General features: G+C 62.4%; 48 protein-coding genes and 3 pseudogenes (1 of these 51 running past the window's edge). 24 read left to right on the top strand and 27 right to left on the bottom strand.

The annotated features are described in order from the left end of the window. Positions 1 to 336, top strand: partial view of a hybrid sensor histidine kinase/response regulator gene (locus tag F759_RS0124520; protein ID WP_027802193.1) — the 3' end only. 2,313 nt of this gene lie to the left of the window's left edge; only the last 336 of its 2,649 coding nucleotides appear in the window; its start codon lies beyond the left edge, outside the window; its stop codon occupies positions 334 to 336. 221 nt (positions 337 to 557) lie between these two features. Here F759_RS0124520 and F759_RS38450 read toward each other — a convergent pair whose 3' ends face one another. Beyond that, positions 558 to 1,604 carry a chemotaxis protein CheB gene (locus F759_RS38450; RefSeq protein WP_051377436.1) on the bottom strand — a complete coding sequence of 349 codons (1,047 nt, stop codon included), beginning with the start codon at positions 1,602 to 1,604 and terminating at the stop codon, positions 558 to 560. A gap of 337 nt (positions 1,605 to 1,941) precedes the next feature. On the opposite strand from F759_RS38450, the gene F759_RS0124505 reads away from it, so the two are divergent. Continuing rightward, complete coding sequence (locus F759_RS0124505; protein ID WP_036025143.1) at positions 1,942 to 3,807, top strand: extracellular solute-binding protein; 1,866 nt, start codon at positions 1,942 to 1,944, stop codon at positions 3,805 to 3,807. A 93-nt stretch (positions 3,808 to 3,900) separates the two neighbouring features. Here F759_RS0124505 and F759_RS0124500 read toward each other — a convergent pair whose 3' ends face one another. Further along, positions 3,901 to 4,869: a Tim44 domain-containing protein gene (locus F759_RS0124500; protein ID WP_027802190.1), complete on the bottom strand. Its 969-nt coding sequence runs from the start codon at positions 4,867 to 4,869 to the stop codon at positions 3,901 to 3,903. 89 nt (positions 4,870 to 4,958) lie between these two features. Continuing rightward, positions 4,959 to 5,441, bottom strand: a complete 483-nt coding sequence (locus F759_RS0124495; RefSeq protein WP_027802189.1) for a CBS domain-containing protein — start codon at positions 5,439 to 5,441, stop codon at positions 4,959 to 4,961. Positions 5,442 to 5,588: 147 nt separating this feature from the next. On the opposite strand from F759_RS0124495, the gene nhaR reads away from it, so the two are divergent. Next, positions 5,589 to 6,485 (top strand): transcriptional activator NhaR, encoded by an 897-nt coding sequence (gene nhaR / locus F759_RS0124490; RefSeq protein WP_027802188.1) that lies wholly within the window; start codon positions 5,589 to 5,591, stop codon positions 6,483 to 6,485. Positions 6,486 to 6,666: 181 nt separating this feature from the next. Then, positions 6,667 to 8,226 carry a methyl-accepting chemotaxis protein gene (locus F759_RS0124485; RefSeq protein WP_027802187.1) on the top strand — a complete coding sequence of 520 codons (1,560 nt, stop codon included), beginning with the start codon at positions 6,667 to 6,669 and terminating at the stop codon, positions 8,224 to 8,226. 205 nt (positions 8,227 to 8,431) lie between these two features. Here the strand turns inward: F759_RS0124485 and F759_RS0124480 are convergent, their stop codons facing one another. The 6 genes from F759_RS0124480 to F759_RS0124450 form a co-directional block, all read right to left on the bottom strand. Next, positions 8,432 to 9,574 (bottom strand): porin, encoded by a 1,143-nt coding sequence (locus tag F759_RS0124480; RefSeq protein ID WP_027802186.1) that lies wholly within the window; start codon positions 9,572 to 9,574, stop codon positions 8,432 to 8,434. An 861-nt stretch (positions 9,575 to 10,435) separates the two neighbouring features. Continuing rightward, a complete protein-coding gene (locus F759_RS43415) occupies positions 10,436 to 10,609 on the bottom strand; it encodes a hypothetical protein (RefSeq protein ID WP_167334041.1) in 174 nt (57 codons plus the stop codon). A 167-nt stretch (positions 10,610 to 10,776) separates the two neighbouring features. Next, complete coding sequence (locus tag F759_RS0124465; RefSeq protein WP_027802185.1) at positions 10,777 to 10,983, bottom strand: hypothetical protein; 207 nt, start codon at positions 10,981 to 10,983, stop codon at positions 10,777 to 10,779. Positions 10,984 to 11,542: 559 nt separating this feature from the next. Next, on the bottom strand, positions 11,543 to 12,715 hold the full coding sequence (locus tag F759_RS0124460) for an NAD(P)/FAD-dependent oxidoreductase (protein ID WP_027802184.1): 1,173 nt from the start codon (positions 12,713 to 12,715) through the stop codon (positions 11,543 to 11,545). Positions 12,716 to 12,866: 151 nt separating this feature from the next. Further along, positions 12,867 to 14,366, bottom strand: coding sequence for an L-piperidine-6-carboxylate dehydrogenase (gene amaB, locus F759_RS0124455; protein WP_027802183.1), 1,500 nt, complete (start codon positions 14,364 to 14,366; stop codon positions 12,867 to 12,869). 168 nt (positions 14,367 to 14,534) lie between these two features. Continuing rightward, positions 14,535 to 15,563 (bottom strand): DUF1338 domain-containing protein, encoded by a 1,029-nt coding sequence (locus tag F759_RS0124450; RefSeq protein ID WP_027802182.1) that lies wholly within the window; start codon positions 15,561 to 15,563, stop codon positions 14,535 to 14,537. Positions 15,564 to 15,721: 158 nt separating this feature from the next. On the opposite strand from F759_RS0124450, the gene F759_RS0124445 reads away from it, so the two are divergent. Further along, positions 15,722 to 16,627: a LysR substrate-binding domain-containing protein gene (locus F759_RS0124445; protein ID WP_027802181.1), complete on the top strand. Its 906-nt coding sequence runs from the start codon at positions 15,722 to 15,724 to the stop codon at positions 16,625 to 16,627. 105 nt (positions 16,628 to 16,732) lie between these two features. Then, positions 16,733 to 17,461: a YrzE family protein gene (locus F759_RS0124440; RefSeq protein ID WP_027802180.1), complete on the top strand. Its 729-nt coding sequence runs from the start codon at positions 16,733 to 16,735 to the stop codon at positions 17,459 to 17,461. An 83-nt stretch (positions 17,462 to 17,544) separates the two neighbouring features. Here F759_RS0124440 and F759_RS0124435 read toward each other — a convergent pair whose 3' ends face one another. Continuing rightward, on the bottom strand, positions 17,545 to 18,492 hold the full coding sequence (locus F759_RS0124435; RefSeq protein ID WP_027802179.1) for a LysR substrate-binding domain-containing protein: 948 nt from the start codon (positions 18,490 to 18,492) through the stop codon (positions 17,545 to 17,547). Between the two features lie 98 nt (positions 18,493 to 18,590). Here F759_RS0124435 and F759_RS0124430 point away from each other — a divergent pair, with 98 nt between their 5' ends. Then, a complete protein-coding gene (locus tag F759_RS0124430; protein ID WP_027802178.1) occupies positions 18,591 to 20,648 on the top strand; it encodes an oxidoreductase in 2,058 nt (685 codons plus the stop codon). Between the two features lie 63 nt (positions 20,649 to 20,711). After that, positions 20,712 to 22,292 (top strand): ABC transporter substrate-binding protein, encoded by a 1,581-nt coding sequence (locus tag F759_RS0124425; RefSeq protein WP_027802177.1) that lies wholly within the window; start codon positions 20,712 to 20,714, stop codon positions 22,290 to 22,292. A gap of 81 nt (positions 22,293 to 22,373) precedes the next feature. Here F759_RS0124425 and F759_RS45050 read toward each other — a convergent pair. Then, positions 22,374 to 22,564: pseudogene (locus F759_RS45050) on the bottom strand (DUF4382 domain-containing protein); the annotation flags it as partial. A 287-nt stretch (positions 22,565 to 22,851) separates the two neighbouring features. On the opposite strand from F759_RS45050, the gene F759_RS0124420 reads away from it, so the two are divergent. The 6 genes from F759_RS0124420 (at position 22,852) to F759_RS0124395 (ending at position 29,649) form a co-directional block, all read left to right on the top strand. Next, positions 22,852 to 23,100, top strand: coding sequence for a hypothetical protein (locus tag F759_RS0124420; protein WP_027802176.1), 249 nt, complete (start codon positions 22,852 to 22,854; stop codon positions 23,098 to 23,100). Positions 23,101 to 23,385: 285 nt separating this feature from the next. Further along, positions 23,386 to 23,769: an RcnB family protein gene (locus tag F759_RS0124415; RefSeq protein ID WP_027802175.1), complete on the top strand. Its 384-nt coding sequence runs from the start codon at positions 23,386 to 23,388 to the stop codon at positions 23,767 to 23,769. A gap of 619 nt (positions 23,770 to 24,388) precedes the next feature. Beyond that, positions 24,389 to 26,707 carry a sigma-54-dependent Fis family transcriptional regulator gene (locus F759_RS0124410; RefSeq protein ID WP_027802174.1) on the top strand — a complete coding sequence of 773 codons (2,319 nt, stop codon included), beginning with the start codon at positions 24,389 to 24,391 and terminating at the stop codon, positions 26,705 to 26,707. Continuing rightward, positions 26,697 to 27,914 (top strand): DUF917 domain-containing protein, encoded by a 1,218-nt coding sequence (locus tag F759_RS0124405; RefSeq protein ID WP_027802173.1) that lies wholly within the window; start codon positions 26,697 to 26,699, stop codon positions 27,912 to 27,914. The genes F759_RS0124410 and F759_RS0124405 overlap by 11 nt, the downstream gene beginning before the upstream one ends. Beyond that, positions 27,911 to 28,636 (top strand): aspartate/glutamate racemase family protein, encoded by a 726-nt coding sequence (locus F759_RS0124400; protein ID WP_027802172.1) that lies wholly within the window; start codon positions 27,911 to 27,913, stop codon positions 28,634 to 28,636. Before F759_RS0124405 ends, F759_RS0124400 begins: the two co-directional genes overlap by 4 nt. 824 nt (positions 28,637 to 29,460) lie before the next feature. After that, positions 29,461 to 29,649 (top strand): hypothetical protein, encoded by a 189-nt coding sequence (locus F759_RS0124395; RefSeq protein WP_027802171.1) that lies wholly within the window; start codon positions 29,461 to 29,463, stop codon positions 29,647 to 29,649. A gap of 31 nt (positions 29,650 to 29,680) precedes the next feature. Here F759_RS0124395 and F759_RS38445 read toward each other — a convergent pair. The 9 genes and pseudogenes from F759_RS38445 to F759_RS0124350 all read right to left on the bottom strand — a co-directional run. Next, positions 29,681 to 30,313 (bottom strand): annotated as a pseudogene (locus tag F759_RS38445) (MFS transporter); the annotation flags it as partial. 57 nt (positions 30,314 to 30,370) lie between these two features. Further along, a complete protein-coding gene (locus tag F759_RS0124385) occupies positions 30,371 to 30,772 on the bottom strand; it encodes a hypothetical protein (protein WP_027802170.1) in 402 nt (133 codons plus the stop codon). Between the two features lie 82 nt (positions 30,773 to 30,854). After that, entirely contained in the window at positions 30,855 to 32,132 is a 1,278-nt protein-coding gene (locus F759_RS0124380) for an NAD(P)/FAD-dependent oxidoreductase (protein WP_027802169.1), read from the bottom strand. Between the two features lie 97 nt (positions 32,133 to 32,229). After that, positions 32,230 to 33,801, bottom strand: coding sequence for an ABC transporter substrate-binding protein (locus F759_RS0124375; protein ID WP_027802168.1), 1,572 nt, complete (start codon positions 33,799 to 33,801; stop codon positions 32,230 to 32,232). Between the two features lie 217 nt (positions 33,802 to 34,018). Beyond that, on the bottom strand, positions 34,019 to 36,034 hold the full coding sequence (locus F759_RS0124370; RefSeq protein ID WP_027802167.1) for a hydantoinase B/oxoprolinase family protein: 2,016 nt from the start codon (positions 36,032 to 36,034) through the stop codon (positions 34,019 to 34,021). A gap of 23 nt (positions 36,035 to 36,057) precedes the next feature. Beyond that, positions 36,058 to 38,097: a hydantoinase/oxoprolinase family protein gene (locus F759_RS0124365; RefSeq protein ID WP_027802166.1), complete on the bottom strand. Its 2,040-nt coding sequence runs from the start codon at positions 38,095 to 38,097 to the stop codon at positions 36,058 to 36,060. Positions 38,098 to 38,140: 43 nt separating this feature from the next. After that, positions 38,141 to 39,475: an NAD(P)/FAD-dependent oxidoreductase gene (locus F759_RS0124360; RefSeq protein WP_027802165.1), complete on the bottom strand. Its 1,335-nt coding sequence runs from the start codon at positions 39,473 to 39,475 to the stop codon at positions 38,141 to 38,143. A gap of 118 nt (positions 39,476 to 39,593) precedes the next feature. Then, on the bottom strand, positions 39,594 to 41,018 hold the full coding sequence (locus F759_RS0124355) for an aminotransferase (protein WP_407668548.1): 1,425 nt from the start codon (positions 41,016 to 41,018) through the stop codon (positions 39,594 to 39,596). Next, positions 41,015 to 41,899: an aldo/keto reductase gene (locus F759_RS0124350; RefSeq protein WP_027802163.1), complete on the bottom strand. Its 885-nt coding sequence runs from the start codon at positions 41,897 to 41,899 to the stop codon at positions 41,015 to 41,017. The genes F759_RS0124355 and F759_RS0124350 overlap by 4 nt, the downstream gene beginning before the upstream one ends. Before the next feature lie 161 nt (positions 41,900 to 42,060). Here F759_RS0124350 and F759_RS0124345 point away from each other — a divergent pair, with 161 nt between their 5' ends. From F759_RS0124345 to F759_RS0124325, 4 genes are all read left to right on the top strand, one after another. After that, on the top strand, positions 42,061 to 42,792 hold the full coding sequence (locus F759_RS0124345) for an IclR family transcriptional regulator (RefSeq protein ID WP_027802162.1): 732 nt from the start codon (positions 42,061 to 42,063) through the stop codon (positions 42,790 to 42,792). A 331-nt stretch (positions 42,793 to 43,123) separates the two neighbouring features. Next, complete coding sequence (locus F759_RS43410; protein ID WP_167334040.1) at positions 43,124 to 43,300, top strand: hypothetical protein; 177 nt, start codon at positions 43,124 to 43,126, stop codon at positions 43,298 to 43,300. 5 nt (positions 43,301 to 43,305) lie between these two features. Then, on the top strand, positions 43,306 to 43,542 hold the full coding sequence (locus tag F759_RS0124330; protein ID WP_027802160.1) for a hypothetical protein: 237 nt from the start codon (positions 43,306 to 43,308) through the stop codon (positions 43,540 to 43,542). 86 nt (positions 43,543 to 43,628) lie between these two features. Then, positions 43,629 to 43,832 (top strand): CsbD family protein, encoded by a 204-nt coding sequence (locus tag F759_RS0124325; protein ID WP_027802159.1) that lies wholly within the window; start codon positions 43,629 to 43,631, stop codon positions 43,830 to 43,832. Between the two features lie 14 nt (positions 43,833 to 43,846). On the opposite strand, the gene F759_RS0124320 is transcribed toward F759_RS0124325, so the two are convergent. Both F759_RS0124320 and F759_RS0124315 read right to left on the bottom strand, forming a co-directional pair. Further along, positions 43,847 to 45,943 carry a TonB-dependent receptor gene (locus F759_RS0124320; RefSeq protein ID WP_027802158.1) on the bottom strand — a complete coding sequence of 699 codons (2,097 nt, stop codon included), beginning with the start codon at positions 45,941 to 45,943 and terminating at the stop codon, positions 43,847 to 43,849. Between the two features lie 287 nt (positions 45,944 to 46,230). Further along, complete coding sequence (locus tag F759_RS0124315) at positions 46,231 to 46,881, bottom strand: FMN-dependent NADH-azoreductase (RefSeq protein ID WP_027802157.1); 651 nt, start codon at positions 46,879 to 46,881, stop codon at positions 46,231 to 46,233. 141 nt (positions 46,882 to 47,022) lie between these two features. Here F759_RS0124315 and F759_RS38435 point away from each other — a divergent pair, with 141 nt between their 5' ends. Continuing rightward, positions 47,023 to 47,952 carry a LysR substrate-binding domain-containing protein gene (locus F759_RS38435; RefSeq protein ID WP_051377435.1) on the top strand — a complete coding sequence of 310 codons (930 nt, stop codon included), beginning with the start codon at positions 47,023 to 47,025 and terminating at the stop codon, positions 47,950 to 47,952. A 284-nt stretch (positions 47,953 to 48,236) separates the two neighbouring features. Beyond that, a complete protein-coding gene (locus F759_RS0124305; protein ID WP_027802156.1) occupies positions 48,237 to 48,560 on the top strand; it encodes a VOC family protein in 324 nt (107 codons plus the stop codon). Positions 48,561 to 48,569: 9 nt separating this feature from the next. Here F759_RS0124305 and F759_RS0124300 read toward each other — a convergent pair whose 3' ends face one another. Together F759_RS0124300 and F759_RS0124295 are read right to left on the bottom strand one after the other, a co-directional pair. Then, a complete protein-coding gene (locus F759_RS0124300; protein WP_027802155.1) occupies positions 48,570 to 49,001 on the bottom strand; it encodes a YeeE/YedE family protein in 432 nt (143 codons plus the stop codon). 1 nt (position 49,002) lies between these two features. Then, complete coding sequence (locus F759_RS0124295; protein ID WP_027802154.1) at positions 49,003 to 49,449, bottom strand: YeeE/YedE family protein; 447 nt, start codon at positions 49,447 to 49,449, stop codon at positions 49,003 to 49,005. Between the two features lie 323 nt (positions 49,450 to 49,772). Here F759_RS0124295 and F759_RS0124290 point away from each other — a divergent pair, with 323 nt between their 5' ends. The 3 genes and pseudogenes from F759_RS0124290 to pqqD all read left to right on the top strand — a co-directional run bounded on the left by F759_RS0124290 (position 49,773) and on the right by pqqD (position 52,517). Then, a complete protein-coding gene (locus F759_RS0124290; RefSeq protein WP_027802153.1) occupies positions 49,773 to 51,746 on the top strand; it encodes a sigma-54-dependent Fis family transcriptional regulator in 1,974 nt (657 codons plus the stop codon). 280 nt (positions 51,747 to 52,026) lie between these two features. After that, the gene (gene pqqA, locus F759_RS41185) at positions 52,027 to 52,101 is read left to right on the top strand and encodes a pyrroloquinoline quinone precursor peptide PqqA (RefSeq protein ID WP_033379411.1); all 75 of its coding nucleotides are present in this window, start codon (positions 52,027 to 52,029) and stop codon (positions 52,099 to 52,101) included. A 135-nt stretch (positions 52,102 to 52,236) separates the two neighbouring features. Beyond that, positions 52,237 to 52,517, top strand: a pseudogene (pqqD, locus tag F759_RS41180) (pyrroloquinoline quinone biosynthesis peptide chaperone PqqD). Between the two features lie 123 nt (positions 52,518 to 52,640). Here the strand turns inward: pqqD and F759_RS0124280 are convergent. The 3 genes from F759_RS0124280 to F759_RS0124270 all read right to left on the bottom strand — a co-directional run bounded on the left by F759_RS0124280 (position 52,641) and on the right by F759_RS0124270 (position 57,235). After that, on the bottom strand, positions 52,641 to 53,873 hold the full coding sequence (locus tag F759_RS0124280) for a c-type cytochrome (protein WP_027802152.1): 1,233 nt from the start codon (positions 53,871 to 53,873) through the stop codon (positions 52,641 to 52,643). Positions 53,874 to 53,964: 91 nt separating this feature from the next. Further along, positions 53,965 to 55,692 carry a methanol/ethanol family PQQ-dependent dehydrogenase gene (locus F759_RS0124275; protein WP_027802151.1) on the bottom strand — a complete coding sequence of 576 codons (1,728 nt, stop codon included), beginning with the start codon at positions 55,690 to 55,692 and terminating at the stop codon, positions 53,965 to 53,967. Between the two features lie 646 nt (positions 55,693 to 56,338). Beyond that, positions 56,339 to 57,235 (bottom strand): LysR family transcriptional regulator, encoded by an 897-nt coding sequence (locus tag F759_RS0124270; protein WP_027802150.1) that lies wholly within the window; start codon positions 57,233 to 57,235, stop codon positions 56,339 to 56,341. A gap of 217 nt (positions 57,236 to 57,452) precedes the next feature. Between F759_RS0124270 and F759_RS38430 the strand changes: the two genes are divergently transcribed. Then, positions 57,453 to 57,671: succinate dehydrogenase (locus F759_RS38430; RefSeq protein ID WP_036025152.1), on the top strand; the 219-nt coding region annotated here is incomplete at its 3' end.

Genomic DNA, 57,671 nt, shown 5'->3' with positions numbered 1-57,671 from the left:
CTCGCGCTGCTTTGCGAAAGCGAGGGCTATTGCGTCAACGTTGCATACTGCGCCGACGACGCGCTCGCGAAAGCCGAGGCCCAACCCGTCGATGCGGCACTGCTCGACATCGGCCTGCCCGATACGGACGGCTACGAGCTTGCCAGGCTGATTCGCCTGAAGGGCGAGGTGCGGCCGGTATTGATCGCGGTAACGGGTTACGGCCAGGCGGACGATCATTTGCGCGTGCAGGCCGCGGGTTTCGACCATCATCTCGTCAAGCCGGTGGACATCGAATACCTGATGTCGCTGCTCGCGGAACTGTCGCCGGCCGCCGCGTCGCCGCAGGGGGAATGAAGTGCGAAGGCGCTCGACGTCTTTCATGCCGAAGCATTGGCAATGACGCGTGCCGCTGTCAGTGCAAGTACAGGTAGGCGGCGATGTCTCTCGCCTGATTCGCAATCAGCCCGAGGTCCGGCATGGCCGTGCGCGGACTGAACTCTTACGGATGCATCAGCCAGCGCTGCAGATGGCCGGCAGATCCGCTCGCTCCAGAACGCGGGCTAACCGGCGCGATGTCAGCCACGCGAGGCTTCTTCGGACTGCTTTTCGAAGTGCTGCGGGCCTGGCGTCCTGTTCTCCTCCCTGTCGAGAAGAATGTTTTGAGTTGCTGTCGACGCCTGTTGAAGACGGGCAATCCGCTGCCGTACTTTCTCGATGTTTTCTTTTTCGTCTGTAGGGATGAACCGCAATTGCTGCTTGGCGAGAATCAGCTCTTCATCGAGCCGGCGGACGGCGGACCACAGCGCTTCTTCCGTGCTTTCGCTCTGCCTGTGATTGAGCGACGCAGCGGAGAATGCGTGGCCCGTATGGCAGCGGTAGCGCAGCGGCTGGCCTTCGCCGACGCGCCACACGACACCGCCGCATTCGGGGCACGTCAGACTGCTGTGTTGACCCAGTTGCTCCAGATCCTTGACGGAAGAGCGCCCCGTTCGCGCGATCCGCGTCTCGATTTCGGCCTGCTTGCGAACACTCATCTCGACCTCCTTCGGCACACCGGTGATCGTCAGCGCATTGACAATAGCGCCGCCGATTTCGCTGACGGGCGCCACCACGTCCGCGACAACTGCCGGCAATGCACTTCTCGGCATGCCGGACGCGACGCAGTCGGCGGGATCCTGCACGATAGAGTAGCCGCCGCACGCGTGAACCGCGCGCAGACCGGCGGCGCCGTCGTCGAGATGACCGGTCAGCACCACGCCGATTACGCGTCGCCCGTAAAAGACGGCGGCGGAGCGAAACAGCGGGTCGGCGGCAGGCCGCGCAAAGTTTTCCCTGGGACCGCGCGACAAGCGCAAGCGGTCGTCGTGCACTAGCATATGGCGGTCCGGCGGGGCGACATAGACGACCGAACGGCGCAACGGCTCGCCGTCATGCGCATGCGCCACCGGCAGTCGGGAAACGTATCCCAGCAAATCCGGCAGCACGCTCGGAAACGCGCCCGTGTGCATGGCGATCAGGATGGTGCCTGGAAAGTCGCCCGGCAGAGCACCGAGTAGCGTCCTCAAAGCGGCCAGTCCGCCGGCGGATGCGGCGACAACAACGATATCCCTGGTGTGATCCATAGCAGGTTCCTTGACGACATACGCTCATTCCAGCAATCCGTGCGCCGCAACGATTCCGCCGAGCTTGTACATCCGCCAACGGAGCCGCGCACGGCGGTCGTGTCGCCGCCGCTGCGCGCGATTACGGTAACCCGGTTGAAAGCGCTCTCCCGTACGCGCCGATTCGTTTGCCCCGCCGGCAAAACGAACGAACGCGCAATTCCGGTCAGTATTTTTGGCAACGCAACGGTCTGACAAACACGCTGCCCGCGCTGCTTCGGCAACTCGCGCGATGAAACGCCGACGGCGCGAGCCGGTCAAAACCCACGTTCATCTGTGCATTGCGCCAAGGGGGTTTATGACTCACAAGAGGCTCCGGTCGCGCAGCACCTGGCGCTTTCTGCTCGCGCTCGCGGTGAGCGGAGCGGCCATGTGGCTCGCTAATCCTGCGTGCGCCGTCTACGCCATCGCGCAATATGGCGAGCCCAAGTACCCCGCGGATTTCAAACACTTCGACTACGTCAACCCTGACGCGCCGCGCGACGGCACGCTTGTCCTCGCCAACCCGAACCGCCTGACTAGCTTCGACAAATTCAATCCATTCACGCTACGCGGCAATCCCGCGCCCGGACTCGGGCTGATGTTCGAAAGCCTGACGACCGGCAGTTCCGACGAAGTCGCGAGCGCGTATTGCCTGCTCGCCGACGACATCGATGTAGCACCAGATGGCCTCTCGACAACCTTCCACATCAATCCGAAAGCGCGCTTTTCGAATGGCGACGCGGTCACGGCCGAGGACGTCAAGTTCTCGCTCGACACGTTGAAGAGTCCGCAGGCCCTGCCGCAGTTCTCGGTGTACTTCGGGCAGATTGCGCGAGCGGTGGTCGTCGACCGGCTCACGATCCGTTTCGAGTACAAGGTGGCGACGCGGGAAATGCCGCTGCTCGCGGGCGGCATGCCGGTGTTTTCCCGCAAGTGGGGCATGAGGCCGGACGGCACGCGCATTCCGTTCGACCAGCTCGCGTTCGAGAAACCGATCGCGAGCGGCGACTATCTGATCGACAAATACGACAACGGGCGAACCATCAGCTATAAACGCAACCCGAACTACTGGGGCGCGTCGCTGCCCGTGCGCGTCGGCACGCATAACTTCGCGCGCATCGACTACAAGCTGTATGCGGACGCGGTTGCGCGGCTGGAAGCGTTCAAGGCGGGGGAGTACGACGTACTCGTCGAGAACGTCGCGCATAGCTGGGTGCGGCGCGATATCGGCAAGCGCTTCGACAACGGCGAGCTGATCAAGCGCGAGTTTCCTCACCACAACGGCGCGGGAATGCAAGGCTTCTTCATCAACTTGCGGCGGCCGATTTTCCGCGACGTGCGGGTACGTCAGGCCCTCGATCTCGCGCTCGACTTCGAGTGGCTCAACCGCCAGCTTTTTTTCAATCAGTACAAGCGCACCGACAGCTTCTTCTCGAACACCGACTTGCAGGCGAAGGGCAAGCCGGGCGAAGGGGAACTAGCGATTCTGGAACCCCTGCGCGGACAGCTAGACCCAGCGGTGTTCGGCGAAATGCCGCGACAGCCCGACACCGATCCGCCCGGTTCGCTGCGCGCCGATCTGATCAAGGCGCGCGAACTGCTCGCGCAGGCGGGCTGGACTTATCGCGACGGCGCGCTGCGCAACGCGAACGGCCAGCCGTTCGTCTTCGAGCTTCTCGACGATTCGGGTGGCGGCACGTCAATGGAGGCGGTCGCTGCCGCGTTTGGCCGCAATCTGCAGAAAGTTGGCATTACGATGAAATTCCGCACCGCCGATTTCGCTCTCGTTCAAAAGCGTCTCGACGCGTTCGACTTCGACATGACGACCGTGCGTTTGCCGGATGTGCAGGTGCCGGGCACTGAACAGCTTTCGCGTTTCGGCAGCAGCTACGCCGATCAGCAGGGCTCCGATAATCTCGTCGGCGTAAAGTCGCCGGCTATCGACGCCATCCTGCGACGGGTCATATCGGCCCAAACGCGCGAGCAGCTGACTGACGCGACACGCGCGCTCGACCGCGTATTGATGAACGGCTATTTCGTGATTCCGCACTGGTATTCCGCGAGTCACCGCATCGCATACCGCAGCGACCTTGGATATCCGGCGACGCTGCCGCTCTATTTCGCCGCCGACGAATGGGTGCTGTCGACATGGTGGAAGAAGCCTTCGGCAGCATCCAGATAGACGACTACACCGCGTAGTCGTTGTACTGCTTTCTGATTGCTGGATGGGGCATCCATCCATTGATGCATGCCCCCGGAATGCGCGATCGTTTCCTTAGCGGTCCAACTGCTGGATGCCCGCCAGGCGCCATGCGTTGTCGCCTTGCGCGCCCCGCACAATGTTCCATACCTCCTGGAACGGCTGAGCAGCCGGTGCGCCGTCTTCCCTCATCTGGCCGTAAAAGCGCACGCTGACCAGCGTTTCATCCGCGCTGCTTTCCACGCCGAGCACTTCCGCATTGAGTTGTGCCACCTCTGTACGATTCGGCTCGCTGCCGCGGCTTTCCAGATCACGCTTGATTTGCGCGAACATCTCCGGCGTGGTCAGTTCGAACAGGTCGCCTTGCTCGTTGCGGTCCCACGCGCCTTGAAGACGCATGAACATGTTTTTCGCCAAAGCCACCAACTCCGCCTGATCGAGCCCGAGCGGTTGCACCGGCATCTTTGCCGCGCCCGCTGCTCCGGCTGCGTTCGTCGCGGCACGCTGCATGCCGAAAAAGTTCGTATCCTGCCGCGCAGGATCGGTCCGGTTGTGAAGCGGCGAGCCGTTGGTCTGTGACCGGTTCGCGGCGCCGTGTCCATAAGCCAGATCCGGGCGACGCCGATTGGCGATGAACCGGAACAGCATCACGCCGGCAACGACCACGAGACCGATCAGCAGCACGTTCGACAGCATTTGCGCGAGCCCTGCGCCGAGGCCAAGCGACGACAGCAGCGCGGCGATACCAAAGCCGGCGGCGAGGCCAGCCAGCGGACCCAACCAGCGGTTGCGCGCCGGCGTGGCGGCCGGCGCCTGCGCGGCCTGCTGCGTCGGCTGGGCCTGCTGGCTTCGTTGTGCCGGGCCCGACGGCGACGCCATCTGCGACTGGCGCCCGATGTTTTGACTCCCGCCGACGCGCTTCGCTTGCGCGTCATTGGCTGCGAGCGCGCCCAGCGCGAGCACGCCCGCGAGACCGAGCGCTACGGTGCCTCGCGTCAACTTGCTGGCGACACGCCGCAAGTGATCGATGGTTTGCATATACATATAAAACCTCTCTTGATGTGTCTGGGGCCGCCCGCACCGCACGTCATTCTTCGCGCGACTACCTTACGGACGGTAATGTTTTTCGATCGTTAAACTTGCCACCGGCCAGCCTGCGCTCCGCTGTGCGCGACCTGCGAACTATTGCCGTGGATGTAGTGCTCCAGTTGCCGGATCGTGTGTTCCTGCTCCGACATCTGGTTCTTGATGAGGTCGCCAATCGACACCATTCCGGTCACCTGCCCCGCCGCGATCACGGGCAGATAACGTATCCGGTGCTCCGTCATGAGCGCCATGCATTCCTCCGTCGTCTGCTCCGGACTGACGTAGCGCACCGCTGTCGACATGATGTCGCGCACCGGCGTATTGCGCGATGAACGGTCCATCAGAACGATCTTGCGCGCGTAATCGCGCTCCGTGACGATGCCGGCGATGCGGCCTTCGTGCGCCACGATGAGCGCGCCAACCTGCCGGTGAGCCATGATCGCGATCGCGTCATACACCGACGCGGAAGCCGGTATCGACCACACGGTCCGGGACTCTTTCGAACGCAGAAACTGTGCAACGGATGCCATATGTCACCTCTGTCAACTCTCATTAGCCGCCCGCTGACGCCTCGGGGCGAGCCTTGAATCTAACCGAACGCGAGACAACGGAAAATTCGTATTTTTGTTGCCCATCCTTCGAAAAAACCGTAACGTTGGCTGATCGACGGAGGACGCGTGAACTTCAAGCATCTGTATTACTTCTGGGTTGCGGCACACGCGGGCGGCATCGTCCGCGCGGGCGAGCAGTTGCACATCACACCGCAAACACTGAGCGGGCAGATCAAGCTGCTCGAGGAAGCGCTGGACAAAAAGCTGTTCAAGAAGAGCGGACGCACGCTCGAACTCACCGACGCCGGCCGGCTGGCGCTCGACTACGCCGACGAAATATTCTCGCTAGGCTCGGAACTGGAAAGCGCGGTGCGCCGCGAACAGGAGGTCGGCACGCAATCGCGGTTTCGCGTCGGCATCGCGGACTCGGTGCCGAAGGCGATCGCCTACCGGCTGCTGGAACCTGCGCTGAGCGCACCGGCTTCGCTGCGCGTGATCTGCCACGAAGGCAAGCTGCACGCGCTGCTCGGTCAACTGGCCGTGCACCGCCTGGACCTGATCATCGCGGACGCCCCCATTCCCGCCGACGTCAATATCAAGGCGTTCAATCACCGGCTAGGCCGTTCGACGCTAAGCTGCTTCGGCGCCGAAGCGCTGCTTCAGGGCGTCCGCAAACGCTTTCCCATGTCGCTCGGCCAGTTGCCGCTGCTCTTGCCCGGCACCGAATCGGCGGTGCGCCGCAAGCTGGATCACTGGCTCGCGTCGCGCGCGATCTCACCGCGCATCGTCGGCGAGTTCGACGATGGCGCGATGGCGATGGCATTCGGCCGCGAAGGCCGTGGCTTGCTGTTCGCGCCCACGGTGCTGGAGAACCAGTTGCAGGCCGAACATAAACTCACGACCGTCGGGCAGATCAACACCATCGTCGAGGAGTTCTTTGCGATCTCGATCGAACGCCGCATCAGCCATCCGGCAGTTGCGATGATCATCGACGCGGCGCGCAGCGAACTGTTCAATGCGTAGCGCCGCGTGCTGTTCGAGCCGTGGATCATCGTGCTCAACTATCTGATTTGTTTGCTGTCCGGCGACGGACTCAACCGTCGACCAAGGGATAAAGAATCCGCTTCGACAGCCGTTATGCGAACTATGGCGCTGCCTGACTAGTGCCTCCTCTTTCGCGCTCAACGTACCGTCGAATCCGATAATGAACCGTCTGACATTGAAACAGAAGTTATGGGTGCCCCTGCTGCTTTGCTGGGCAGCGCTGCTGATCGTGACCGTAGTGAACGCGTTCGAAGCACGTAGCGCTCAGATGGACGCACGGCGCTCGGCTCTGGCCGACGTCACCGACATGGCGGCGTCGATCGTTGCCGACTACGCGAAACAGGCGGACGCCGGCAAGCTTTCCGTCGACGAAGCCAGGCAGCAGGCCATCGCCCGCGTCAATGCACAGCGCTATGGCACTTCGGGCTACGTGACGATCGTGCGCAGCGACTCGGTGATGGTGGCCCACCCGATGAGCCCGCAACTCAACGGCAAGGACATGAGCGGCTTTCGCGACGCGAAAGGCAATGCGCTCTACCACGACATTGCCGCGGCGGGGGGCTCGCCAACCGGCTCCGGCTATCTGCGTTACTGGTGGCCGAAGCCCGGCGAGACCACGCCCAGCGAAAAAATCGGCTACGTAAAGCGCTTCGCGCCGTGGAACTGGGATTTCATCGCCGGCGCCTACATGGACGACATCCAGGCCCAGTTCTACGCGACACTATTGCGTTCTGGCGGCATGCTGCTGGTGCTGGGTGTGCTCGTGTCGTTCGTTGCGTCTCGCGTGGTGCGCAACGTGTCGCGTTCGATCGGCGGCGAACCGTCCACAGCGGCCGAAATCGCCATGCGCATTGCTCGCGGCGATCTTGCAACGCCGATCGACTTACGGCGCGACGACAGTTCGAGCCTGCTGTTCTCGCTGCGCGAAATGCGTGATCAGCTAGCGGCCACCGTCGCACGGATCAAGAGTTCGGCCGAAACGATCACGGTGGCCTCGAAGGAAATCGCCGCGGGCAACCTGGACCTGTCGAGCCGTACCGAGGAACAGGCGGCGTCGTTGCAGCAAACCGCCGCCAGCATGGACGAACTCACCAAGACCGTCACTCAGAACGCCGAGAACGCCGCAACCGCGTCCGACCTGGCGAACGACGCATCGAGCATTGCCGCGCGCGGCGGCGAGGTCGTCAACGACGTGGTCGAAAAGATGGCCGGCATCACGGACAGTTCACGCAAGATCGGCGAGATCATCAGCGTGATCGAAGGCATTGCGTTCCAGACGAACATTCTGGCGCTCAACGCCGCCGTGGAAGCGGCGCGCGCCGGCGAGGAAGGGCGCGGCTTCGCAGTCGTCGCGGGTGAGGTCCGCAACCTCGCGCAGCGCAGCGCGACGGCCGCCAAAGAGATCAAGGTGCTGATCGACCAGTCCGTCGAGCAGGTCGGCGAAGGTTCGACGCTGGCCGGAAAGGCCGGCAGTACGATTGGCGAAGTGGTCGACGCGGTGCGCCGCGTCACGGCGATCATGAACGAAATCGCGGCGGCGTCGAACCAGCAGAGCAGCGGCATCGGCGAAGTGAATTTGGCGATTCGCCAGATGGACGACGTCACGCAGCGCAATGCCGCGCTCGTCGAGCAGGCTGCGGCCGCGGCAGGCTCACTGGATGAGCAGACCGAACAGTTGCGCGAGGCTGTCGCAGTGTTCAAGGTGGGGCAACACGCCTGACGGAGACGTCGCGTTTAGACGGTCGGCGCGTTGCGTTTGCGCATGGCGAGCTACACCGCGCGCGATTCCGCATTCGGGCAACGACTTGCGTTAGCCCCGCGCAGCGCGGTCCGTGCACAGCACTGGTCCTTCCACATTTTCCAGCGCATAAAAAAAGGTGCCGCGAACGGCACCTTTTTGTACAACAAGCAGCTTCTGCTGAAACTTAGAAGCGGTGACGCAGACCGACCGTAGCAGCCGTCTGGTTCTTCGACGACGACGGAGCTTGCGTGATGTCGCCGCTGTAGATCGAAGCGACGCCGCCGTCACCCATTGCGTGCTGGTACACGGCTTGAGCGTAGACGTCCGTACGACGCGACAGTGCGTAGTCAGCTTGCAGGCCGATCTGGTGGTAACGAACCGACGTCGAGCCACCGTTTGCGGCAACGCCATAGCCCTTGCCGTCGGTGAACGTGTACGCAACGCCCAGGCCGAGAGCCGGGGTCAGGTTGTACTTGCCGTTGACTTCGTAGTTGTTAGCGCGCAGCGATTGCTGAACGCCTGCAACGTTGTCGATACGCGATTGCGTCCATGCCAGACCGACGGTAGCCGGGCCGAACGAGTACGAACCAGCCGCGCCGAATTCACGCTGACGGAAGTTGCCGGTCAAGCCAGCGAATGCGCCGTCCGAAGCGCCGCCGTTGCTGGCCGTGCCTGCTGCGTTCGTTGCGCCCGGGTTGTTCTGCTGTGCGTAAGCAGCGCCCAAATGCAGACCTTGCCACTGGTAAGCGGCACCCAAGCTGTATTCGCGGTTGTTTGCGAATGCGCCAGCCTGGTTCGAGAAGCCGTACGTGCCGCCGAACGTGAAGCCAGCGTAGTTAGCGCTCGAGTACTTGACCGAGTTGTTGACCGCGAAGCCGCCGTTCGTGTTCAGGTTGTCGTTGTTGAACGGGTGGGCGAAGTACGTGCCGCCCCAGCTACCCGTTGCGGTCAGCGGTGCCAGGAAGTCTTGCGCTGCGTCGTATTGACGGCCCAGCGTGACGGAACCGAATTGCGCGCTCGACAGGCCGACAAATGCCTGGCGGTTGAACATGCCGTTGTTGTTCGCGAAGCGGCCGTTGTTGACGTTAAAGCCGCTTTCCAACGTGAAGATTGCCTTCAGGCCGCCGCCCAGGTCTTCCGAACCGCGCAGACCAAAACGGCTCTGGTCGATGCCGCCGCTGCCGGCTGCCCACTTCGAGTTGTGAGCAACGTTGCTCGTGTAGGTCACGCCAGCGTCCAGCAGACCGTACAGCGTGACGCTGCTTTGTGCGTGAGCGACGGAAGCGAACGATGCGGCAACCGCAACGACGATGAGACTCTTTTTCATGCGTGGGACTCCTGTTCGATAAATTTTCGCGGGGGAGCGGGGCCTGCCTCGGCAGCGCACGGATGCGCTACCGCCCTTGTGGCCGAACCGTTCTGGATCAGCCGGGCACCCTCTAAGCGAAGCGTGAGTGTAGGGGGCCACCCTAATAGCGGCGCCCGCAATTCTCACAACACGGTCTTGCACATTTCGCAATAATCGAACGGACGTTTGGGCTAAGTCCTTGTTTTTGGTAAATTTAGTGGAAACAGGGACAGGCAAACGCCTTGCCTCCAACATTAAATATTTGCAACTTTTCAATAACCCGAGTTGTGCGTATGCAACAGCTTGTAATACGCAGGAAGCAATCGGCTCATCAAATGGACGCGCGTAAAGCGTACCGCTGCTGATTAATTGAGCACTGTTCGCCGCAATAAAAAAATGTGGGATCAGTTTATTCAAATCTGGGGAACTTAATGCACTAGGTGCAGTCGGCTTAATTCGGACTTTGTTCGCGATATTTGCTTATCACGGCATTCGGCTATTCTGTTTCGCGCAGGTATCGGCTATGCGCGGCTTCAACAAGCACGGCGAGGCGCGACGCGCGCAGCGGTTTCAGTGTTAGCCAATAAAAAACCGCCCAGCAGGCGGCCTTGGTGCAGTTGCGGCAAAAACGCCGTACGCGCTTTTTATATTGATGGTTTATGAGGGAAGCCTTCAGCACGGCTGTGCCCGGAGGTGAACTGCGGCGCCGACCGCCGCGTGACAAACCCGGTGCTGAAAGCGGACGGCAATGCATCGAACAGCCTTCCATCTACATTAACGGCACGGCCGTGCGCCTTTTTACGCGTAGTTCCCCTAATTCCGGCAACGCTGCTGTCGTGATCACGACTGGCGGCGGGATTGCCTTAACGCGCCGTCATCGTCGGGAGAACTGCCGGGCGCGAGCGGATCGGTGTCGGGCGGGGTGCCGGGCAGCGGACGCGGCTGGTCTTCAGGGGCGTCGAGCGGTTCATTCGACGGGTCGGCTACGGGATCAATGGTCGGATCGGTCTGCATGATTGGCTCCTGTGCACGGGAACATTTCCCGCCAGCAAGGGCGCAACCGCTGTTCCCGCCGTGGCGGCCTTCAGCACGCGAGGCCGCCACCGTGCTGCCCGCCGATGTAGAAATTGCCCGGCCAGCCGGCGAAAGTTTCAACCGCCGTCGGTGCGACAGCGCACGCTTTAACGGCGATCGAGAGCGGCTGGCGATTGATCGTCGGCGGCGCCTGTCAGGAAGGGCTCCAATCCAAATAGCCATGCAAAGCAGAACGTCACTCGCGCAAACAGGCCGAGTTGGCGGTGCGGCGCGCGCTGGCTGACGTCCGACAGCGGCGTGACAAGCAGCGGTTGATGCTGGGAAAACTCAGTAGCGGTCTGGTCAGGTCGCATGGTCGTTCTCGTTATTTATCTTGTCTTGACGCGGAGCCTGTGCAAACGCTGTGCCACCGTGGGGCCTCGTTGCTGGACGCTGTCGCGTGGAAAAAAGGCGCCACAGCCCGGTCCAGTCGCCGTGCATCCATGCCCCGTCACTGTCCACTCGACGGCCTGGATCCATCAGCCTCGCCTTGGTCTTTTCCGATTCAACACTGGATAAACTGCCCACACGCTTATCGCTGCGCGATAAACACACGAGATCGACACCTCGTCAGGACGCACGGCGCTAGCCGCTAAAACACGCTGACGACCAGCCGGCACGGTGAAGTCGTCAATCTGCTGGTCAACGCCAAACACCTCGTGCAAGTACCACCGCGGCTGGAAACGAGCGCCAAGATGAGCCACGACGACGGACAACGCGCAGGCGAATGTGAAGCTCGCGCTTTCGCAGTTGCACGTCGATACTTGAACAGTTCGCGGATAGGAGAGCCTGAAGGATTCTGGAAAGGGGCGGTGAATTCGTACGTATTTTCGCTGGCTGAGCCCGGTCGTTCAGGCATTGGTCGCGGTTCGCCTACACCACGTTTTTTTCCACGATGGGACGGTTTTCGAGCAGACGGTCCCAGTTCAACGAAGAGAGATCCAGCGACAGGTATTGTCCATGCAGAATCAGTTCGCTGACTCCGCGGCCCGTCGCCGGGCCTTGCTGAAGACCATGCCCGCTATAGCCGTTCGCAAACACGCAGTTTTCGATCTGCGGGTGATATCCGATGATCGCGTTGTGGTCGAATACGTTGTACTCGTAGTAGCCTGACCAGCAGTTCTCGACACGCAGCGCTTCGAACTCCGGCACGCGATGCGCAAGCGTCGGCCAGATGACGTCGTCGAAAAGACGGTGATCCACTTCATCGAGCGGCAGATCGTCAGGATCGTTATCCGCTGCCGGCGACGTGCCGCAAATATAGGTCTTTCCTTCCGGACGGAAGTACACGCCGGTCGGATCGATCAGCAACGGGCAGGCCGCGAGACGAGCCGGAGACGACACATTGAAAATGCTACGGCGGCGAGCAAAGACCGGAATGTCGATGTCCATCATTTCGGCTATCTTCCGCGCCCATGCGCCTGCTGCATTCACGACCGTATCGCATGCATAGCGCTCGCCGTTGCTGGTAATCACGTGCGTAATCTTGCGGCCTTCGCGAACGACGCCGCTGACGTCGGCGGCAATGTAGCGCGCGCCAAGCGACTGCGCTTTCTTGCGAAGTGCCTGCACGAGCCCATAGCCGTCGAACCATCCTTCGCCGCTTTCGCCGAATGCGCCCGACACCAGGTCTTCGACATTCAGCCACGGGAATCTGGCCTTGAGCGCTTGCTGGTCCATCAGATTGATGTCCGCGCCAAGGCTCTTCTGCAACGCGTGATTCTCGCGCAGCGTTGCGTCGCCGGCGGGCGTGGCGAGAAACAGGTATCCGCCTTCATGCAAATCGATCGACGGCTTGTTACCGTCCACTTCCAGAAGCTCGCCGATATTGCGCAAGAATTCGATGCCGTACAACGACATCTGAATCGAGAGCGGCGTGGAGAACTGCTGCCGGACCGAAGCGGCCGATAGCGCCGACGACGACTTCGCATAGCTCGGATCACGCTCGATGACGGTCACGGAAACCGTGGGGTCGCAAGCGCGCAAGAAGTAAGCGATAGAACTGCCGATGACGCCGCCGCCGACAATAACGACTTGAGAACTCACGACTCGCTCCATCCAGTTGCACATGACCGGCCGGCTTCGGAAAAGCGCTCGCCGGCACGAAAGCGCCAGCCCTGCCCGACAGGTCCGCAACACCGGCCGGCTTAAACAAACGGCCGTCTTGCAACGGCCGTCTACATGCAGCGCAAAACGCTCAGCCGATGTTGAAATCGATGCCCTGAGCGAGCGGCAGTGCCGACGAATAGTTGACCGTGTTGGTCGCGCGCCGCATATAAGCCTTCCACGAATCGGAGCCCGATTCGCGGCCGCCGCCCGTTTCCTTTTCGCCGCCAAACGCGCCGCCGATTTCCGCGCCGCTCGGTCCGATGTTCACGTTCGCGATACCGCAGTCGCTGCCCGAGGCCGACAGGAATCGCTCGGCTTCGCGCAGATCGGTCGTGAAGACGCAAGACGAAAGGCCATGCACCGCTGCATTGTTTCCGTCGATCGCTTCATTGAAGTCGCTGTACTTCAGCACGTAAAGAATCGGCGCGAAGGTTTCCTTCAGCACGACTGGTGTTTGCGAAGGCATTTCGACGATTGCCGGGCGCACGTAGAAGCCCTTCTCGTTGCCCGCAACCGCATGACGCTCGCCGCCGAACACCTTGCCGCCTTCGCTCTTTGCCTGGTCGAGCGCCGCCTGCATGCGGTTGAACGACTGTTCGTCGATCAGCGGGCCCATCAGCACGCCCTGCTCCAGCGGATTACCGATCACGACCTTGCTGTAGAGCGCCTTCAATCGTTCGACGGCCTTGTCGTACACGCTTTCGTGAACGAACAGGCGGCGCAGCGTCGTGCAGCGCTGACCCGCAGTGCCGACCGCCGAAAAGACGATGCCGCGCAGCGCCAGTTCCAGGTCAGCGCTGCCGGAAACGATGCCCGCGTTGTTGCCGCCGAGTTCGAGAATGGAGCGGCCAAAGCGGCGCGCCACTTCGACGCCGACCGCGCGGCCCATTTCCGTGCTGCCCGTCGCGCTCACAATATTGGAACGCGGATCGGCAACCAGCTTCGCGCCGACATCGCGGCCACCGTTGAGGACGCTCGTCAAGCCTTCCGGCGCATCGCCGAATTCCTTCAACGCGTCTTGCAGAATCTTATCGACAGCAAGCGCAGTGAGCGGTGTCTTTTCCGACGGCTTCCAGATCACTGCATTGCCGCAAACCAGCGCAAGCGCCGCATTCCACGACCACACGGCCGCGGGAAAGTTGAACGCGGAAATGACGGTGCACACGCCCAGCGGATGCCAGGTTTCAGCCATGCGATGGCCCGGACGCTCCGATGCGATGGTCAGGCCGTAAAGCTGACGCGACAGCCCAACCGCGAAGTCGCAGATGTCGATCATTTCCTGCACTTCGCCGAGACCTTCCTGAAGAATCTTGCCGGTCTCGAGCGTGATGATGCTGCCGAGCGCGTGCTTCTGCTCGCGCAGCTTGTTACCCAGCAGACGCACCAGTTCTCCGCGGCGCGGCGCCGGCACGTTGCGCCAGCTGGCGTACGCCTTCTGCGCGTTGGCCAGTGCGGCGTCGACATCGGCAACCGTCCTGCTCGCGACGCTGCCGATGAGCTCACCGTTGATTGGCGAATGGACGGCGATGTCGCCCGCTTCCGCGAGATGGGAAATGCCGAGTTCCGACAGAATGGCTGATGCTTTCACGATTGAGACCTCATTGAATTTCCAATACGAAATTTTAGTACGTTCGGAAACTATACACGCCTGGGTTTTTGGCGGCAATACGAACCGCTTGATGCGGCCCGCTGTGGTGAGCAAGCGTTATTTCTGATCGGAAATGCCCCTTCGCAGCCTGACCGGCCCGGCACTCGTTTACTGCGCCGCGTTCCCAGTCATTTTGAAAATGCCCTGCGCGTTGCCGGCGTCGAAGCGTAGATCGGTCACCCAGCTGCGCGATGCCCGATCGAATGTGCGCTTGCGTGTAATGAACTCGTAGAACGAGCCCGGCACCTTGCGCGTAACGACTTTGCCGCCGGCGGACCTGAACTGACGCTCGACCGTATCGGCGCGATATGCGGTCTGGAACACGCGGCCCGAGCGCGAGCGTTCGACGTCGGGCTTCATGGGCCGCCCCTTGCCCTTCTCTTCATCGGACAGCGTGAAGACATCTTCGACGCGATCCGTTGCGTGATTGAATGCGTTGCCCTCCGTTGCGATCCACGCCATTTCCGCGGATTCGCGCAACAGCACTTCGTAATCCGCCTCACCGGGTACATCATGCTGGCGCGCGAATGCGCCGACAATGACCGGTAGCAGAGTATGAGCCGCGTCGATAGAAAGCGAGCCTTCGCGCTCCAGTTCCCAGAGTTGCGCGACAGCGAGCGGCGTCAACGGATCTTTCGACGAGCTCACCACATTGGTGACTGCCTGCCGGAATTCACTGGAGAAGCGCTCGGGATGCAGCTCACTCACGAAAAACTGCGCGATCTCATCCGGCGCGTCTTCATGCGCATACGCGCGCCCGGTCATGCCCAGCTTGTCGAGCGGATAGCGGCCGTTCAGCCTGAAACCGAGCGGACGAAGGATGCGAGTGAACGCCGCCTCGCCAGGCGGCAGCGCACCATTGCTTTCCCAACGCACGGTGCGCAACGCGCCGTGATCGAAATGGACGGAGCCGCCGTTCGCGATTGCTTCGCTCGTATAGGCGCGCCCATTCGGCGAACGCTCCAGCAGATCTTCGAACAACGCCATGTTCATCGCCTGCGCGAGTTCGGCGCGCGTCACGGTACCGTCTTCGCAGTCCGCGAGCGCGGCGGGGAATCTCAAGGTCGTAAAAAGCGAGTCTGTTTTAGCGGGGCCCAGCAGTTTCAGTAACAGGCGTTCAACGTTCGAATTGCGCATTTGCTTTTCTCTCGGGGCGCACCGCCGCAGCGGGAAGGTGTTCATCTGACGGCGTACCGCAAAGGGATAGCCAAGCTTACGGGAATCGCATTATTCAAATTGTTGCGCACTGCGTAAAGCGAGATTAAATTGCCACTTGATGAATTTTTGGAATTAACATGCGCAAGTTCAAGGTTCCCGGCACGAGCGCTTTGCTCGCCTTCGAAGCCGCAGCGCGACATGAAAGCTTCACGCATGCTGCGAAGGAACTGTTTCTCACGGAGAGTGCGATCTCGCGGCAGATCGCGACGCTCGAATCGAATCTTGGCGTGCGCCTTTTCGTTCGCTCGAAGCAGCGTGTGATGCTCACTCGCGCCGGGCGCCTGTATGGCACGCAGGTGCGCCGCGCGCTGGAGAATCTCGATCGCGACACGCTGTCGATCATCGCGCACGGCAGCGGCGGCGGCTACCTCGAACTCGCGGTGCTGCCGACGTTCGCGTCGCAATGGCTGATTCCGCGAATGAAGGACTTCAACGACCGCAACCCGGACGTTCGAATCAACATGGGCGTTCGCACGGACCTGTTCCCGTTCGAAGAGTCGCATTTCGAAGCCGCCATCCACTATGGCAAGCCGACATGGCCGGGCACGTCATCGGACTATCTGTTCGGCGAGGAAGTGGTGCCGGTCTGCGCGCCGTCACTGCTTGCAAAGCCGATCAGGAAAGCACACGAACTGCTGAAGTACCCGCTTCTACATTCGACGACGCGCCCGGATGCCTGGTCGCGCTGGTTCGCTAATCTCGGCGTCGAAGATAACGCGACGATGCAAGGCGTGCGGTACGAACTGCACTCGATGCTGATCAGTGCCGCCGCGGCTGGGCTCGGCGTCGCCCTGGTTCCAAAGTTTTTCGTCGACGAACGGCTCCCGCAGCTCGGTCTCGTCATTCCGTTCGCGGCCACCGCAGTCGAAGAATCCGCCTACTACCTGGTCTACCCCACGGAGCTGAGCCACGGCAAACCGCTCGAACTATTCAGAACATGGCTGCTCGAGAAGGCCACCGCCTATAGCGCGCCCCAGCGCTGATACGGCCCGTCACGGACGGGCTCACGGCATGGCGCTTGCGCAAGCGCTGGTGCCGGGCGACGTGCGCGGCACCAGGCGACCTCTTCCCTCTCTGCAGGAGACACCATGAAACTTCTCACGACACAAGACGGCCTGCCTCGGCTGTCATGGGGCCCGATTTTCGCGGGCGTGATTCTCTCGATGATCGTCTATCTGATCATGAGCGTGCTCGGCACGGCAATTGGCGCATCGCTGCTCGCGCCGATGTCCAAACCCGACCCGCTGCGAGGCTTCGGCTTCGGCTCCGGCGTGTGGGTCATCGTGACGACGGTACTCGCGGTCTTCGTCGGTTCGTACTACGCAGGACGGTGTGCGCCCGTACTCGGATGGCTGCACGGCCTGCTGGCCTGGGCGGTCATGACGCTCTTCATCCTCTACGGGATGACCTCGCTCATCACCGGCGCGGTGAGCACGGCGGGCAGCGTCGCGGCGACGGGCGCGCAAGTCGGGGCGCAAGTAGGCACGACTGCCGCTAACCAGGCGGGCGGGACCAATTCGGTAGTCGATACCGCGAAGCAGCAGATGCAGTCGGCGATTGCGTCCGCGGCGTCGATGGCGTCGAGCCCCGAAGCCGGACAACAGGTGCGCGAAACAGCTGACGCCGCCGCGCGCGGCGTGGCGCGCGCGAGCTGGTTCTCGTTCGCGGCGCTGATCGTCGGCGCGATTATCGCGATCGTGTCGGGCAACGCGGGTTTTCGCCATCAACCGCCGGTTGAAGAAAGCGGTGGCTCGGCCGTCGGCCGCGACGCCGTATCCGGCCACAATCGCGTCGTTTCGCCACGAAGCAGAGCCTGAACGTCGGCTGAGAAATGCGGCACGCGGCCCGGCCAGGATCGCTTGCCGCTGCATACCGTCGCAGACCGCCGCACGCAGAACGGTCAAACCGGCGCGCGGCTTTGCACCTTCTCGACTGAAGCGAGGACCGGTTCCGCCCTTCGCAGCTCGGCGCGCATTTCGTCGATGAGCCACTGCGCCACCTCTCGCGTCACGCGAGACGGCTCACGCGTGCGGCACTCCAGCACGTAGTTGCAGCCGGTTTCGACGATCCGTTGCGACGCCGGAACCACCGTGCCCGAATTGAGCGGCGCGGCGACCGCAAGCAACCAGCCGAGCATCACGCCATGCCCGAGCATCGCGGCTTGCAACGCCAGCCCCGGATCGGAATAGCTGACATGCTTCGCCGATGCCCGATTGACGATACCCGTCACGTCGAAATAGTCGGCCCACGTGTGCGTGGTCGGCTCGAGATGAATCAGCGTGTGGCCGCCCGCGTGACGCGGCGCGTCGAGCGGCCCGTATTGCGTGAGATAGTCCGGACTGCATACGGCGAGAATCAGCTCAGGACAGAAGCACAACGCGTCGTCCGCCGAGCCCGGCTTGTGCAAGCGAATGCCGAGATCGGCGCCGTCGAGCGGACCGTACAGCCGGCTCGCCATTACCTGCAGGCGCAGGTTGACCGAAGGAAAGGCGCTCTGAAAGCGCTGGTGACGCGGCAGCAGCCACTGCGCCGCAAAACCGCTCGAAATGGAAAGCGTGACCGTCTCGCTCTCTTCCTGCTGGCTCTTGAGTTCGTTGATCGTGTCGCTCACGAGACCGAAGCCCGAGGCCACCGCGACATGCAGCTTCGCGCCCTCGTCGGTCAGCGCAAGCCCGGTCTTCGTTCGCGCGAACAGCTTGAAGCCGAGAGCGTCCTCGAGACGCGCGACCATGCGGCTCACCGCCACTGGGGTGACGTTGAGTTCGAGCGCCGCGCGCGTCAAGCTCAGGTGCCGCGCGGCGGCTTCAAAAACGTGCAGCGCCTGAAGCGAAGGAAGTCGAAGTGCCATCGGCTAACACCATGTAATCCGCGTTGACGAAGATGTAAATTGACGCGCTTTAAGGGCAACTCTACTTTTGTCGGCAGACCCATTCAGAGAGCCCCGACATGACCCAACGCAATACGGACGACACGCGGCCGGCCGCTTCGTCCGATCCCCTGCTGCAACCTTTGAGCATCAAGCATCTCGTGCTGAAAAACCGTGTGATGAGCACGAGCCACGCGAGCCGTCTCATTCAAGGCGAATTCCCGCAGGAAGTCTATCAACGCTATCACGAGGAAAAAGCGCGGGGAGGCATCGGCCTCACGATGTTCGGGGGATCGTCGAATGTGAGCATCGACAGTCCGAATACGTTTCAGCAGATCAACATGGGCGTCGACGAAGTCGTGCCGCACTTGCAGCGGTTCTCGGAACGCGTACACGCTCACGGCGCCGCGCTGATGTGTCAGATCACGCATCTGGGCAGACGCGGCGACCCTTACGCCGAACCGTGGCTGCCGATGCTCGCGCCCTCCGCGCGCCGCGAAACGCTGCATCGCGCGATCCCGCAAGCGATGAGCGAGCACGACATCAAACGCATTGTGAGCGACTTCGGGCGCGCCGCGCGCCGCTGCATGGAAGGCGGGCTCGATGGTCTGGAAACGCATGCGGGCGGTCATCTGATCGGACAGTTTCTCGATCCGACCGTGAATCTGCGCACCGACCGCTACGGCGGCTCGGCGACGAATCGGTGCCGTTTTGCGATTGAAGTGCACGAAGCGATTCGCAATGAAGTCGGCGATGCGTATCCGGTCGGCCTGCGCTTCGCGCTCGAAGACGGTTGCAGTTTCGAGGAAAGCCTGGAAATGGCGCGCATTCTCCAGCAAAGCGAATTGTTCGATTTCTTCAACGTGGTCTACGGACGTATGGACACGAAGATGTCGCTGATCGTCAACAGCATGCCGGGCATGTTCATGCCGTCGGCGCCCTGGCTCTCGAAGGCCGCCGCGTTCCGGCGCGCGGTGCGGCTGCCGGTCTTTCACGCCGCCAAGATCGCCGATCTCGCGACCGCGCGTTATGCGATCGGCGAGGGCCTCATCGACATGGTCGGCATGACGCGCGCACACATTGCAGAGCCGCATCTCGTGCGGCTCATCGAGACCGGCCGCGAAGAAGCCGCGCGCCCGTGCGTGGGCGGCTCGTATTGCCGCAACACGAAGGCGACCTGCATCCACAATCCGGCCACTGCGCGCGAGACTTTCCTGCCGCATGAGATTGCACCGAGCGCGACGCCGCGCAAGGTGCTGGTCGTCGGCGCAGGACCGGCAGGACTGGAAGCGGCGCGCGTCTGCGCGAGCCGCGGCCATCGCGTGAGCTTGCTGGAGGCCGCCGATCGCGCGGGCGGCCAGGTGCTGCTCGCCGCGTCGGGAAGCTGGCGCAAGGACCTGATCGGCATTGTCGACTGGCGGGTCGGCGAACTGGAGCGCCTCGGCGTCGAAGTCCGCTACAACCAGTACGCGGAACTTGGCGACGTGCTCGAACAGCGTCCCGACGTGGTGATCGTGGCCACCGGCGGCATTCCCGATCTGGACGCACTCGCGGGCGGGCAATGGTGCCGCTCGGTCGCCGACGCACTGTCGGACACACCGCCCAAAGGCGGACGCGTGCTCGTGTATGACGGCACCGGACGGCACAACGCCTATCTATGCGCCGAGCGCTATGTGGCGGCGGGACTCGACGTGCGTCTTGCCTTGCTCGACGCGCTGCCCGCGCAGGAAACCGGCGGCAGGGGCGACGACCTCGTATGGATGCGCAACCTCGAAAAGTGGCAGGTGCCGGTGCGCGCGCACGTCGAGCTCACGCAAGTGCAGCGCGGTGACGCAGGCGTTTTGCGCGCGATCTTCAGGCACCAGTTGACCGGCGATCTCGTAGAGATGGAAGCGGAGCACGTGGTGGTCGAACGCGGAACCATCGCCGTGGACGATCTCTTCGAAGCCGCGCGCGTGCACTCGGTCAACGACGGCCAGACGGATCTCGCGGCCTTCGCTCGCGGCGCGGCGCAGCCGCTCGGGCAGCCCGCGAACGGCGACGCGCAGTTCCATCTCTACCGGATCGGCGACGCAGTAGCGTCGCGCGACATCCACACGGCGATTTACGACGCGTATCGCTTATGCGTCGCGATGTAGGCAAATCCGCTCGCGGGCTTTGCGGCCACCTTACCGCTCGACTCAAACACACAGGACAAGAACATGACCACGACACTCGACACCGACAGCCCCGACCTCGACCGCAGACGCGCCGTGAAGGCGCTTCTCGCAGCGGGCGCCGCCGCAACCGCGGGGTGGTCCGCGCTCGCCGGCGCAGCCACGGCTGGCAACACTGCCACGCCGCGTAAGGGCGGCACCTTGCGAGTCGCGACGGCCAACCAGTCGCAGTCGGATTCGCTCGATCCCGCGAAGGCCTCGCATACCGCCGACTATTCGCGCATGTTCATCTTCTATAGCGGCCTGACCGAGTTCGACAGCAACTTCAAGGTGCAAAACGCACTCGCGGATGCGTTCGATACCAGCGACCATAAGCGCTGGATCATCAAGCTCAAGCCGAACGTGCACTTTCACGACGGCAAGCCGCTCACCTCCGACGATGTCGTGTTCTCACTCTCGCGCCACAAAGAGCCGGCCACGGCATCGAAGGCGAAGTCGATTGCCGATGCGTTCGACTCGGTCAAGGCAAACGGAACGCAGCAGGTGGAAATCGTGCTGAATGCGCCCAACGTCGATTTGCCCGCATTGCTCGCCGTGCCGCATTTCGTGATCGTCGCGGCGGGTACGAAGGACTTTTCGAAGGGCAATGGCACCGGCCCGTTCGTCTGCAAGGAGTTCATGCCAGGCGGCCGATGCGTGGGCACGCGCAACCCGAATTTCTGGAAGCCGGGTTTGCCGTATCTCGACGAGGTGCAGCTCGTCGGCATCGTCGACGATGCTGCGCGCCTGAATGCGCTCCTCGCAGGCGACATTCAGCTCGTGTCACCGGTGCCCGCACGCGACGTCGATCGTCTGAAGCGGGCCGGCGGCTTTGGCGTGCTCGAAAGTCAGTCCGGTCTCTACACCGATCTGATCCTGCGCCAGGACGCGACGCCTACCAGCAATCCCGAGTTCGTCCAGGCGATCAAGTCGCTGCATGATCGCGAGCGCATTCAGAAGACGATGCTGCGCGGCTATGCGACGATCGGCAACGATCATCCGGTGCCGGCCTGGCATCCGTATTACCTCGCTGGACTGCCGCAGCGGACCTATGACCCCGACCGCGCAAAGTCGCTCATCAAGAAAGGCAAATTGTCGGGGACGGCTGCGGAAATGGTGGTGCCGCCATCGATCGAATCGGCGCTCGACTCCGCGCTAATGCTGCAGCAGGCCGCGATGCAAACCGACCTCAAGCTCGACGTGCGCCGTGTGCCGGCGGACGGCTACTGGTCGACGCACTGGATGAAGCACCCAATGACCTACGGCTCGATCCTGCCGCGGCCCACGCTCGATCTGCTCTACACGCAATTCTTCAAATCGGATTCTGTGTGGAACGAGTCGGGCTGGAAGAATCCGCAGTTCGACCAGCTTCTGCTACAGGCGCGCGAGGAGAAGGACGAGACCAGACGCAAGCAGATTTACGGCGACATGCAAACCATCGTCTACGAGAAAGGCAGCATCATCATTCCGGCGTTCATCAACTTTATCGACGCGCATAGTAGTCGCGTAAAGGGTCTGGCCGGCTCGCCCTCGGGCCGCTTGATGGGTTACCGGTTCGCGGAATTTGCGTGGCTCGACGCGGCGTGAGCCACTTCGTGTAGTCACACTATCAGCAAGGCTCTGGCGCGCGTCACAGTTCGTTCGCCGAAGTCGCGCTGTAGCGCCGTGCGCGTTCATGCTCACGCGCACCTTGTTGACGGGCACATAAACGTGGTCCAATCCGCACGCCGGGGCGTCTGTCGTCTGAACACGCAGCGTGCCGCTCGGCGTGCTGCCGCCATTGCCACCGCCGCCGCCCTATGCGGCAAGAACAAGCGCGAATCCAGCACGCATGTCAGTGGTTTAAGCGTGGTTTTCATGGCGTTTCCTCTATCTTCATTGTCATGTGACGAACGATATGGAAAGGCCCTTAAGAAAATCAGGCAAAATGCAACAAGCGACAACCAGGCATATTTAACATTTGCTGTCGCGGCGGAAGAGAATTCGGCTACTCGCTTGCACATCATGCTGTATGGATTTCGTGCAACTCAGCGCCGTCGGCTTTTGCGGCCCTGCCAATAATCGACTAATTGGTTATTTGCCGCATTTGGACTAATGTTTGATAGCTCTTGGTTACACAACAAGAACGAACGTTGCGAGGTGGGGTATGGTCACGCTAATCGACCTGGAGATCGCGCATCTTGCGCGAGTAATGAGCGAATCAATGGCCGGAGACCTCGCAGGGCCCATCCTGCCAGCCGCCTACTGGCGCGTGCGGCTTCATCAGTTGCTCGATTCGCAGCACCTTACAAATGCCCAATTGCGTTCGCTCGACGTCCTCCTGCTGCAACTGGACGAACTCGAAGCGCAAGCCTCAAATAGCACCGCTCATCCGGTTTCATTGAGCACCAGCTAATAAGCGGCAGTGCCGGAATAAGCCGGCACCCGGGATTTTTCAACGCATTCTTTTCGATGCATGGCATCGCTTTGATTGTGAATTCCTGGCAGGCCGTACGGGACGCGGCGCTCTGCGCTATCCGCGTGCCCGCAAAATCATGGCGTGCATGCGAGCAACAGCGTGCAGGATTTTCTGTTCGCCAGACGACCGCAGCCCGCTAACATACAAACCTGACGGATTTAGCGCGCTATTCCGTTTCAGTGCCCCGCCACTTTGAAGCTGCTAGTTTCACAGGAGATGTTAATGAAGAAATCCCGCATATTTCTCGCGTCGATGATGGCCGCGGGTATGCTGGCATCGTCGCTCGCTCTCGCGCAACCGCCTCATGGCAACCCGGGCAACTCCGGCAAGGGCGGCGATCACGGCCAGGGATCGAATGGTCATGGCCACAAATCGACTCCGCCCGGACACCGCCCCGACGGCCCGGGCAACTCGGCGAACGCGCCTGGACATTGGCGCAAGGGTGATCGCCTGCCTCGCGAATACCGCGACCGTCAATACGTGATCGACGACTGGCGCGCCTACCGGCTCGCGCCTCCGCCGCGCGGTTATTCGTGGATCGGCATCGGCGGAGACTATCTGATGGTGCGGATTTCCACAGGAATGATTCTGCGAGTCGGACCATAACCATCCTTTGTCGGGCCGTTGCATCGGTCCGGTCATGACATACAGCGAGCGTGGCGACGATACATCGTCCGCTCGGCCACAACGCGTCCACAGCCCGCCCGCAACCCGATGCGGGTCAACGCAAATCGAAGCCAGCGCGTCGACGCGCAACGCAGCTGCATCGAAGTGGCAGTTGGGCTGGTTCTGCCTCACGCCCTCGGCTCATAACGGCCACACGCGCGCCATCGCCCGCGAACATTAAAGAATCATTGCCGCGGCGCCGATATATCAATCACGTATCGTGAGCCTGCGGGCGCGGCTGCGCTCCTGCGTCAGCCCATCTTCGTGGGTTGTTCTCACGCTCGATCATCGCGGCCGTCGCCAGGACAGAGTCGCAGCGAAGCCTTCCAGCAGCAGCCGCAAGGCGCTGCGATGAAGCGCGCACACGCACTGCCGCGAGGGTTAATTTCGAAAGACAACATCGGCAACAAGCCGTCATACTCTGTCACTTCTTATGGCGGACTATTCCGACAGCGGAATCGGAAGTTTCGCCAGACACCGGATCGATGCATGACCGCCGTTTCTGCGACGGCCATTTCCGCGTAGCGCTGCACGCGGATCATGTGGAGCGTACTTTGTAATGAGTTATACCCCTGTCGTTCCGTTCGCCCACGACAAGGCCGATTCCGGCTCCTTCGTGGGCGGCGCACCGGCGTTTCGCCAACTGGTCCGGATGATCGATCGGGTTGCTCCCACCGATCATCCGCTGCTCATTTTCGGGCCGACCGGCTCCGGCAAGGAACTGGTTGCGCGTCGTGTTCACGCGCACAGCCAGCGCCAGGATCAACCATTCGTCGACGTCAATTGCGGCGCGATTCCCGAGCATCTCGTCGAAGCGGAACTGTTCGGGCACGTCAAAGGCGCGTTCACCGGCGCGGGCGAAAATCGCCTGGGGCTTTTCCAGCAGGTCGGCAAGGGCACGCTGCTGCTCGATGAGATCGGCGAGTTGCCGCTCGCGTTACAGCCGAAACTGCTGCGCGTACTCGAAACGCGCACATTCCGCCCGCTCGGATCGTCAACTAGTCTGCACTTTGCCGGACGTGTGGTTGCCGCAACTCACCGCGACCTGCGCGAACTCGCGCGCGAGGGACTGTTCCGCGAGGATCTGTTCTACCGGCTCGCGGTCTTCGTGCTCGCGGTGCCCGGGCTCGAACAGCGCGTGGAAGACATCCCCGTGCTCGCCAATCACTTTGCGTCACAGCACACGCGCCGCCTCGAGTTTTCGCCGGCCGCGTTGCGGCGTCTTGCGCAGCACCCGTGGCCCGGTCACATCCGGCAATTGCGCAATCTGATCAGCCAGTTGAGCGTGCTGGCCGAAAGCCCGCTCATCGACGTGGACACGCTCGAGCCGTTTCTCGCCAACGAGACGAGCGGCCCGGTATCGCGTGCCAGTCTCGCCGACATGCTGTTGCAGCTGGAAGGCCGCGACAAGCTCACCGCTGCCGAGGATCTGCTGATCGACCGCGCGCTCGAACGCACGAGCGGCAACAAGAGCGCCGCCGCCGCGATGCTCGGCGTGGGCCGCAAGACAATCGAACGGCGCCTCAAATCGCGCGAGGAACATCATCGCGAAGCGCGCAAGTGTCTCGAGCATGCAAGCGCGCTGATTGAGGAATCCAAGTTCGCCGAAGCCATTCCGCCGCTGCGCCGCTGCATCGACGTGCTGCAAACGCCGAACGAGCAGGAAGCCGTGCGCCGTCTACAGTTCGACGCCTATCGCCTGCTCGGCATGAGCTTGCGCAGCGTGCACGGCTGGCTGTACGCGGAGGCGACCGCCTGCTACGCCGCCGCGCTTGCGATCGGCGAAGGCGTCTGCACGCCCGCCGAAATCGCCGCGATCCAGTTCGGCATCTGGACCACACAGTTGACGACGCTGCAACTGAAGCAGGCACGCGCGACCGCGCAAAACATGCTGGAGCGCGCGCAGAACGGCGGCGACCGCGTGTCGCTCGACGAAGCCCACGTCGCGATGACCAACACGCTGTTCTGGCTTGGCGACAGCGAAGAAGCCCTCGCCTGTCTCGCGCGCGGCAATCTGCTTGGCGTGGCGCGCAACGACATCCGCACCGGCTCACAAGGCATCGACCTCGCAAGTCTCGCGTTGACTTTCGAAGGACTCGCCGCGTATCAGATCGGCGCCTTCGGACAGGCACGCCGCGCAATGGAGATGCTGATCCTGCGCACGACCGAGCCGGGCGTGCACGCGCTCGCTCACGTCGTCAATTTACAGGGCGCCGCGTGGCTCGCCGCGCTGTTCGATGACGTGGACCGGCTAGGCCGCCTCGCGAGCGAACTCGAATCGGTGTCGATCGCACATGGCTTTGCGTTTTATCGCGGAGTCGGCCAGGTGCTGCGCGCCTGTCATCTCAGCGCGCTCGGGCAATCCGACGAAGCGGAGACCGTGATGCTCGACGGCTACGATAACCACGTCGTTTGCAATGGCGGTGCGCTGTTCTATTCGTTCAAGACGTGGCAGTACGGTGAATTGCTGCTGCGCGCCGGTCGCGCGAAGACGTGCGAGGCGATTCTGGCGACGGCCATCGACGAGACGCTTGCCCGTCAGGAGCGTGTCTACCTGGGCAAGCTGCTCGTCACGCGGGCACGCGCGCAGTGGGCGCTCGGCGACGTGAACGCCGCGGAACTGGGTCTGCGCACGGCGCTCTCGACGGCGCTCGCGTTCGGCTCGGTGCCCGCGCGCGTCGATGCCGCTCACTACCTGGCCGATCTGTTGCGCTCGACAGGCCGCGTCGCCGAGGCCATCGAGACGCTCCAGCGCAGCTTGCGTTCGTTGCCGCCGGACGCAACGGCACGCGTCACCGGCGCCGCGAATCTGCTTGCCGAACTCCAGGAAGAGGCTTCTTCCCACAACTACACAAAAGGAATCGTAAATGGCATTTGACCTACGCCGGGAAGACCTGGAACCGCTGCTGCTCGGCGGGGCTTTCTTTGGCAGCGGCGGGGGCGGCACGATCGAATCCGCACGTCATCTGGCTGCGCATTTCGTCGCCGGCGACTACTACCCGACGGACACGGTCAAGGTCGTCTCCGTCGATGAAGCCACCGAGGGCGCGGCGGTCATGGTCGCCTATCTCGGCGCGCCTGAAGCGATCAACTCGGCGACCTACCCGCTAGGCCCCGTGACCGCCGTGCAGAAGGTTCAGGCCCGGCTCGCGTCGCAATCCACGAAACTCGCCTACGTGATGCCGCCGGAAAGCGGCGCGCTCGGCTTCACGGTGGCCGCGCTGGTGGCGGCAAAACTCGGCCTTGCCGTGATCGACGCCGACGGCGCTGGCCGCGCCGTGCCCTCGTTGCCAATGCTCACCTTCGCTGCCGCCGAGATCGATCCGCGGCCGGCGTTCCTCGTGAGCCAGGGTGGTCTGTGCGTCGAACTCGACGTGACGCCGCGCGACGGCAACCAGGGCGCGCGGACACATCAACGGGACGTGTCGGCGATTGTCGAACAGATGATGCGCCCGGTCGTCGCCGCTCCCGAATTCGGTCAGTTCGGCGGACTCGCAATGTGGGTGATGACGCCGGCCGATATCGGCCGCGCAACGCCGATTCGCGGCACGCTGACACGCGCGCTGGATCTCGGGCGTGCGATGCAGGCAGCGCAGATCAGCAGCGCGCGCCAGATGACCGGCTACCTTGTCGAACGTTGCGGGCTTGCCGCGCGTGCGGTCTCCGAGCCGGGGGAACTGGTTTCGGCCGAAGTCGACACGAGCGGCGGCTTCGACGTCGGCAAGGTTCGTATTCAGGCCGGAGCGCACACCTATACGGTGATGTATCAGAACGAGTCGCTGCTCGTGTGGGACAGCGCGAGTCCGCAGCCGGTCGTGCTCGCGCCGGACAGCGTCGCTTATTTCGTCGGCGGCGAAGGCCAGGCGATCTTCAGCAACGGCGATCTCCTGAACGCGGACGGTTCACTCAATCCGGCAATCGGCAAACGCCCCGTGACGCTGATCGCCTGGCGCGCCGAAGCCGAACTACGCCAACCGGGCCTCATTCTCGACAGCTTCATGCAGTTGCTGAACTCGCTTGGCTACCTCGGCCCTTACGTGCCGCTCGAATCGCTGCAATCCGCACGCAAGGGAGACGCATCTTGAACTCACCAATTCGCATCTGCGTGCTCGTGCCCGTCGCCACGTCTCAGTACAACGACCGCATCATGAAAGCGATTGCGCCGGTTGTGCCGCCCGACGTGCAGGTGGAGATTCGCAACATCACCGCAGGTCATCCCGATATCGAGAACCGCACGAACTGGCTGCAAAACGGCATGCCGGTGGTCGAACTGGCGCAGTCCATCGAGAAAGACGGTTTTGACGGCATCTGGTTGACGGACTTCGATATGTGCGGCGTCGAAGCCGCGCGCGAAGTGATCGACATTCCGATCATCGGCGGCTTTCCGGCTTCGGCGTTCACCGCCCTCGCGCTCAGCCAGCGCTTCTCGATCATCACGATCCTGCAAAGCACGCTTGCGATGCAGCGCGGTCATCCGCAGACCTATGGCATCGAGGACACGTTCGCATCGATCCGCGCGATCGACTGCCCGGTCGCGCAGCTTGAGAACATCGATGTCGTCATTGTCCGCACCTTCGAAGCGGCGCTGAAGGCGATCAAGGACGACGGCGCTCAAGCCATTCTTCTCGGATGCACCGGTTTCGTGGACGTCGCGAGCCGCGTCTCAACCCTGCTCGGCGAAGCACTCGGCGCCTATGTGCCGGTGATCGATCCGAACCAGGCGGGTTTCAGCTTTCTGGTATCGCTCCTGCGTATGCGCGTGCGCCCGAGCCGGCTGACTTACAGCAAGGTCAGTTTGCAGTCGTAGTCCCCTGTCCAGCTTTCGTCCGGCGCGGCGCGCATTGCCGCGCCGGATTTCCCGTATCAGCCGCTGCGCCTCTCCCGGTCCTCCCGCTCCTCCCGCCGCATTATTCAGTTTCGTCCCGCTGCGGACGAAATCGCCCCACTACGCACGCTGCATGACCAGATGGACGAAAACGACCACATCAGACCATCAACCTGGACGGGATCGACCAGCATCGCCGAACCTCACTTGCCGATGCGCCCGAGCACAGGCCATCTCAAAATGTGGCACGACCATTGCTTATACAGACGCGATAGCCGCAAAGCGGCGAACGAATCTGTCCGAAAGACCGGGAGCCTGAGAGACCAAACAGAGATCGCGCTGCAATGTGTCGACGTATGGCGTGGCCTGTCTGCGCCCGTTACCGGACCGCCGACGCCGCTGATCGAGCAATCGCCACTCATCATCGCGAAGTGCCGGTTAGTTATCCGAACGAATACATGAAGCGCCGATCCACGCCAACGGCACGTAGCCGTTGGCAGCAGACTTGAGAGAGGGCTGTGCTGTTGTTGTAGCAGTGACTGTGTCCAAACATCGCGACGAATGCTCTCACAGAGGAGCGGCTCGCGATGCGTGGCACTGCATGGCGGAAAATGCTTTGGCTATGTACCAGACGATCCGCTGCGGGGTTGATCCAGCCGCCGTTGCCTCCCGTGAGGGACAAGCAGCGGCGGCTCGCCCTTTCGTCACGAGTCGCGAAAATAAGCTGCTTTAGCAGCCCTACGCGGAGTCAGATTGTTAGCGACGCCGCGGGCAGACCAGACTGGCCATCTACGGGGGGTTCAACAATGCACCACCACATCTTCGAAAACGAGCTGGTTCACCTGGAGCGCGTGATCGCGTGGGCGTCGCAAAAGCCTTTTCCGCCGACCTATTGGCGCGACCGCCTCGAACATCTGAAAGAGTCGCCGCAAGCACCGATGTACCGTAATCGCATCGCCCGCCTGTCGCGCCTCGTGGCAGAACTCAACGGATAGGCCTGGCCTTCGGAAACTGTCGATCTTCAGCGCGTCGTACCGGATTGACGCGTTTCGCGCCCGCTTCGCGCGCCGGCTCGCGGATGCCGAAGGTCAACAGCGCGACGGCTAGCAAGCCAGGTATGACGGCAAGCCAGAACGCAAGCCGGAAGTTGTCCGCCCACACGGACATGATGATCACCGCGAACAGCGGGCCCAACACCGCGCCGATGGTATCGAGCGACTGACGCAAGCCGAACGCGGCGCCTCGGAGGTGGACAGGCGTGATGTCGGCAACGAGCGCGTCGCGCGGTGCGCCGCGGATTCCTTTGCCGATCCTGTCGATGACGCACGCGCTCGCCACCACACCGACGCTCGGCGCAATCGCGAAGAGCGGCTTGCTCAACGCACCCAACGCATAGCCGGTCACCGCCAACCACTTCCGGTTTCCGAGGTAGTCGCTGAGCGCGCCGGAGAACACCTTGACTATCGGGGCAGTCGCTTCGGCAACGCCTTCGATGAGGCCGATGGTCGCCGCGCTCGCGCCGAGGTTCATCATCAGGAACATCGGCAGCAGGCTGTGGACGATCTCCGACGAGATGTCCATGAAAAGGCTCACACAGCCGAGTACCCAGACGCTCCGTGGAATGCTCCCAAGCGCACCGATTTGGGATCCGGGTTGCATCTGCGGTTTCCGTTTGTCATATGGATTGCGGCAGCAGAACCTGCCAGTAGAGTCGGCTCACTGCTCCTGACACTGCACGTCCTTCCTCGGCACGGCGATAAGCACAGGGTACGTGCCGTGATCGAGTTCCACGCGCGCAACCACGGCGATCATCGAACTGTCGATCTGATCGTACACGCTAACCTGTTCGCGCCTGAGAGTGGTGATGCCCGTACACGCGGACGCGCGGCCCTCGTCGGAAACGTGGCATTGAATCGGGTTGTCCGCGAGGTAGCGGTATTTGTCCCTGTCAGGCGTCGCAAGATATTCGCGGACGCTCTGCTCCGATCCGCCAACACCGGTCACTTTTCCAATCGCACACTGAAGCGCAGCGGTCTCGCCGTTCGCGGACGTCTGAGCGTTCGCGGCAGTACTCGCTGCGGCGGTCGCAGCAAGAATCAATGCAAAGTGGTATCTCATCGCGCATTTCACGTTTGTCGGATCGAAGTGCTGAATTGTAAAGGCACCTTGTCCGATCGGCTCGCGATGAGCCCGCGCGATGTCAATGCAGAATGTCCTGGATCCGATAGTAAGCGCCAACGAGCGGCAGCATCCAGCGGCGCGCGGCATGCGCCGGCACAGCCGGCCAGGGCAGCGCGCGCCACGGGTTCGCATCGGCGGAGCCTGACATCACGCTCGCCATTACCCGGCCCATATGCGTGGACATTTGCACGCCGTGCCCGCTGTAGCCCATCGAATAGTACAGACCGTCATGCTGTCCGGCACGCGGAAGCCGGTCCACGGTAATGTCGACGAGACCGCCCCAGCAGTAATCGATTCTCGTCGCAGCCAGTTCCGGAAAGTACTTCGCGAGGTTGGCTTGCAGCACGTGGCCGCTCTTTGCATCCGAACGCGGATCCGACATAGCGAATCGGGCTCTCCCGCCCCACAGCAGACGGTTATCTGGCGTCACGCGAAAGTAGTTGCCGATGTTCAGCGAGGTCACGTAGTTGCGCCGTTTGGGAAAAAGCGCGTCCAGCTGCCCCGTGGAAAGCGGCTCGGTCACTACGATAAAGCTGCCGACGGGTGCCATCCGTTGTTGGAACCATTGCAGCGGCCCTTGCCGCGACGGTCCTGTCGCCACCAGCACCTTGTCGGCCACAACGGCCCCGCGTGCCGACGTGATCTCGAAACGGCCGCCGTCCAGGCGCTTGATCTGAGTCACGGCGGCATTCTCGAAGATGCGGGCCCCATGACGCGTCGCAGCCTGCGCAAGCCCCACGCCGAACTTGCCCATGTGCATCTGCGCGCCATTGCGTTGCAGCAGTCCGCCATAAAAACGATCCGAACCCACTTCGCTGCGCATGCGTGACGGCTCGATCAGTTCGATATCCTGATCGACTTCGCGGTGCAGCACCTCATAAGTTCGCGCGAGCTTTTCGAAGTGCTGCGGCTTCGCCGCGAGTTTGAGCTTCCCGCAATGTGCGAAATCGCAGTCGATCCGATGCTGCGTCACTATCGATTCCACCGTCTTCACCGCGCTTTCGTACGCACGATAAAACCCGCGCGCCTGTTCGAGCCCGACGCTCGCCGCGAGCGAAGCAAAGTCCTGCGCGACGCCGGTATTGCACTGCCCTCCATTTCGCCCCGACGCTTGGCCCGCAATCCGCCCCGCCTCGAGCACAGTCACCGAAGTGCCGAGCGTGGCAAGTTCGAGCGCGGCTGATAAACCCGTAAAGCCGCCTCCGATCACGACGACATCGCTGTGGCCCTCCACGGGACCGTCGGCGCCGTCCTTGAATTCCGGGGCCGTGTCCAGCCAGTACGAATCTAGCTTCATTGAATTTTCGATTGAATGCTACGACGCAGACCGACTCGGCAGCGAGGCCCTCGCGCGAGCCGGTCCTCGGAACTATCACTGCGGCGACAGCCTGCTGTCAGGCCGACCACCACGCATATTCGGCGAATGAAAAGCCCATCATCGCGCCGGTCGGAATCGAGCCGAGCCCTTTCAGGCGCTTGTCGTTCGCATCGAGCAGACTGATAAACGACGGAATGCCGATGCCGCCTTCGTCCGTGACCAGCGACTGCATTTCGCCGTACATCTGCTTGCGTTTCGCGTCGTCGGTCTCGGCGCGAGCGCTCAGCAGCAACTGATCGAACTTCGGGTCCTTCCACCCCGACTCGTTCCACGGCGCGTCGGATTTGAAGAACTGCGTGAACAGCACATCCGCGCTCGGCCGCGGGTTGATGCTACCGAACCCGAGCGGATGCTTCATCCAGTGATTCGACCAGTAGCCGTCGCCGGGCACACGGTTCACGCTCAGGTTCACGCCGATCTTCGCGGCCGTTTGCTGAATCAGTTGTGCCATTTCAACGGAGCCGTTCGCGTCGGTCGTGGCGTAGATCGGCGGCAAGGTGGTGCCTACCGCGCCGGCCTTCTGCATGTAAAACTTCGCCTTGTCGAGGTCGAACTTGCGTTGCGGCAACGAAGCGTTGAAGTACCGATGACCCGGCGGAATCGGCTGGTCGTTGCCGATCACCGCATAGCCGAGAAAGACCGCGGAGCGAATCTGCTCGCGATCGAACATGTATTTCATGCCTTTCACAAAATCGAGGTTGCCGGTGAGCGTGTTGTCACGACGCATGATCAGGTCCGTATAGAGACCCGACTTGGTTTCCTTCACTTCGTAGCCCGGCGTCGACGCTATACGGCGCGTCGAGCGCGGGTCAACCGAGTTGATCAGATGAACGTCGCCGGCGAGCAGCGCGCTCACACGAGCCGCGTTGTCGCTGATACTGATCAACTCGATCTGATCCAAATATGGCTGCCCCGGCTTCCAGTAGTTGTCGTTGCGCACGCCGATTGTGCCCGCGCCCGGCCTGAAGCTCTTCAGCTTGTAGGGGCCCGTGCCGGTCGCCGAGTTGAAGTTGGTCGTGCCGTCCTTGACGATCACCAGTTGCGGCGTTGCCAGGATCACCGGCAAGTCGGCGTTCGGCACTTGCAGCGTCAACGTCACTTCGTTCGGCCCGCTCGCCGTCACGCTTGCGAACTGATCGGCGAGTGTCTTCACGCGCGAGGCCGTTTGAGGATTCTTGTGACGCATCAGCGAATAGACCACGTCGGCGGGCGCGAGCGGCTTGCCGTCGTGAAAGGTTACGCCCTGGCGCAACTTGATGATCCACGTTTTCGCATCCGTACTCGACACGGATTCGGCGATGTTCATGCGCGGCGTCAGGCTTTCGTCGAGCTGTGTCAGGCCGCTGTAAAACATGAAGAAGCGGATATAGTCGCTGCCGGTCGAACCCGCGGCGGGATCGAGCGTATCCGATACGGAACCCGCGTCATAAGCGACACGAATGCTGCCGCCCTTCTTCGGTACTTCAGCGGCGAGTGCGCCGGGGGCGGCGGTCAGCAGTCCGCCGCCCGCGACCATCATGCCGGTCCCGGCCAACATGCGCATCATGTCGCGGCGGCTGATGCCGCGGTTATTCGTTTCGTCGTTCATGTTCATGGGCTCCGCAGATGTAAATGATCCAGGCAACGTTGTGTACGCGGCGAGAAGCGTGTCGAGGTCTCGTTAGCAGCATCGTATGCCGGCACAAAACGCGTAAAGCGCCGACAAAAAAAAGCAGACGGCATAAACAGACTGTTCTTGCGCCGCCAACGCGGCAATTTGCATGGTCGGCCGTTTTGCGCCGACGACCTGCCGCAGACATCATGCGTCAGGCGCTCGCCGACGCCTTGGTTTCGAGCAACTGCGGATAGCGTTGCAGCACTTCGTCATACAGTTGCGCGATCACCTGCGGCCCCGGCGCCAAGGTGCCGGCCGCTTCTCTTGCGTCGAGCGCATCGAAAATTTTGTGCTTGAGGAAATGCCGCCATACGACCGGCGCACGAGCGAGAATGCCGGTCAGAACGTCATAGCGCTCGCGGGTCCACTTCGCTTCGTATGCGTTGCGCTGTGCGCCATAGTCGAAGTGACGTGCTGGCCGCTGCTGCCCGGCGCTTCTCGCGGCTTCACGCAAGCGCACGGTGGAGTCCGCATCCAACATGCCGTCGGCCAGCACCACGCCATACAGATCGCGCGCCTGATCGACGGACAGATAGCCGCGCCGCACGTCCTCCAACACTTTCTGCGTATCGCGTTCGTAAGGATAACCGTAGCCACCGCCGCCGCATCCTTCGAGACGGATCACGTCGCCGGGGCCGCACATCACGAGGTCGGTCACGCCGAGATCTTCTTCGCTGTCAGTACCTGGGTTGCGGGTAAACCGCGACACGGCACCCGCCTTGCCGCCTAATACGCCCCACGAGGCAAAGCGCGAGCGGTCGCGATTGCGCGCCGTCACGAGCGTGCCCGGCGAGAACACACGAAACTCCATCACGGTCCCGAGTCCGCCGCGATATTTGCCGGCGCCGGCGCTGCCCGGCACGACGCCATACCGTGTGATGCGGATCGGCACTTCCGCTTCGTTGATTTCGACCGGCGTATTGCGCAGGAACGCGACATTCGCACCCGACGCGTCCGAGCCATCGGCGGACGCCATGCCGCCCGCGCCGCCGCCCACAGGTCCAATCGACGCAATTACTGTGCGGCCGTTACGGTCGACAGTCTTTACGTTGAGAATCGACATGCCGCCAGCAGGACACGCCGGCAAGCGGTCCGGGCATACCATCGAGAACGCGCCGAACGTCACGTACTGCGCGACCTTTGCGGTCAGGCTGCGCATACCGACGGCGGCCGGCGGCACGCAATTCATGATCGTGCCTTCGGGCATGATGCAGCGGGCTACTTTCAGCATGCCGGCGTTGAGCAGCAAATCGGGATTCAGCGAATATAGGACATAGTTCAGGCCGACGAGCGCGAGCACATGGCGCTCCTTGCCGCCCGTCGGCATATTCAGCGACGAGTTCAACTGCGGATCGCTGCCCGTGAAGTCGAACACGAGCGAGCCGTCCTTCACCGTGAGCGTTAGCGCGACGCGCAGCGGCTTGCCGTTGACCGAATCTTCGTCAGCATATTCGGCGAAAAAATATTCGCCTTCCGGCATGCTTCGCACAATCGTGCGTGCCTGCTCCTCCGAATAGTCGAGCAATGCGTCCATGCCCGCGCGAAACTGGTCGATGCCGAAGCGCTCGATGATTTCCAGCACACGTCTCTCGCCGGTCATCAGCATCGCGATTTGCGCCTTGAGGTCGCCGCGATTCTGCTCGGCCGCGCGCACGTTGATCGCCATGTGTTCGAGCAACGCTTCGTCGAGTACGCCCGCGCGAACTATTTTGGTCGGCGCGAAACGAATGCCTTCCTGATAGATTTCGGTGAGCGTGCGCGATAGTGATGCCGGCACCGCGCCACCCATGTCCGTGTTGTGAATATGCCCGCCGACATAGCACACAATCTCTCCGCCGAAGAACACCGGCTTCCACATCATCACGTCCGGCGTGTGGGTGGCGACGTAGCCGCTATACGCGTCGTTCGTCATGCAGATGTCGCCGGGTTCGTAGTGCTCGATCATGTCGATCACCGCCCCAAAATCGAGCCCTGGATACCACGTCGCGCCGAGCGTTTTCGGCGACGCGAAAGTCAGGCCGCGAGTGTTCATCAGCGTGCAGGAGAAATCCTCCGTCTCTTTCACGAACGCGGAATGCGCGGTTCGAACGAGCGTGTAAGCCATGCTTTCGGCGGCGGCGACGCAATAGTTCGCGAAGATCTGAAGGACTGATTTATCGAATGTCATGGTGCGTTTCCAGGGTCGGCCAATCAGACGGCTTCGAGAAAGAGGTTGCCGTATTCGTCCACGCGTCCGTCGAAGCCGGGCAGCACGCATGTCGTGGTGTCGTCCTGCGCGACGATGGCCGGCCCGGCGAAGCGGTGCCCCGCGAGCAGCGCGGAGCGGCGGTAAAGCGGCACGCGACGCCAGGCTCCGTCCAGATAGACATCGATCTCCGACTCGACGCGCGGCGCGCCCTCGCCAACGGCGATATGCGGCAGAGCAGGCTTGGGAGTCGGCGCGGTGATCACGAGCCGCAGCGCCACAACCTGAATCGGCGAGCTCACGTCGCTGTGCCCGAACAGGCGCGCGTGTTCGCGATGAAATGCCTGTGCGATCGTTTCCATATCGCCGCCGGTGATCGCTTCCGCCGGGAGCGGCGTATCGATTTCGAACGACTGCCCGCGATAACGCATATCAGCCGATACGACGATATCGGCGCTCGCATCGGTGCCGGCCTCGCGAATCACCCATGCACGCGCATCGGCTTCAAGATGCGCGAGATCGTCAGCCAGCAGGACGAGCGACGCATGGTCGAGCGGATAATACGTCGTCCGAACAAAATCGTTTTTTGTGTCAGCGATCAGGCCGCCGAGCGCGCTGAGCACGCCCGGCGTGGTCGGCACCAGCAGATTGCGCACGTTCAGGGCACGCGCGAGAAAGCAGCCGAGCATCGGCCCGGCGCCGCCGAACGGCATCAACGCGAAAGTGCGCGGGTCGATGCCAAAGCGCGAGCTGAGCCGGCTCACGCCTGCATACATGCCCGAGATCGAAACCTCGATAATGGCCGCCGCGGTCTGATGGATATCGAGACCGAGACGCCGCGCGAGCGGCTCGATTGCCCGGCGCGATGCGTCCACATCCACCTTCACCGCGTTGTAGCCGAGCGCGGCGCTGCCGAGCACGCCGATTACGGCGAATGCATCGGTGATGGTGGGACGCGTGCCGCCGCGTCCGTAGCAAACCGGTCCTGGGCTCGATCCTGCGCTTTCGGGACCGACCTTTAGCACGCCGAATTCATCGACCCAGGCAATCGAGCCGCCGCCGTCGCCGACCGACGACACGGACACAGACGGAATATGAATCTGGAATTCACCGATATATTCGCCGGTTGCGTACTGCGGCTTGCCGTCCACGATCAGCGCGATATCCGCCGTCGTTCCGCCGATGTCGAGACTCATGCAATCTTTCACGTTGCAGAGCCTGGCGAGATATGCCGCCCCGATCACACCCGACGCAGTGCCGGACAGGATCATCTGCACGCAGTTCTGTTTGCCATGCTCGGCGCTCATCACGCCGCCGTTGGATTTGGTGACCTTGAGATCCGCGCTCACACCGCTTTCCGCCAGCGCCGCCTGCAACTGCGTCAAATAGTTCGACACGCGCGGCTGCACATAACCGCCGATGGTCGCCGTCACCGTCCGCTCGTATTCGCGGATGATCGGCCAGACCTCGTGCGAACACGACACGAAAAAGCCCGGCAATGCAGCTTCGATAATCGCCTTCACCTGCTGTTCGTGCGCCGGATTGCGGTACGAGTGAAGCAGCGACACGACCGCGCCTTCACAGCCCGCGGCTTGCAAGCCGCGTGCGGCGGCGAGTACGCTTTGTTCGTCGACAGGCGTTTCTTCCACGCCATCCGCACCGAGACGCCCGATCACACCGAACACACGGTCGCGCGGAATGAGCGGCGCTGGGCGGCGCGACATCAGATGGTACATATCGGGAATCTTCAAACGCGCGATGTCGAGCACGTCCTCGAAGTTGCGCGTGGTGATGAGACCCAGCTTCAGCCCGCGACGCTGCACGACCGCATTCACGCCGACCGTGGTGCCATGAGTGAAATACGTCACATCGTGCGGCTCGATGCCGTAGCGCTCGCGCAGTCCCTCGACGCCCGCGAGCACTTCGCTGCCTGGGCTATCCGGACGTGAAAACACCTTTAGCGTGCGGATGGTCCGCGTGTCCTCATCCAGCACCGCGAAGTCGGTGAACGACCCACCGATATCGACTCCGATTCTCAAGCCCATTGTCGTGTCCCTGCCTGTGTGAAGTGATATGCGCCGTTGCGGCTCAAGCGTGCTGCCTGCGTTTGTCGATGACGTCGCGAATCTGGTAGTAACTGCCGAGCGCGGGCATGAACCACGGCTTTCCGCGATAGAGCGGATGCGTGACCATCGGCGTGCCGTAGGCGCTCGTCTCCGGTGCCTGTCCTTCGACGATCAGGCGCGCGACCTTGTAGCCGAGATACGTCATCATCACGACGCCACTGCCGTTGCAGCCGAGCGCGTAGTAGATGCCATCGGCGGTGCGGCCAAGATGCGGAAGGAAGTCGAGCGTGAGCGCCACTGTGCCGCCCCAGCTGTACGCCACCTTGACGCCGGCCATCTGCGGAAAGCGTTCGACCATCTGTGAGTGCAGGACCGCAGCCGACTCGCGGCGGTCGAGGTTATAAAAGCGCGCGCGCCCACCGAACAGCAGGCGTTTGCCATCCGGCGAATAGCGGTAGTAGTTGACGACACGCCGCGTCTCGGAAATGCCGCGACGCTTCGGTATCAGCGAAGCGCGCAAGTCGGCCGGCAATTCCTCGGTGGCAATCTGATGCGATATGACCGGCACCACACGACGCTGCAAATCAGGCATCGACGAACCTGTGTAGCCGTTCGTGCAGATCACCACGTGCCGGCTTGTGAGCACGCCGCGCGACGTCTTCACGCGGTATTGCGCGCCGATTCGCGCGATATTTTCGACCGGCGCGCGGCTGCATACCGTGACGCCCGCGCCGCGCGCGGCGGCGAGCAATCCGGCGAACATCATCGACGGATGAACCTGACCCGCGCGTTCGAGCAGAACGCCGCCGGCATAGATGTCGCTCGCCAGTTCGCCGCGCAGTTCGTCGCGCGAAAGTATGCGCGCACCGGCACGCGCGTAGGCATTCAGATTGCCGATGCGCTTGCGCCACGCGGCCATGTGCGCGTCGGTCCACATAGCATTGATGCGCCCTGCCTTCACGTAGCTGCATTCGATAGCGTTGTCGCGCAGAATGTTTTCAAACACCTCGTACGACACGGATGCTTCGCTCAGCAAGGTTCGCTGACGTTCTTCGGATACCGAAGTATCCAGCTTCTTCCCCGATGGCGCCTTGCCGACATTTACGCCTCCAGATACCTGACCACCACTCAGCGTGCTCGCGCCGATGCCCGGCACGTCCGCTTCGAGAACCGCCACGCAAAGGCCCTGTTTCGCGAGTTCGAGCGCGCACGACAAGCCTGCATAGCCGGCGCCGACAATCGCGACGTCTACCTCGCGCGGCACGTCCGACATCAGTTCGTCATGCGGACGCCAGTCTTTCCACCAGTACGGCGTGTCGGTGAAATCGGAAGAAAAAACCTGCTTGCGCGTGGACACGGTCGAGTCCCTTGTTGAATTGGACAGCCCCGCTCGTCAGGCGAGCGAGGACGTGAGAGTGCGACGGCTACTTATGAAGCCAGCAGCTTCCTGCGAATCTGCGTGCCGGACCCGCCCGTCATGACACGGATAATGCGTCGCCGACATCGTTGAGCGCATGGCGTGCGATAGCGACAATTTCGTCGATGTCGGCATGCGTCGCAACGAGCGGCGGCGCAAACCCCACAATGTCGTTCGTGCCGAGCGCACGCACGATCAAACCGCGCGCGAGCGCGGCCTGCGCCACGCGTTGGCTCGCCTTCGCCGCCACTGGAAATGGGCGACGCCCGGTCTTGTCGGCCATCAGTTCGAGCGCGGCGAGCATGCCCACGCCCCTGACGTTGCCGACGAGCGGATGCGCGTCGAACTCCTCGTGCAGGCGCCTCTGCAAATAAGCACCCACGTCGGCCGCGTGGCTCACCAGCTGCTCGCGCTCGATGATGTCGAGGTTCGTCAACGCCGCCGCCGCGCATACCGGGTGGCCTGAGTAGGTCCAACCGTGGTTCATCGCGCCCTGCTCGCGCGACCCGCGCTCGATCACATCCCACACGCGCTCGCCTACGATCACGCCGGACAGAGGCAGATACCCGCTCGTCAGCCCTTTCGCCACCGACATCAGATCGGGCTCGAGACCGTAGTGCTCGCTGCCCGTGCGCGAACCCAGGCGGCCGAAACCGCACACCACTTCATCGACGGCGAACAGGATGTCGTGACGCCTGAGCACCGCCTGAATAGCCGGCCAGTAACCCGCGGGCGGCGGGACAATGCCGCCCGAGCCCATCACCGGCTCGCCGAAAAATGCGGCAATTGTTTCGGCGCCTTCCCGCGCAATCAGTTGCTCAAGATGCTCGACGCAATCCGCGACGAACTCCGCTTCGCTTGCGTCGGGGCGTGCGTCGCGATAGAAGTCGGGGCTAGCCGTGTGCAGCACTTGCGGCATAGGCAGATCGAAACCCGCGTGGAATTTCGGCTGCCCTGTGAGGCTGCCGGTCGCGATGCCCGAGCCGTGATAACTGCGTTGCCGCGCGATGATCTTCTTCTTGCGCGGCCGTCCTAGCACATTGTTGTAGTACCAGGCGAGCTTCACTTGCGTCTCGTTGGCGTCCGAGCCCGACATGCCGTAGAACACTTTCTTCATGCGAGCCGGCGCCCACTCTTCGATCAGACGCCGCGACAGTTCGACAGCAGGGTCGTTCGAGAAGCCCGCATACGTGTGATAGAACGACAGCTGACGCGTCTGGGCGGCGATGGCATCGGCCATTTCCTCCCGTCCATAGCCGATGTTCACGCAGTAAAGTCCCGCGAATGCATCGATGTATGAACGCCCCGCGTGATCCTCGATGCGGATGCCCTTCGCGCGCGTCATGAGGCGCGCATCGAGCCGGCCCGACGCATGATCGGACGCGTGTGTGCCAGGATGCATCAGATGTCGCCGGTCGGTCTCGAGCGTGAGTTCGGCGTGTGCGGTCATCGCCCGGTCGATGGCGGTGTCGATAAGGTTCATGTCCTGTGCGCCGCTGAAGAGTTTGCAGGAGCGTCCCACTGCGGATGCCATGCCGGCTTGCTCACGCGGCCGTCGTCGTGAGCGAGCGCAGCGATGCGCGCCATCGAGTTCGCATCGAGTCCGAAATCGAACACCGCGACGTTTTCGCCGATGCGCAGCCGATTCGACGACTTCGGAATCGCCGCCACGCCAGGCTGCTGCATGAGCCAGCGCAAGATGATCTGCGCGGGCTTGCGGTTATGTTCGCGTGCGATCTCCGCGATGACCGGATCGGCAAGCAGCTTGCCGCTGCCGAGCGGCGTGTGTGCGATCAGCGCGATGCCATGCCGGCGACAGGCGTCGAGCACTGTGGTCTGGTCGAGGTACGGGTGGTATTCGCATTGATTGGCGACCAGCGGAACCGAGGCCAGCGCGACTGCGCGATCGAGCAGCGCCGCTGGAAAGTTCGATACGCCGATATGCCGCGTCAAGCCGCTGCGCTGCGCGTCGCAGAGCGCGCCGATGGTCTCCGCAAGCGGCACTTCAGGGTTGGGCCAATGCACCAGCAACAGATCGACGTGATCGAGCCCAAGCCGCGCGACGCTGGCCTCGGCGGCACGTCTGAAATCCGCGGCGCGCAGTTCCGTGTGCCACACCTTGGTCGTGACGAATATTGCGTCGCGCGACAGACCGCTCGCGGCGAGCGCCTGGCCGACCGCCTGCTCGTTCTCGTAACGCGCCGCCGTGTCGATATGGCGGTAGCCCGCGTCGAGCGCCGCTTGTACCGCTTGCACGCCTTCGTCGTGAGTGGACCGCCACGTGCCGAGACCGATTCTCGGTATGCGCGCACCATTGGCTTCGATAACCGGCAAAGCGCCAAGCGGTTGAAAAGAGAGTCCCATTGCCTTGATCGTTCTCCAGTGCTTTGCAACTCGATGAAGGTGTGCCACAATACGGCACGGCGTTCCAAATTCAATGCACGAAAAGTAACACGCGCTTTTTCGCGTTGCAAGTGCAGCGTGGGCGCGTGCTCGCCCGTCGCCGTCTTCCATCGGAGACCTGCATGAAGAGTTTGTTGAAGAGCCTCGAAATTCTCGAGGCGGTATCGCAGAACCAGCCAGTGAGCGTGGGCGTACTGGCACGTCTGCTCGATATGCCGAAGTCGAGCGTGCAGCGCGTGTTATTGACCTTCCACGAGGCCGGCTGGCTTCGTCAGACGAGCGGCGATCTGACGCGCTGGGAAGTAGGGCCGCGCATTCTCGGCGTGCGGCCGGCCGCGTTGCGCGGCGGTGCGCTCTATGCGGCCGCGCGCGAGCCGATGCGCGAGTTGCGCGATCTCACCAACGAAACAGTTCATCTGTCGGTGCCGGACAGCACCAACTCGATGGTCCTCATCGATCGCGCGGACTGTACGCAAACCGTGCGCACATTCAGCCCAATCGGCGATTTGAGTCCGTTTCACGCCACCGCGACGGGCCTTGCGGTGCTCGCCTACATGAAGGAAGCCGACGTCGACGAAATTCTCAGCCGCGATCTGCCGAAGTTCAGCGACGCTACGCCGTGCGATCCCGCCGAGATACGGCTCGAACTCGAACGTATCCGGCAACGCGGCTATTCGGTGAATCTGTCGCAGTACCGTCACGCGGTGTGCGCGATCGGCGCGCCGATCATCGATTCCGATGGCGCGCCCGCGGCGAGTATCTGCATCTCGATGCCGGAATCGCGCTATGACCCGGCGCGCCTCCAGGAGTGGGGCCTGGCTGTAGCAAAGGCTGCGGCTGCGATCAGCGTGTAGCCATGCGGTCGCAGTGTCGCAGTGTCGCGACGCGCGATTCGCGGCGCGCCATTGTGCCGGAGCCGCGCGCTGTCGCCCCTTTTGCGGCATCGGCACGTCGCCTGCAATTGTTCGCGCACGCCGTCGGCCGCAATTTACAAGCTGTTGTAATAACCGGCGACGCGCGCTCAACGCGCTTTCCGGTAGACGTTGCACGATGATCGAACGACACCCGCTGTCGATGTACGACGATGCACGCGCTCCTGCATGGCGGTCGCGTCGCTGTCGTCGGCACAAGCGATGCTGCGCGCACGATATCCAGTCCGATCGCAACAACGCACAGGAGCCACCGATGACTGAAACGCCTGCGCCTCAAAAACCCGATCCACAACAGTCCGAAGTCGGTCGCGGCACGCCGCCCGCACGCACGCCGGAGTCGCTCCCTGAAACAGACGTCGAGCCGGACCAGCAGCCAGTGCGCGACATACCGGGCGTGGGTACGCCCGGCAGCCAGTCGCCTGCTCCGTGAACGCGGTGTTCATGGTCTATTGGTCGGAGACGATAGACGACGCCATCGCCCCGCGTTGCGCCTCGTTTCCCGCGGGCGCGATGGCGGAGGCGCTGTCACTCACAGAGATCTTGCGGCGCCGTCAGTCGCGCGGCGAACCGATATGTTTCGTCACGCTATGCTCGGAAAACCCGAATTCGGTGGGGCCTGCAGGCGTCGCCGATCCTCCCGCCGACTACGCGTGGAAAAAACGCCGCCCGTGAGTGCACCGGCATGCCGATTGCAGCCGATGCGAAGAGCGCGCGATGGTGGCATCGCGCGATCGTCCGTTTAACTGTGGGAGGCACTCATGGCCAGCGACAAGACCGAAGGCATCAAGGAAGAGCTGAAGGGCATGATCAACAAGGGAATCGGCTCGATCACCGGCAACGAAGAAAAGAAGCTCGAAGGCGAAGCACAGATCACCGAAGGCGATAACCGTAAAGACCTTGGCGATCAGCGCGAAAACGCCGAAAAAGGTAAGACCGATCCGGGCAACCCGTCGAATCTTTGAATGCGTTGCCGCGCTCAGAAGCTCGTGCGCAGTCCTACCATCACGCTTCGGCCGCCCTCGGGCGCGATGTCCCGAACCACCGAGCTCGCGTAGCGGATGTCCTGATTCGTCAGGTTGTCGCCGCGGACGTAGGCGAGCCAGTTCGTCGCGCCGGCGTGGAATCTGTAAGTGAGGAGCACGCCCAGCTTCGTGTAGCTCGCCGTCGGCAGATCGTCTTCGGGCACGCGGTGCTGCCCCCATGCGTGCTGCACTTCGGCACGCGCGCCGAACGGACCATAGCCGTAGTCGACGGCGAGCGTCGCGCGCAACGGCGAAATGCGCGGCAACGGTTGATCGTTGTCCATGTTGCGTGCATGCGTGTAGTCGCCGACGAGTTCCACATCCACCTGATGCGCGCCCTTCTGGAACACGCGCCACTTGCCGTCAAGCTCGATGCCGTAAAACTCCGCACGCACGCCGCGATACACCGCTTCGTTCAATGCATCGTCGGTGCCGGGCGCAACGACCTGATCGGCACCGTCCACGAGCCGCCCTGTGTTGAACTCGGTGAGATAGTTCTTGAAGCGGCTGTAGAACACGCCGACGCTGCCCTTGTTCGGGCCGCTAGCAAAACGCAGCGACAGGTCGGTCGACACGGCCTTTTCCTTCTGCGCGTCCGGATTGCCGATCAGGTACTGACCTGTCGCGTCGTGCGGACCGTTCGCATACAGTTCGTATAGCGCAGGCGCGCGCTCTGTGTAGGCGACGTTGCCCGCGACGGACCAGAGCGGCGTCAGCTTGTATAACGCGCCAAGCGATGCACTGAACGCATTGAAGTCCCGGTCGCTCGCGCTCGCAAACCTGTCGTTGCCCGCCGCCGTCGGCTGCTGCTTGACATGCTCGTAACGCGCCCCGGCGCTCAGCTTGAAGGCATCGGTCATGTTCCATTCTTCAAGGCCGAAGAGCGCGACGTTGGTCGTCTGCGTGGTCGGCACGAGCGCCTCGTCGCCTAGTGCCGAAAAGGTGTTTTGGCTTAGTTGAACACCGATGACGCCTTCGAACGGGCCGATTTTCCGGTGACGTGCCTCGATGCGCGCCTCGTAACCGTGATTGCGGAACGTGGTGCTGGTCTCGCCGTTGTCGATTTCCTTGTGCTCGTAGTCGGTATAGCCGAAGTCGAACTTGAGTTGCGAGAACGGACCGCGCAGATTGCGCACTTCCGATGCGAACGCAACGTGGTCCTGGCGCATGCGCAGACGCACGTCGTTCTCGGCGACCGAACCGTAGTTCGCCTCATAGCCGTTGTACGACAGGCCCGCATAACCGTCGGCCCACGTGTAGGCGCCACCGGCCGCACCGCCGTGCCAGCGGCCATCGCTGTTCGGTATGCTGCCGTGGGCTTCGTCGGTATCGGGACCGTCGAGCGCGCGCTGCCGATCCGAGTGCGCGAAGCCGGGGATGCGCTCCTTGCTCGTTTCGCGATCGAACGCGTCGACGTGAAATGCGAACTGGCCGTTGCCGCCTTCGACCTGGGCTGCGCCGGCGCGCGCGTCGTTTGCGCCGCCATAGCTGGCATCCACTGCGCCCGTCAGCCCCGTGATCGGCTCGCGCGGAATCCGGTTGTCGATTGTGTTCACGACGCCGCCTATCGCATTGCCGCCATACAGCAACGCCGCTGGCCCTCGCACAATCTCGACGCGCTCGATGGTGAGCGGCTCCTGCGGAACGGCATGATCGTACGACAGCGACGACGCGTCCCACGCGGCGACGCCGTTCTGCAGAATGCGGATGCGGTCACCATCCATCCCGCGGATGATGGGGCGCCCTACCATCGGGCCATAGGTCGTGGTCGACACACCGGGCAGACCGTTCAGCGTCTCGCCGAGCGAGTTGGCCTGGCGGCGTGTCAGCGCGTCGCCGTACAGCGCGGTTGCTGGCGCGATCAGGTCCGTATCGCCCAGCGGATTCGCGGTGACAAAAACCGGCGCAAGCGCGCCGCCCGGCAGCGACGTTGAATGTTGCGCCGGATTCGAACTGTCGGACTGCGCGTGAGCCAGTGCGGCGAGCAGCGTGAGCGGAAGCGGCGACAGACGAAGCGCGCGCGTGCAAGTGCGTGGAAAGTTTTTATTCACAGTCTTTTCGAAGATTCGCTTTTCATACCGGCCGCGCCTTTCGACAACGTTATAACGTTGCTCAAGCTGCGCGTATGGCTCGGGCTCGCACTGAAGGGACGGCGCCACCGCACTTGCGCGGGCAACAAACGGTTCATCCCGCCCAATGTTGGCGGAATGATATAACGTAACATTACGTGCGTAAAGTTATGAAAGCAATGGCGCGGCGGCTACGTTCTCGCATTGACGATGCAGCGAGCGCAGCGTCGCCGGATTCGCCAGCGACGCGCCTCGTCAGACCCTATGGCTCACCTGACGGCCGAACCGGTCGTCGCCCTCGCGAGCGCCACGGCCCGCTCGCACGCAGCCTGTCTCGCCGCATGATCGACCTCGGGCCCAAGCAGCGTTTTCTCGACGACAATCGATTCGACCTCCGTAACGCCCACGAACCGCAACCAGGCTTCCATGAACGGCCGCTGGTAGTCGAAGGAATGCGCGGGCGTGATCGAGTCGAAAGAATAGTCGAGACCGCGCGCGTAAATCACCACCGCGTTCTTGCCTTTGAGCAATCCGCTAAGCCCTCGCTCGTCGAAAGAGAACAGGACGTTTCGTTGCGATACGACGTCGATAAAGTGCTTCAGCTTGTATGGAATCGAGAAATTCCACAGCGGCACAGAGAAGAGCAGCGTATCGGCGTCGTGCAACCGCTGTGCGAGTTGCCGTATTTGCGACCACGCTTTCTGTTGCCCTTCGGTGAACGGCGTGCCGTTGAGGTCGGCATATTTCGCATCGAGGGCATCGCCGTCGAATTCCGGCAACTCGGTGGACCACAAATCCAGCGCGTCGATTCGAGGCTCCGGATGAACTTCCCAATAAGTGTCCAGATAAACGCGCGCTACTTCGAGCGACGCAGAGCGCTTCTTACGCGGTGACGATTCGATATGCAGCAGGGTCGGCATGAGATTGCTCCACTTGGGTTGGGTGCTGCAATCTCAACATATTTCAGAACGAAATTTAAACGAAGTATAGTGAGCTTATTCAGTCGCAATCGCACTGAATCTTGAAGGCAGAGCGCTACAGCATCAGAGGAGAAGCGTGCCGTGTTCGATACTGTTCTGCTGCGCTCGTTCGCGGCCGTGGTCAAGGAAGGCGGCTTCACGCATGCTGCCGCCCGTCTGAATCTGACGCAGTCCGCGGTGAGCGCGCATGTGCGGCGCCTGGAAAGCCAGACCGGCCGCGAACTGCTCGCGCGCACCACGCGCTCCGTCGCGCTCACCGCAGACGGCGAGTTGCTGCTCGGCTACGCGCGCGCGATCCTCGCGCTCAACCTTGATGCGCAGGCGCAACTGTCGCGCGGTCCCAGCGAGGGCGAGGTTCGCGTCGGCCTTTCCGAAGATCTGTCCAACGTCAGGCTGATGAACGTCATGCAGGCGTTTGCTGTGCGCTACCCTCGGATCGCATTCAGTGTGCGCGTCGGTATTCCGGCCGATCTGCTCGTCGCAATGGATCAGGGCGAGCTCGACGTGGTGATCGGCGGCCGCTGCCAGGGCACGCGGCCAGGGCAAGTGTTGTGGCGCGAGCCTCTCGTATGGGCGGGAGCGGAATGGGCTTCGCTGACGCACGGCGCCCCAGTGCCGCTCGCGCTGTTTCCGGAACCGTGTCCGTATCGCGAGGCTGCGCTCGCCGCCCTCGCGCGCGGCGGCGTCGAATACCGGATCGCGCTCGTGGCTTCGAGCGTCGCGGGTCTGCGCGCCGCGGCGCAAGCCGGCTTCGCCGTGACGCCGATGGTTCATACGCAGCTCGTGAACGGCTTGCGCGTGATCCCGCCGGACGCTGGGTTGCCGGCTCTGCCGGACGTCGAATTCACAATGTTCGCCGCAGGGAATTCATCCGCGCATATTGCCGATGAACTAGGCAATGCGATCGTGCAGGCATTCACGCACAAGGTTCACGCGGAACAGGCGCCGCGTCCGCGCGCCGCGACACCCTCGCCGCGCGAAGCAGTGCAAAGTAAGCCGAACAGCGACTGACGAGGCGCTCGCGGCGCGACATTCATTCGGCCATCCTTCAAGGGTGGAAATGGACGCTCCATTCGTTGCGGCGATGACGAAACTTGCCATGCGCGCAATGAGCGCGCTAGCCCGCGATTCGTGCGCTGCGATTCCTGGAAAGCAGCGGCAGCCCATGCAACGCCGCGCCGAGCATACGCAAACGGGTAACGCACATACCAGCATAAACGCTTGCCTAGTTACGCTAGCGCGCAGTGGTTACGATGAGCGGGCCGTCAAAACGAGCGACTCTCACGGAGCCCATCATGAAGCGTTTTCACATTGCACTCGCTGTTGCGAGCCTGGACGAATCGATTGCCGAATACAGCCGCCGGCTCGGACATCCGCCGTCCGCTGTCGTGCCGGGCAAGTACGCGATGTGGCGCACCGAACTGCTCAACTTCTCGATCAACGAGAAACCCGAGCAGGCGGGCCAACTGCGGCACGTCGGATTCGAAGACGATGCCGCAGAAACCTATTCGAGCAGCGTCGACGTAAACGGACTCGAATGGGAGCGGTTTTCAGCTGCGGAACAGGACGCGCGGATCGTCAGCACATATGGCATTGCCGTGCGCCCAGCGAGCGCGTAGACAGATGCGTCACGCATGCTGCCGGCGCGGCTTCGCCCGTTCGAGCAGTTCGAACGCGGCCATGCCGCCCAGCATCGCCGCGACAAACACCCATGCCTTCGGAAAACCCGCGCCCAATGCGATCAGCGCCGGGCCCGGGCAGAATCCGGCAAGCCCCCAGCCGATGCCAAACACGGCACTGCCGAGAAGCAGTCTCGGACTCACAATCGAGTTAGCTGGAATCTGCATCGGCAAACCCAGCAGCGATTTATCGCGACGTCTTGCCAGCGAAAACGCAACGCCCGCAACGACTAACGCCCCGGCCATCACAAACGCGAGCGACGGGTCCCATCTTCCGGCGAGGTCGAGAAACGCGAGCACCTTCGCAGGGTTGGCCATGCCCGAGACGATCAGCCCCCAACCGAACAGGAGCCCCGAAAGCAATGCAGTGAGTCGGGCCATGTCAGCCACCGAGCAAATGTCGAACGACGAAAACCGTCAGGAAGCCGCTTGCCATGAACGTCCCAGTAGCGGCGAGCGAACGGACCGAGCCGCGCGAGATTCCACAGACGCCGTGCCCGCTCGTGCAACCGCTCGCGTAGCGCGTGCCGATACCAACTAGAAAGCCTGCTGCGAGCAGTTTGCCCCAGCTGGCCCGGATATCCGGCGCCATCGATTGACCCAGCAAGCTCGCCAATACAGGGGCGGCGACGAGCCCCACCAGAAAAGCGGCGCGCCAGCCCATGTCCCCGCGCTGCGAGCCGAGCAACGCGTTCAGCAAACCGCCGAGAATGCCGCTGATACCGGCGATCCGTCCATTGAAAAGAAGGAGCACGGCCGCCGCAGCGCCGATCGCAAGGCCGCCGGCCAGCGACCAGCCGGGTGTGAAGCTCGTTAAATCGATCGACATGGCGCCTCCCTTTTATCAGCCACGAAATCGGTCATGGAGCACCGCGTGACGGAAGGACCGTTCGCAGCATCTGCCACGCACATCATGCCTCAAATGGCGGCCGTCAAACGTTGCGACTAGAGGTGGGAACGGCGCAGGCTGTTCCGGTTAGCGTGCGTCGCTCGGAAGAAGGACTCATCGCGCCAGGAACGATCGCGCAATGCGAGCGAAATCGGTTGCAGCATCGCGCGGACACCCGTGTCGATGCGGTCTGGCGCAGTATTTGCATCGTCCCGCACCGGCACGACCCCGGCAAAACGACCGGGGACCAACAGGAGGAGACAATGCGCGACGACACTTATCACGCTGTAACGCCAATCGCCGCTCGCGAGACATGCTGGCTCACGCCGTCGATTCAGAAGTCCCACGCACGCTCGGAAGTCTTCGGTCTGAACGCGTCGATGCGGCCTGACTACGACGTGCTGCCCGCCGCCGAGCTCGCACTGAAACTGGAGCAGAACCGCGTTCTGTGCGCGCACGCAACGCCGGTCATGGAAACGCTGCATGAGCAGATTGTGAACACACAGAACGTGATCGTCCTGACCGACGCGGAAGGCCTGATCCTGCATTCGATCGGCGACGACGATTTTCTGCGGCGCGCCGAAAAAGTCGCGTTGCGTCCGGGCGCAAACTGGGCCGAAGACCGGCAAGGCACCAATGCAATCGGCACGGCGCTTGCCGAGCGCAGTGCGATCGTCGTCCATGGCCAGCAGCACTATCTGGCGGCTAACCGGTTTCTGACCTGCTCGAGCGTGCCGATCCTCGATCCGTACGGCGACGTCATCGGCGTGCTCGACGTCAGCGGCGATCACCGCAGCTACCACGAGCACACGATGGCGCTCGCAAAAATGTCCGTGCAGATGATCGAGAATCATCTGTTTGCGAATACCTTTCGCGAGACGTTGCAGATCGCTTTTCATGGCCGCCCTGAATTTCTGGGCACCTTGATGGAGGGCATCGCGGCGTTCACCTGCGACGGCCGTTTCCTGTCCGCCAATCGCAGCGCGCAGTTCCAGTTGGGTCTGCCGCTTGCCGGATTGCGCGCGCACACGCTGTCGTCGCTATTCGGACTCACCAGTGCGCAGTTGATGGACCGTGTGCGCACTCACCGCGACCGCCATCTGTCGCTGAATCTGAGCAACGGCGCAGTGGTCTGCGCGCATGTCCAGTTCCGGCGCACCGCGCTCGCCGACGACTCCACTGTGCCGCCTGCGCGCGCCGAGACCCCGCCCGCGCAGCGCGGCGAGCAGTCGGCTGCGTCCGCGAATTCCCTTTCGAGGTTGAGCTATCTCCACACCGGCGACCCGCAAGTCGCAGCGGTAATCGCGAAGGTCCGCAAGGTGATCGGCAAGAACATCCCGATTCTGATCACCGGCGAAACGGGCACCGGCAAGGAACTGCTCGCCCAGGCGATCCACAACGATTCGCCGCGCCGTGCCGCGCCGTTCGTTGCGGTGAACTGCGCGTCGATACCGGAAACATTGATCGAATCAGAACTGTTCGGCTATGAAGAAGGCGCCTTCACCGGCGCGCGGCGCAAGGGCGCCGTCGGCAAACTGCTGCAGGCCGACGGTGGCACGCTCTTTCTCGACGAAATCGGCGACATGCCCTATCCGTTGCAAGTGCGGCTATTGCGTGTGCTGCAGGAGCGTCTGGTGAATCCGCTCGGGTCCGCAAAATCGATTCCGGTCGATGTGTCAATCATTTGCGCGACCCATCGCGATCTGCGCGCAATGATCGCGCAGAACCGCTTTCGCGAGGATTTGTATTACCGGCTCAATGGACTGGTGGTGAAGTTGCCGCCGTTGCGCGAGCGCACCGATCTGTCCGCGGTGATTCAGAAGATGTTGCATTGCGCGTCGGTCGAGAACGCCGGTGGCCAGCCGCTTAGCGTCGCGGACGAAGTGATGAAGCTGTTCGAGCAATGCGCATGGCCAGGCAACTTCCGGCAACTCGGCAATCTGCTGCGCACGGCGGCCGTCATGGTGGATGCCGACGGTGAAATCCGGCGCGAGCACTTACCCGATGACTTCTTCGACGATTTACGCGCTGTCGGGTCAACGACCACGCGCGCCGCCGATGCGCCGCCGCTGCCCTGCGGTCGGCTTCACGACGTTGCCACCAGCGTGATCGCCCACGCAGTCGCGCAGCATGGCGGCAACGTGTCGGCGGCGGCGCGCACGCTTGGCATCTCGCGCAATACGATCTATCGCAAGCTGCCGGCGCAGGGCGCGAACAATAGCGAAGACGCCGCGTAAATCGCGCCGGAGCCCTGCACTGCGCTGCTCCGTTGTGCAACACCGCTGTTCTGCAATTGAACAACGCGCGGTCATCGGGGGCGCGCGCAATGCGGCGCATCGGCTCGACGTGACTCGCATTCGTCGGCAGTCACGCTTTTTTCTAGGCGCGCCGATTTGCTTTCACTCCGGTTAGGCACAAAGCATGGGTTGAGAGGCTCGGCATAGAGCTTGCGTTCTGCACATGACCGCATCACAGGATGCGGTTTTTCAATCACATGAAGTATCCAAGGAGACAGCCATGCAGTGGACTACCCCCGCCTATACCGACCTGCGTTTTGGTTTTGAAATCACGATGTATATCGCCACTCGCTGAAGCAACGACAAAGCGCCGCCGTAGTCGCGATGCACGACTCGCGGCGGCGTCAACGGCATCACTTATGAAAGTCAGCGTTCTCGCTTCGGATGCGTACGGCGGCCTGCCGCAATCGATCGAAAAGGCGTGTCTGGTATGAACGCTTCAGTTCCCGAACGCTGCGCGGACCCGCGGCCGAATCCGCGCCTGCTCTTTCGTCTGCAATGGGACGTTGCTCAGGATAGCTACGTGCTGTTGTGTCCCGAAGGGCTAGTAAAGCTCAATCCGAGCGCGGGAGAAATTCTGCGCCGCTGCGACGGCACGCGCGAACTCGACGACATCATCGGCGAGCTCGAGCACACGTTCAACGCGTCGGATCTTGCACGGACATCTATCGTTTCATCCAATATGCGCGACGACGCGGGTGGATCGATTGACGCGCGCCGCGCGTCTTGCACACGTGCGGGCACGCCTGGAGATTCCGCGCAAATAGTAAGGAATCGCCGCGCGCATTTGTCGTTGCAAGCGATGCAACGAAGGCATTCAAGGCAACCACGCAGCTATTGCGAAGTACCCGCATTCAGCGGTCTCGACGATGATCTCGCATTGTCGTCCGTCAGCTTGCTCTTTCCCGCGCTATAGCCGTTGGAATACAGCAGAAACGCCATGATGTCCGCGTAGTCCTGCGGCTTCATCTTGCCGGGACGATCCGCCGGCATGTTATTCGCCATGTATCCGTACACACCGCCGATCGTCAGCTTCGCGTTCGCCGCCGGCGCGAACGACGGGCCGCGCAACGCGGGCGCATTCAGTCCTTGCAGATCGGGGCCGTGGCACTTTGCGCAGGCGCTGGAGTACAACGTCTTGCCGTGCGCCACCTGCGCCCGATCGAAGCCGGGCGCGTCCGCCGACACGATCGCATCGACCTTGATGAAAGCGCCGTGTTGAATCCGGCCGCCGCGGGCCCGCGTCATTTGCCACGGCGTATCGGCACGACCAGGGCCGTCGCGATAGGCGAACGCTGCTGCGTCCGGCACACTCGCCTGCGCCGTGTGAGGGAGCGTCCAGCCGCGCGTCAACGCCGCGAGCCTGCCGTCGGATTCCATCTTGAGCAACGCGGCGTCGATACGCGGCTGCAACGCCGCGCCGTTCTTGCCGAACGCGAATGTCAGATGCCAGTCTGCATACGCGGAAGCGGCTTGAGCGATATTGAAGTGCCGCTCCGGATGCGTTTTCATATAAGCGACAACAGCCGGGTACCAGACGATTGCACGCTGCGCATGCCCGCTTGCAACGGCATCGACGGTAAGCTCTGCTGTGTTCTCCAGGTCGAGCTTGACGTTGGGCTGCTGCACGGCGATCAACTGCGCGGGGCTTGCATAAGTTGCTGCAACGATCTCGGCACTGCCTGCCTGCGCGGCCGACTTATGCATGGTCACGCTCACATAGCCCGAGTGCAGGTAGGCCCGCGAAAATGTGAGCTTGCTGCCGGAGCCGTCCGCGACCGCGGAGCGCGGAAAGCCGGCAATCACGTCGCACTTGCGCGCGAGCGCCTTGTCGAGTTCGTTTAGCGACACGCCGTCGTCGTCGCTGCTGGGAAAGCCGCCAGGCGCGAGCGACAGCGCAATGCCCGCCGTACGAAACGCTTCGCGCGCAACCGTTTGGTCGAGTACGGTCGACGGACTGCCGGGGAACGTGCAAACGCGCACACCGGCGCGGGCATGGCCGGGCATCAACGCGCCGGTGGCCAGCAACATACTGGAAAGGGCAAAGAAATTGAGTCGAGTCTTCATGATCTTGCTTCCGGGAAGGGCCGGGCCGCCGCGGCCTGCCTGCTCACGCGAATGCACGTCGAGCAGTCGGCTCGCGGCGGCCGCATGAACATCAGCCGTGGTTGAGTGCAAACACGTAGAGCGTGCCGCCGCGTGGAATTTTCTCCGCGGCCTTCGCCATCGGGCCGCCCCAGATCGGATTAGCGCCGCCGTAGCCAGCGAGAATCGCGACGTATTCCTTGCCGTCCACTTCAAACACCGACGGCTGCGCGACGATTCCGCTTGCGAGCTTCGGGCTCTTCCATAACACCTTGCCGGTCGCCGAATCGAACGCATACAGATGGCCGTCCAGCGAGCCGCTAAACGCAAGGCCGCCCGCGGTCGTGGCCACGCCGCCGTTCCACGGCAGCTTGCTCCAGTGACTCCAGAGTTTCTTGCCGGTGCTGACGTCGATCGCCTGTAGTTCTCCGTAGCCCTTGCTGCCTGGCTCCGGCTTGATCTCGAAACCTTCGCCGAGGTACGGCAGCCCTTCCATGTAAGTCACGGATTTGCCGGACAGCGACATGCACGCATGCAGCGCGGGAACGATCGCGATGTGCTTGTCGGGATCGTATGAAACCGACCACCAGTTCTTGCCGCCGAGGAAGCTCGGACAGGTTTCGATCGTCGTGCCGGTCTTCGGGTATTTCGACGCGTCCTGAATCGGGGCGCCGTCGGCTGTATAGCCAGTGACCGAAGTGGCCTTGACGAAGGGCTTGGCGTAGATCAGCTTGCCGGTGCCGCGGTCGATTGCGTGGAAGAAGCCATTGCGGTCCGCGTGGAGGATCGCGTCGTAGTCCTTGTCCTGATACTTGATGTTCGCGAGCACCGGCGTGTTGACGCCGTCATAGTCCCAGGTGTCGTGTTTGGTGTACTGGTAGTGCCATTTGAGATCGCCGGTTTTCGGATCGAGCGCGAGCAGCGAGTCCGAGTACAGGTTGTCTCCCGGCCGAAGATCGGCAAGCCACGGTCCGGGATTGCCGACGCCCCAGTACAGTGTTTCCGATGCGGCGTCATACGTGCCTGTCAGCCAGGCGGGTGCGCCGCCATGCTCCTGCATGCCGTCGGGCCAAGTGTCGCCGCCCTTCTCTCCAGCCGCGGGTACGGTGAACCGCTTCCACAGCACGTTGCCGTTGTCCGGATTCAATGCCGCGATGAAGCCGCGCGCACCATATTCGCCGCCTGCGCTGCCGACTACTAGCGCACCGTCGAGCGCAAGCGGCGCAAGCGAAAACGCGTAGCCGAGCCCGGGCTCGAACATCGCCTTGCGCCAGGCCAGCGAGCCTGTTTGCGCATCGAGCGCGACGACGTCGCCGTTCAACATCGCCACATAAACGTTCTTGCCGTACAGCGCGACGCCGCGGTTGATCACGTCGCAACATGCCGTCTTGAACGACTCCGCGCCGAGCTTCGGCTCGAACTTCCACAGTTGTTTGCCGCTTGCCGCATCGAACGCATAGACGTTGTCTTTCGGCGTGGTCACGAACAGATAACGGCCATTGACGATCGGCGTCGCTTCGAAGCCCTGTTGCAACTCTGCTGGAAACTTGTAGCTCCAGACCTGCTTGAGCTGCTTCACATTCGACGTATCGATCTGCTTGAGCGGCGAGTGGGCCTGACCGTTGTAGGTGCGGTAGTACGTCAGCCAGCCGGGATCGCTTTGCGCGGCTGTCAGACGTTCGTAGGTGACGGCTGGATAGTCGTCGGCCACGGCGGCCGATCCGCATAACAGACTGACGGCCGCGGCGACGCTTATCGCAAGTGCTCTCGGCCGCGTTGCCGAACTTGAACGTGCTTTCATCCTTGTCTCCTGTGTCGACCAGAGTTCGCGCTTTAGCGCGTTACTCTGGTCCCATGCAACTTGTTGCGGTCGACCAGAGTTCGCGCTTTAGCGCGTTACTCTGGTCCCATGCAATTTGTTGCGGTCGACCAGAGCTCGCGCTTCAGCGCGTTACTCCGGTCCCATGCAGCTTGCTGCGGTCGACCAGAGTTCGCGCTTCAGCGCGCTACTCCGATCCCATGCAGCTTGCTGCGGTCGACCAGAGTTCATGCAAAGCAGTCACTCCGGTCCCATGCCACATTGTTGCTGTTGAGTTATCGACGGGAAGCCGTGCGGCGACGCCATCGTCCGGGAACGCAGTCTCGCTGCGAGCCGTTCAAGGCAAGTCGCATGCCATTGCGGCAGCGCTTCGGCGCAAGACGCGCCAGGCTGGAAAGACGGGGACTAGCGACAGGAATAAGCGCGCTTCGCAACGCAACTGGAGTTGTTGCACGCTGACGCAATGGATCGTCGATGTGTTGCTAAAAAAGACAGCGCCGCAACATTGTTCTTCGCGAACCTGACGGCCGGCGACGACAGCCGCCTCGGCAAAGTACCGCAAGACTTCGCTCGACGACAGCTAGCAGTTTCCTCCGCCGAGCAGGAGCTGAGCCGCGCCCCGACCGCTTCACGTAATCGACGAAGCCAACGCGAACGCCTTCTGCAAAAAGTTCGCCGTCTTCGGCGGCGCTGCCTCGATACGCGAGGCCAGCGCGAGGCGGATCGAAATGGCGTTGCCGAGCACGTCGGTATAAGCAACGCCTTCGACCTGAATCTGACACACGGAAGCGGGCACGAGCGAAACGCCGAACTCCGCCGCCACCAGATTCACCACCGACGAAAGCTGCGGCGCCTGCTGTCCGGCGATCGGCTCGAAACCGGCCTCGCGACATGCGCCGACAATGACGTCGTGCAGCGTGGGGCTCGCCTCTCGCGGAAGCATCACAAACGGGTCTTCAGCTAATGCGGACAGCGCGATCTTGCGTTTCTTCGCGAGACGGTGCGTTGCCGGCAATACGATCCTCATCGGCTCGATTGCGATGTGATGGAACTGCACGCCCGCCGGCGACTGGCTGCCGAGACGCACGAAGGCGACGTCCACGCGGCCGTCGCCGAGGTAGGCGAGCAGTTGCGCCGTGTTGCCTTCGGCAAGCGTGAGCGTGACGTTCGGATAGTCCTGCCGGTAGCCGCGAATCAGCTTGGACACGACAGGATTGAACGCAGCCGACCCCGTAAAGCCGATATTGAGCTGCCCGATTTCGCCACGCCCGGCGCTCTGCGCTTTTTCGACCGCGAGCCGCGTGTCGTACAGGATGCGCTTCGCGTCCGCGGCGAATGCCTCGCCTGCCTCCGTCAACACCACGCCGTGACCCGTGCGGCGAAAAAGCCGCACGCCCATTTCATCTTCGAGAGCGTGGATTTGCTGACTGAGCGGCGGCTGGCCGATGCCGAGCCTTTCGGCCGCGCGCGTGACGTTGCGCTCTTCGGCGACCGCAAGAAAATAGCGAATGTGACGCAGTTCCATCTGATATCTGAAAAAACTATTTCAGTAAGACGCGATAGATATTGGACAGTATATCAGCGGTGCGACAAAATATCCCCATCGCGCAGTCCGCGTCCTATAAGTCTTCCCGCAATGCACAGCCTTTCATCGATAGACGATGAAGACAGGACGAGCCGCGCCGATTAGGGCGCGTGGCGCTGCGCCGTTGTGTTTATCTAATAAGGTGAAGGGGTCTACTGTGGCTGACACATTAAAAAAACCGAGGCCGGAATTCCGGAACATCGGTATCGGGCAGATATTGACGGCGTATCGCCTGCCGCTGGCAGGGCGCGTGTCGATCCTGCATCGCCTGAGCGGGGGTCTGCTGTTTGTTTTTCTTCCGTTCCTGCTGTACCTCTTCGACCAGAGCCTGACTTCCGAACTGAGCTTCGAGGTCTTCAAGGGCTTTCTCTCCAAC

Source organism: Paraburkholderia dilworthii (assembly GCF_000472525.1).
Taxonomy (GTDB): Bacteria; Pseudomonadota; Gammaproteobacteria; order Burkholderiales; family Burkholderiaceae; genus Paraburkholderia; species Paraburkholderia dilworthii.
The sequence above is the reverse complement of the archived record's forward strand: the minus strand, read 5'-3'. Positions and strand labels throughout refer to the sequence as shown.

Coding starts and splice junctions, on each gene's coding strand:
- F759_RS38450 (WP_051377436.1), bottom strand. CDS start 1,604: ATGGATCACACCAGGGATATCGTTGTTGTCGCCGCATCCGCCGGCGGA.
- F759_RS0124505 (WP_036025143.1), top strand. CDS start 1,942: ATGACTCACAAGAGGCTCCGGTCGCGCAGCACCTGGCGCTTTCTGCTC.
- F759_RS0124500 (WP_027802190.1), bottom strand. CDS start 4,869: ATGTATATGCAAACCATCGATCACTTGCGGCGTGTCGCCAGCAAGTTG.
- F759_RS0124495 (WP_027802189.1), bottom strand. CDS start 5,441: ATGGCATCCGTTGCACAGTTTCTGCGTTCGAAAGAGTCCCGGACCGTG.
- F759_RS0124485 (WP_027802187.1), top strand. CDS start 6,667: ATGAACCGTCTGACATTGAAACAGAAGTTATGGGTGCCCCTGCTGCTT.
- F759_RS0124480 (WP_027802186.1), bottom strand. CDS start 9,574: ATGAAAAAGAGTCTCATCGTCGTTGCGGTTGCCGCATCGTTCGCTTCC.
- F759_RS43415 (WP_167334041.1), bottom strand. CDS start 10,609: ATGCAGACCGATCCGACCATTGATCCCGTAGCCGACCCGTCGAATGAA.
- F759_RS0124465 (WP_027802185.1), bottom strand. CDS start 10,983: ATGCGACCTGACCAGACCGCTACTGAGTTTTCCCAGCATCAACCGCTG.
- F759_RS0124450 (WP_027802182.1), bottom strand. CDS start 15,563: ATGCGCAATTCGAACGTTGAACGCCTGTTACTGAAACTGCTGGGCCCC.
- F759_RS0124445 (WP_027802181.1), top strand. CDS start 15,722: ATGCGCAAGTTCAAGGTTCCCGGCACGAGCGCTTTGCTCGCCTTCGAA.
- F759_RS0124440 (WP_027802180.1), top strand. CDS start 16,733: ATGAAACTTCTCACGACACAAGACGGCCTGCCTCGGCTGTCATGGGGC.
- F759_RS0124435 (WP_027802179.1), bottom strand. CDS start 18,492: ATGGCACTTCGACTTCCTTCGCTTCAGGCGCTGCACGTTTTTGAAGCC.
- F759_RS0124430 (WP_027802178.1), top strand. CDS start 18,591: ATGACCCAACGCAATACGGACGACACGCGGCCGGCCGCTTCGTCCGAT.
- F759_RS0124425 (WP_027802177.1), top strand. CDS start 20,712: ATGACCACGACACTCGACACCGACAGCCCCGACCTCGACCGCAGACGC.
- F759_RS0124420 (WP_027802176.1), top strand. CDS start 22,852: ATGGTCACGCTAATCGACCTGGAGATCGCGCATCTTGCGCGAGTAATG.
- F759_RS0124415 (WP_027802175.1), top strand. CDS start 23,386: ATGAAGAAATCCCGCATATTTCTCGCGTCGATGATGGCCGCGGGTATG.
- F759_RS0124410 (WP_027802174.1), top strand. CDS start 24,389: ATGAGTTATACCCCTGTCGTTCCGTTCGCCCACGACAAGGCCGATTCC.
- F759_RS0124405 (WP_027802173.1), top strand. CDS start 26,697: ATGGCATTTGACCTACGCCGGGAAGACCTGGAACCGCTGCTGCTCGGC.
- F759_RS0124395 (WP_027802171.1), top strand. CDS start 29,461: ATGCACCACCACATCTTCGAAAACGAGCTGGTTCACCTGGAGCGCGTG.
- F759_RS0124385 (WP_027802170.1), bottom strand. CDS start 30,772: ATGAGATACCACTTTGCATTGATTCTTGCTGCGACCGCCGCAGCGAGT.
- F759_RS0124380 (WP_027802169.1), bottom strand. CDS start 32,132: ATGAAGCTAGATTCGTACTGGCTGGACACGGCCCCGGAATTCAAGGAC.
- F759_RS0124375 (WP_027802168.1), bottom strand. CDS start 33,801: ATGAACGACGAAACGAATAACCGCGGCATCAGCCGCCGCGACATGATG.
- F759_RS0124370 (WP_027802167.1), bottom strand. CDS start 36,034: ATGACATTCGATAAATCAGTCCTTCAGATCTTCGCGAACTATTGCGTC.
- F759_RS0124365 (WP_027802166.1), bottom strand. CDS start 38,097: ATGGGCTTGAGAATCGGAGTCGATATCGGTGGGTCGTTCACCGACTTC.
- F759_RS0124355 (WP_407668548.1), bottom strand. CDS start 41,018: ATGAACCTTATCGACACCGCCATCGACCGGGCGATGACCGCACACGCC.
- F759_RS0124350 (WP_027802163.1), bottom strand. CDS start 41,899: ATGGGACTCTCTTTTCAACCGCTTGGCGCTTTGCCGGTTATCGAAGCC.
- F759_RS0124345 (WP_027802162.1), top strand. CDS start 42,061: ATGAAGAGTTTGTTGAAGAGCCTCGAAATTCTCGAGGCGGTATCGCAG.
- F759_RS43410 (WP_167334040.1), top strand. CDS start 43,124: ATGACTGAAACGCCTGCGCCTCAAAAACCCGATCCACAACAGTCCGAA.
- F759_RS0124325 (WP_027802159.1), top strand. CDS start 43,629: ATGGCCAGCGACAAGACCGAAGGCATCAAGGAAGAGCTGAAGGGCATG.
- F759_RS0124315 (WP_027802157.1), bottom strand. CDS start 46,881: ATGCCGACCCTGCTGCATATCGAATCGTCACCGCGTAAGAAGCGCTCT.
- F759_RS0124305 (WP_027802156.1), top strand. CDS start 48,237: ATGAAGCGTTTTCACATTGCACTCGCTGTTGCGAGCCTGGACGAATCG.
- F759_RS0124300 (WP_027802155.1), bottom strand. CDS start 49,001: ATGGCCCGACTCACTGCATTGCTTTCGGGGCTCCTGTTCGGTTGGGGG.
- F759_RS0124295 (WP_027802154.1), bottom strand. CDS start 49,449: ATGTCGATCGATTTAACGAGCTTCACACCCGGCTGGTCGCTGGCCGGC.
- F759_RS0124290 (WP_027802153.1), top strand. CDS start 49,773: ATGCGCGACGACACTTATCACGCTGTAACGCCAATCGCCGCTCGCGAG.
- F759_RS0124280 (WP_027802152.1), bottom strand. CDS start 53,873: ATGAAGACTCGACTCAATTTCTTTGCCCTTTCCAGTATGTTGCTGGCC.
- F759_RS0124275 (WP_027802151.1), bottom strand. CDS start 55,692: ATGAAAGCACGTTCAAGTTCGGCAACGCGGCCGAGAGCACTTGCGATA.
- F759_RS0124270 (WP_027802150.1), bottom strand. CDS start 57,235: ATGGAACTGCGTCACATTCGCTATTTTCTTGCGGTCGCCGAAGAGCGC.